The following is a 49,620-nucleotide window of genomic DNA, read 5'->3' as shown; positions in this document are numbered from 1 at the left end:
CAAAGAAGGAAAAACCACGTTTTTTCCTTCTTTGTCAGCAACCTCAACCGGGCTTGCCCGGTTTTTCATTTCTTGCTGAAAGACAACCCGCGTTACTCGCCGCTATTACCGCTACCTTTTACACGTTCAATCTGCGCACCCAGCGCCTGAAGTTTATCTTCAATACGCTCGTAGCCGCGATCGATATGGTAAATACGGTCAACAACGGTAGTCCCTTCGGCAATACAGCCCGCCAGCACCAGGCTTGCAGAAGCGCGCAGATCGGTCGCCATCACTTGCGCACCAGACAGTTTTTCCACGCCGTGGCAAATAACGGTATTACTTTCAATCTCTGCATGCGCGCCCATACGGATAAGTTCCGGAACGTGCATGAAGCGATTTTCAAAAATGGTTTCGGTGATAACACCGGTGCCTTCCGCAACCAGGTTCAGCAGGGTGAACTGAGCCTGCATATCGGTTGGGAAACCGGGGTGTGGCGCAGTACGGATTGTCACGCCTTTCGGACGCTTACCGTGCATATCCAGGCTAACCCAGTCGGCACCAACTTCAATATCTGCACCGGCTTCGCGCAGCTTCGCCAGCACCGCATCAAGGGTGTCTGGTTGCGCATTACGGCAAACAATTTTGCCACCAGAAATGGCCGCAGCCACCAGGAAAGTCCCGGTTTCAATACGGTCAGGCACGACGCGATAAACTCCTCCACCGAGGCGTTCAACCCCCTGGATAGTAATGCGGTCAGTACCTGCGCCGGTGATTTTCGCACCCAGAGTATTGAGGAAGTTCGCGGTATCCACAATCTCCGGCTCGCGGGCGGCGTTTTCGATGATGGTGGTGCCTTCGGCAAGCGTTGCAGCACTCATGATAGTTACGGTGGCGCCTACACTCACTTTATCCATCACGATATGCGCGCCTTTCAGACGCCCCTGAACAGAAGCTTTCACGTAGCCTTCTTCCAGTTTGATTTCAGCGCCCAGTTGCTCAAGGCCCGTAATGTGCAGATCCACCGGGCGTGCGCCGATGGCGCAACCGCCAGGCAAAGAAACCTGCCCCTGGCCAAAACGCGCCACCAGCGGTCCCAGCGCCCAGATAGAAGCGCGCATGGTTTTCACCAGATCGTACGGGGCACAGAAAATATTCACCTCGCTGGCGTCAATCCACACCGAACCATTACGTTCAACTTTGGTACCCAGCTGGCTTAACAGCTTCATGGTGGTATCAATATCTTTCAGTTTGGGAACGTTTTGAATCTCAACTGGCTCTTCGGCCAGCAGGGCGGCGAAGAGGATCGGCAGCGCGGCATTCTTCGCCCCGGAGATCGTCACTTCACCACTCAGTCGGGTTGGCCCCTGAACTCGAAATTTATCCATTGCAACTGCTCTCTATTAAATTCTAATCGTTACAACCCGCATGCGGCGAATTGCTCAAAGACCATTAAGTTTACGATCGCGATCCCACTCTTGCGGCGTGTAGGTCTTGATGGAAACCGCATGAATGCGGTTATCAGCAATCAGATCCATCAATGGCGCATACACCGTTTGTTGCTTCTTCACGCGACTTAACTCGGCGAATAACTCACCCACCGCTATCACCTGAAAATGGCTGCCATCGCCTGAGACGTGGACTTCCTGGAGGGGCAGTGCGTTCATCAGCACCGTCTGAATTTCATGATTTTCCATGGGATATAATTCGTCGGTTAAGGAAATAAGCCACACATCTTAGAGGAAAGTGGCGCAGGCTTAAATAAGCAAAAAGCCCCCGATCCCATTAGATCGGGGGCAATGATAGTAACGCTATGAAAACACTAGCCTGCAAAGGCAGGAAGGATCTCTTCTGGCAGGTTATAAAGTTTAGTCAGCGTCTGTAAGTTCTCGCTGGCGCCCTGGAGTTGTATCTCAACATTTTGACGCCTGGCAAACGCCACAAGATGGATCAACAAAGCCAGGCCCGATGTATCCACGCGCGTCAGGCCAGAGAGGTTAAGCACCTTAGTACCCGCCATAATTTGTTCGCGCTGCTGCCATAGCGGCCCCACGGTGTCGCTGTCCAACTCTCCCGTCAGGTGCAGAGTTACCGCTTCACGCTGCCAGTTAAGCTCGTCAGCCATTACTTTTTATTTTCCAGCGTAATTGGCAATTTAGAGATTGATTGCAGCTGCGCCGTCAGACCATCAATGCCTTTGGTGCGCAGGATGTCGCTCCACTCATTTTGCTTGGTGGTGATCATGCTGACGCCTTCGGCAATCATGTCGTACGCCTGCCAGTTGCCGGTCTGGCTATTCTTACGCCACTGGAAATCAAGGCGCACAGGCGGGCGGCCATTTGGGTCAACGATGGTCACGCGGATCGCAATAATGGTGGCATCGCCCAGCGGCTGCTCAGGCGCAATTTGGTAAGATTGCCCATGGTACATCGCCAGCGCCTGGCCATACGCCTGTTTCAGGTAGGCTTCGAATGCTTTGAAGTAGGCATCACGCTGGGCTGGAGTGGCATCTTTATAGTAACGGCCTAAAACCAGCGCGCCGGCATACTTCACCTGGACATAAGGCAGCAGCTCCTGGCCCACGATGTCGCGCAGGTAGTCTGGATTCTGGCGAATTTTAGGCTGCTCGTTTTTCAGGCGATCAAAGGTTTTTTGTGCGGCTTCGCCCATTAACCTGTAAGGGTTGCTTTGATCGGCAGCGTTCGCCAGCGGGGCAATAACCAGCATGGCAATCATGATAAGTCTTTTAAACATAACACTTTTCCTCGTAGATTAGCGTGTGGTGCCCGGCTGTGGCGCAACACTATTATCCTCTGGAGCCTGCGCTGAGGCATCTCCTGAATTCTGATTATCACCGTTGCCGCTCTTATACAGGAACTGGCCGATCAGGTCTTCGAGCACCAGCGCTGATTTGGTGTCCTGAATGGTGCCGCCCTCTTTAAGGATAGATGACCCCAGCTCAGGGTCATCAAAACCGAGATTCAGCGCGAGATATTGCTCCCCCAGCAAACCGGAGGTACGGATCGCCAGCGAGCTGGTATCCGGGATATGGTCATAACGCTTTTCGACATCGAGCGTGACGCGCGGCAAATAGGTTTTTGGATCAAGAGTAATGTCGTCAACGCGGCCAATCACCACGCCGCCAAGACGCAATGGCGACCCCGTTTTCAGGCTGCCGATGTTATCAAAAGTGGCGTAGATGCGGTACGTGGGTTCACTGCGCAGCGAAGTGACATTCGCCACTTTCAGGCACAAAAAGACGATGGCGGCCAGCGCGATAATTAAAAATGCCCCAACTCCGGTTTCAAATTTCTTACTTTGCATGAACTTAATTCCCAAACATCAGTGCAGTGAGCACAAAATCCAGCCCTAAAACAGCCAACGAAGCGTGCACAACGGTACGTGTTGTTGCCCGGCTAATCCCGGCGGAGGTAGGAATAGCGTCGTAGCCATTGAATAACGCAATCCAGGTTACTGTTATCGCAAACACCACGCTCTTAATAACACAGTAAATCAGATCGGTACGCCAGTTGACGGCATCCTGCATGGCAGACCAGAAGAAGCCAGAATCAATACCCTTCCAGTTCACGCCAACCAGTGCGCCTCCCCAGACGCCGACGGCTACAAAGATAAGCGTCAGCAGCGGCAATGAAATAACGCCGGCCCAAAAGCGCGGAGAGACAACGCGGCGTAAAGGATCAACCGCCATCATCTCCATGCTGGAGAGCTGTTCAGTTGCCTTCATTAAGCCAATTTCTGCGGTCAGAGCGGAACCTGCGCGCCCGGCGAACAATAGCGCGGCCACAACGGGGCCCAGCTCACGCAGCAGCGACAGGGCCACCAGCATACCGAGGCTTGATTCCGCACTATAGGTGGTCAGCACCAGGTAACCCTGCAGGCCAAGCACCATGCCGATAAACAGCCCGGAAACGATGATAATCAGCAGCGACAATACGCCGACGTTATACAGCTGGCGCACCAGCAACGGCGCATGTTTGCGGAATTCAGGTTTCCCCACCAGCGCATTAAAAAGCATGATCCCGGCCCGGCCAAATGACGCGCAGGTTTTTAATCCCCGCCGCCCGAACGATGCCAGTGCATTAAAGAGCATGAGTTGCTTAACTCCCTGTTTCTGATAATAAATCATTCCGATAATCCGTTGCCGGATAGCGGAACGGTACGGGTCCATCGGCAATACCGTCAAGGAACTGACGAACCCGCGGGTCACCATTTTCTCGCAATGCTGTTGGCGTTCCTTCAGCCACGATGTGCTGATCCGCCGCAATATAGGCGTAATCGGCAATGCTCAGCACTTCTGGCACGTCATGCGACACCACAATACAGGTCACGCCTAACGCACTGTTTAATTCAGAAATTAACTTCACCAGAACCCCCATCGTAATCGGGTCCTGCCCCACGAAGGGCTCATCGAACATAATCAGATCGGGTTCGAGAGCAATGGCGCGCGCAAGGGCTGCCCGCCGCGCCATACCGCCAGAGAGTTCGTTAGGCATCAGTTTAGCGGCTCCGCGTAATCCCACCGCCTCAAGCTTCATCATCACCGTGCTGCGCAGTAGCTCCTCCGGCAAGCGGCGATGCTCACGCAGCGGGTAGGCTACATTTTCAAACACATTGAGGTCAGTAAAGAGCGCGCCGGATTGAAACAGCATGCTCATACGTTTACGAACATGGTATAAACGCGAGCGCGACATCGCCGGTACGTTCTCACCGTCAAACAGGATTTCACCGCTGTCAGGCTGAATTTGCCCACCGATCAGCCGCAGCAGCGTCGTCTTACCAATTCCTGAAGGCCCCATGATGGCGGTAATTTTGCCACGCGGCACATTCAGGGAAATATTGTCAAAGATGCGCCGACTGCCGCGAGTAAAACTTACACCGCGAATTTCGACCAGATTCGTCTGCGTCTGGCTCATCATCTTTCCTTTTCTCAAGTTCACGGACGAAGCGCTGGAGGGAAACAGCGTTCCAGTGCAACATTTTTACAGGTTATTCTCAGTCCCGATTAGCGAAAACTGGCATTCGTTTTACTTTTCTGCCACATAAAGTCAGAATTAAGCATTCATATACCATGGCCTACAGAACTGTATGCTCTGCCGGTACTTTCCCAGCACAAGACGGGCGATTATACCTGAATAAAGGATTTTGCATGCTGTTAGCTACAGCTCTGTTAATCATCGGTTTGCTTTTAGTGGTTTATAGTGCCGATCGTCTGGTGTTTGCCGCCTCCATACTTTGCCGCAGCTTTGGGGTTCCGCCGCTGCTTATCGGTTTAACCGTGGTCAGTATCGGTACCTCATTGCCTGAACTTATCGTGGCAAGCTCTGCGGCTTTTCATGGGCAATTAAATTTAGCGCTGGGAACGGCGCTGGGTTCAAATATCACCAATATCTTACTGATTCTCGGTTTAGCGGCACTTTTGCATCCATTTAGCGTGAATTCCGATATTCTACGCCGCGAGTTGCCCCTAATGTTAGTGGTCAGCGGCATCATCGGGTGGCTGCTTTTTGATAACCAGCTCAGCCGCGTTGACGGGGTGATACTGATTGCTGTCGCAGTAGCATATCTGCTGTTTACCATTAAAATAGCGCGCCTTGCCGGACATGAAGGAGCGGATGCCCTGACCCGCGAACAGCTGGCGGAGCTGCCCCGTGAAGGCAGTCGCCCCGTGGCATTTTTATGGCTGGCCGTGGCCTTAATCATTATGCCGATGGCCACGCGTATGGTTATCGATAACGCAAGCGTTGCCGCCCATTACTTCGGCGTAAGCGAGTTAGTGATTGGCCTGACGATTATATCGGTCGGCACAAGCCTGCCGGAGCTGGCAACCACCATCGCCGGGGCGCGTAAAGGCGAAGATGATATTGCGATTGGCAATATCATCGGCTCGAATATCTTCAATATTGTGTTAGTGCTGGGCATTCCTGCGCTAATAGCACCGGGTGAGATTGCCCCCGATGCCTATGCCCGGGACTATTGGGTCATGCTGCTACTTAGCGCCATTTTTGCCGTACTTTGCTGGCGTAAATCACGCTCGATCGGCAAGACGGCGGGGGCTCTGTTAACATGCAGTTTCTTGGTATGGATTGTGATGCTGTGGTTTGCGGCATCGCCTGTGGTTGGGTAAAGCGGAACGGAAATTATGTCACAGATAGAATTACAACCGGGTTTTGACTTTCAGCAAGCAGGCAAAGAAGTCCTGAAGATCGAACGTGAAGGCCTGGATCAGCTCGAACAATATATCAATACCGACTTTTCGCTGGCCTGTGAAAAAATGTTCTATTGCCAGGGAAAAGTGGTGGTCATGGGCATGGGCAAGTCTGGCCACATCGGTAAAAAAATGGCGGCGACCTTTGCCAGCACCGGTACCCCTTCTTTTTTCGTCCACCCTGGTGAAGCAAGCCATGGCGATCTCGGGATGGTTAGCGCGCAGGATATTGTTATCGCGATTTCTAACTCGGGCGAGTCCAACGAAATTCTGGCGCTGATTCCGGTACTCAAACGCTTACAGGTGGCGCTTATCTGCATCACCAGCCGTCCGGAAAGTTCGATGGGCAAAGCCGCTGATATTCACCTGTGTGTCAAAGTGCCGCAGGAAGCCTGCCCACTGGGTCTGGCCCCAACCTCCAGCACAACCGCCACGCTGGTGATGGGCGACGCGCTTGCCGTCGCGCTGCTCAAAGCCCGCGGCTTTACCGCAGAAGATTTCGCACTTTCTCACCCAGGCGGTGCATTGGGACGTAAACTGTTATTACGCGTCAGCGATATTATGCACAGCGGCGACGAGATCCCGCACGTCAGCAAAGAGGCTTCGCTGCGCGATGCGCTGCTGGAAATAACGCGCAAAAATATGGGCATGACCGTCATCTGTGACTCCCTGATGAAAATCGAAGGGATCTTCACCGATGGTGATTTACGCCGGGTGTTTGATATGGGCGTTGACCTCCACGCGCTCAATATTGCAGATGTGATGACTCCCGGTGGCATTCGCGTTCGCCCAACAGTGCTGGCGGTAGATGCGCTGAATTTAATGCAGTCGCGCCATATTACCTCGGTATTGGTTGCCGATGGCGACCAGCTGCTCGGTGTGGTACATATGCATGACATGCTGCGCGCAGGCGTGGTTTAACAAAGGATTAGCCTTAATGAGTAACCATGAAGCGTCTCTTGCCACCTGTTATGGCCCGGTAAGCACGCACGTGATGGAGCGGGCCGCTAACGTACGCCTGCTTATTTTAGACGTGGATGGCGTGCTGTCTGATGGCCTGATTTACATGGGCAATAGCGGCGAAGAGCTGAAAGCATTCAACGTGCGTGACGGCTACGGTATTCGCTGTGCGCTGACCTCTGATATCGAAGTGGCCATTATCACCGGCCGTAAGGCGAAACTGCTCGAAGATCGCTGTGAGACCCTGGGGATCGGCCATCTCTACCAGGGGCAGTCCGATAAGCTTGTGGCTTTTCAGGATCTTTTAGATAAGCTCGCGATCCCGGCGCAACAAGTGGCTTATGTGGGTGATGATTTAATCGACTGGCCGGTGATGGCTAAAGTCGGTTTAAGCGTTGCGGTAGCGGACGCACATCCTTTGCTGACGCCTCGTGCCGACTACGTGACGCGCATTGCGGGCGGGCGTGGCGCAGTACGTGAAGTCTGCGATCTGCTGTTACTGGCACAGGGTAAGCTTGATGAGGCCAAAGGGCTATCTATATGAGTAAGACCAGACGTTGGGTTATTATCCTGCTTTCCTTGCTGGCGTTGGTGTTGATTGGCATAAACCTGGTCGATAAGGACGCCGTTGCGCCGCAAACGGTCAACAGCAACGAGCCCACCTATAAAAGCGAACATTCCACCACCCTCGCCTACAGTCCTGAAGGGGCGTTAAATTATCGGCTGGTCGCAGCCCATGTGGAATATTTTTCTGAAACCGCCGTTTCGTGGTTCACTACCCCGGTAATGACACAGTACGACGAAAATAAAGTGGCAACCTGGTCATTACGGGCGGATCGCGCCAAACTGACTAACGATCGGATGCTGTATTTATACGGCAATGTGGTGCTGACAGCGCTCACGCCAGATTCACAGTTACGTAAAATTACCACGGACAATGCGCAGGTTAATTTAGTCACTCAGGATGTTGCCTCTGATGACCAGGTAACCTTGTATGGAACCAGCTTTAACTCCACCGGCCTCAAAATGCGTGGCAACTTACGCAGCAAAAATGCCGAGCTGATTGAAAAGGTTAGAACATCCTATGAAATCCAGAATAAACAAACTCAGCCGTAATATCGTACTGACCAGTACACTTTTAGCCGCCAGTTTTTCGGCATTGGCACTGACCGGGGATACCGATCAGCCGATTCATATTGAATCTGACCAACAGTCGCTGGATATGCAAGGCAACATCGTCACCTTCACGGGTAATGTGGTGATGACGCAAGGCAGTATTAAAATCAATGCTGATAAAGTGGTCGTCACCCGTCCTGGCGGTGAGGAAGGCAAAGAAGTGATTGATGGCTATGGCAATCCAGCCACCTTCTATCAAATGCAGGATAGCGGAAAACCCGTGAGCGGCCGCTCCGCCACCATGCACTATGAGCTGCAAAATGATTTTGTGGTGCTGACCGGTAACGCCTATCTGGAACAGGTTGACAGCAATATCAAAGGCGACAAAATTACCTACCTGGTTAAAGAGCAGAAAATGCAGGCCTTTAGCGAAAAAGGTAAGCGTGTCACCACCGTTCTGGTCCCTTCGCAATTGCAGAAAAAAGACGGCCAGGCTCCTGCAGCAGCCCCGAAAAAGAGTAACTAATTCGTTATGGCTACTTTAATTGCAAAAAACCTCGCCAAAGCCTATAAAGGCCGCCGCGTGGTTGAAGACGTCAGCCTGGCCGTTAAATCAGGCGAAATTGTGGGTCTGCTTGGCCCTAACGGCGCAGGTAAAACCACCACCTTTTATATGGTGGTCGGCATTGTGCCGCGCGATGCCGGCAACATCATTATCGATGATGAAGACATCAGCCTGCTGCCGCTTCATGCTCGTGCCCGCCGTGGTATCGGCTATTTGCCGCAAGAAGCCTCTATTTTCCGCCGTTTAAGCGTGTTCGATAATCTGATGGCGGTGCTGCAAATCCGTGACGATCTCAGCGCCGAGCAGCGTGAAGACCGCGCGAACGAGCTGATGGAAGAGTTTCACATCGAGCATTTGCGTAACAACCTCGGGCAGTCGCTGTCCGGTGGCGAGCGTCGCCGCGTTGAAATTGCCCGCGCATTGGCGGCAAACCCAAAATTTATTCTGTTAGATGAACCTTTTGCGGGCGTTGACCCCATTTCGGTCATCGACATCAAGCGAATTATCGAACATCTGCGCGACAGCGGGCTTGGGGTGCTGATTACGGACCACAACGTACGCGAAACGTTGGCCGTATGTGAACGCGCCTACATCGTAAGCCAGGGGCATTTAATCGCCCACGGCACGCCAGCGGAGATTCTGGAAGACGAACATGTTAAGCGCGTGTATCTGGGCGAAGAGTTCAGACTCTGATAGGGTAGGAAACATAATGATTAATACTCTGAATCATTTGAGCGCCCCATTCTCTGGTGTCTCACTGTATTCAGGGTTAGATACCTGAGGAAAGTCGCTCTGAATATGAAGCAAGGTTTGCAATTACGGCTCAGCCAACAACTTGCTATGACACCTCAGTTGCAGCAGGCGATTCGTCTGCTGCAGTTGTCGACGTTAGAACTGCAGCAAGAACTTCAGCAGGCGCTGGAAAGTAACCCACTGCTTGAGCAAACCGATGTGCATGAAGAAATCGAAACTCAGGAAGTTCGTGAAGATGAAGCGTTAGATACTCGTGAGGCTCTGGAACAAAAAGAGATGCCTGACGAGCTGCCGCTGGATACCAGCTGGGATGAGATCTACACCGCCGGTACGCCATCCGGAACCGGAAGCGATTATATTGACGATGAGCTGCCGGTTTATCAGGGAGAAACCACCCAGTCACTGCAGGATTATTTGATGTGGCAGGTCGACCTCACCCCGTTTTCCGATACCGACACCGCCATTGCGACATCTATCGTCGATGCCGTTGACGAGATGGGCTATCTCACGGTTTCGCTGGAAGAAATTCTGGAAAGCATGGGCGATGATGAAATCACCCTCGACGAAGTGGAAGCGGTACTCAAACGCGTACAGCGCTTTGATCCTGTAGGCGTTGCGGCGCGCGATCTGCGTGATTGTTTGCTGGTCCAACTGTCACAGTTTGCCCGTGAAACGCCATGGCTCAATGAAGCACGTCTGATAGTCAGCGAGTATCTCGATCTGCTCGCCAATCATGATTTCCGCAGCCTGATGCGCGTGACGCGTCTGAAAGAAGAAGTGCTTAAAGAGGCGGTGTGCCTGATTCAGTCTCTTGACCCACGGCCGGGTCAATCGATTCAAACCAGCGAACCCGAATATGTCATTCCCGATATTCTGGTCAAAAAAAGTCAGGGACGCTGGACGGTAGAACTGAATGCGGACAGCCTGCCACGGCTGAAAATCAATCAGCAGTACGCAGCAATGGGCACCAATGCCCGTAATGACAGCGACTCGCAATTTATTCGCAGTAATCTGCAAGAAGCGAAGTGGCTGATTAAAAGCCTTGAAAGCCGTAACGATACGCTGCTGCGCGTTAGCCGCTGTATCGTTGAGCAGCAGCAGGGCTTCTTTGAACATGGCGCAGAGCAGATGAAACCGATGGTGCTTGCCGATATCGCCCAGGTGGTCGAAATGCATGAGTCGACCATTTCCCGTGTGACCACGCAAAAATATTTGCACAGTCCGCGTGGCATTTTTGAATTGAAATATTTCTTCTCAAGCCACGTCAACACCGAAGGCGGCGGCGAAGCCTCCTCCACGGCGATTCGGGCCCTGGTGAAGAAATTAATTGCTGCGGAAAACCCCGCGAAACCGCTGAGCGATAGCAAGTTAACGACTATGCTATCGGATCAGGGGATCATGGTGGCACGCCGTACCGTTGCAAAGTACCGAGAGTCTTTATCTATACCACCGTCAAATCAGCGTAAACAGCTGGTATGACTTCACCGATAAGGAAGACGCTATGCAGCTTAACATTACCGGACAAAACGTCGAAATCACGGACGCACTGCGCGATTTTGTGAGCACCAAGTTTGCCAAACTGGAGCATTATTTCGACAGAATTAACCAGGTCTACATTGTGTTAAAAGTGGAAAAAGTCACGCATCTTGCCGACGCGACGCTGCATGTGAACGGTGGTGAAATCCATGCCAGCGCAGAAGGCCAGGATATGTATGCGGCAATTGATGGTTTGATTGATAAACTGGCGCGCCAGTTAACCAAACATAAAGATAAACTAAAACAACACTGATAATCCGGGCAACTGTTTCAGCATTTGCGGCTCGTTACGCTAAGTAACGAGCCGTTAGCATAACAGGGTGCTTAGGTGAACTTATGATGAACAACGATTCTGCTCTACAACTCAGTCATGTCCTGAACAAGGAATGTACTCGCACTAACGTACATTGCCAGAGTAAAAAACGCGCGCTGGAAATCATCAGTGAGCTGGCGGCAAAGCAACTCGGCCTGCCGCCACAGCTGGTGTTTGAAGCCGTGCTGACGCGTGAACGCATGGGAAGTACCGGTATCGGTAACGGTATCGCCATTCCTCACGGAAAACTGGAAGAAGATACCACCCGCGCCGTCGGGGTGTTTATTAAACTGGAAACCCCGATCGCGTTTGATGCTATTGATAATCAGCCGGTAGATCTGATGTTTGCGCTACTTGTTCCGGCAGATCAAACCAAAACGCATTTGCACACTTTGTCTCTGGTTGCGAAACGTCTGGCAGATAAAACTATTTGCCGCCGTTTACGTGGCGCACAAAGCGATGAAGAGCTTTATCAGATCATTACCGAAGCAGAACAGGGTAATGAACATGAATAATCTGGCTGCGGTGATTGTGACGCCACAGCAAGAGAAGTTGGGGGAGTAATAAAATGGTGCTGATGATTGTCAGCGGCCGCTCTGGTTCAGGGAAGTCTGTAGCCTTGCGGGCACTGGAAGATATGGGATTCTACTGTGTAGATAACCTACCCGTGGTGCTGTTGCCCGATCTTGCCAAAACGCTCGCAGAGCGACAAATTTCTGCGGCTGTTAGCATCGACGTGCGTAACATGCCGGAAAACCCGGAAATTTTTGAACAGGCGATGAGTCATCTGCCTGATTCATTCTCACCACAATTATTGTTCCTTGATGCCGATCGCAATACGCTGATCCGTCGCTATAGCGACACGCGTCGTTTGCATCCGCTTTCCAATAAAAATCTGTCGCTGGAAAGCGCGATCGATGAAGAAAGCGATCTGCTGGAACCCCTGAAATCCAGAGCCGATCTGATCGTTGATACCTCTGAAATGTCGGTGCATGAGCTGGCTGAAATGCTGCGTACACGCCTGCTAGGCAAGCGTGAGCGTGAACTGACAATGGTCTTTGAGTCTTTCGGGTTTAAACACGGCATCCCCATTGATGCAGATTATGTGTTTGATGTGCGCTTCCTGCCAAACCCGCACTGGGATCCCAAACTGCGCCCAATGACCGGCCTCGACAGGCCTGTGGCGGCGTTCCTTGACCGCCACACCGAAGTGCACAACTTTATCTACCAGACGCGCAGTTATCTTGAGCAGTGGTTACCGATGCTGGAAACCAATAACCGCAGCTATTTAACCGTGGCGATTGGCTGTACGGGGGGAAAACACCGCTCGGTCTACATTGCTGAACAGCTGGCAGACTATTTCCGCTCACGCGGTAAAAACGTGCAGTCCCGCCACCGTACGCTGGAAAAACGCAAAACATGACCGTAAAACAGACCGTCGAGATCACCAACAAGCTGGGCATGCATGCCCGCCCGGCGATGAAGTTGTTCGAACTGGTGCAGAGCTTTAACGCCGAGGTGATGCTGCGTAACGAGGCTGGAACGGAGGCTGAGGCCAACAGCGTGATTGCGCTGCTGATGCTGGATTCAGCTAAAGGGGGTCACATCGAAATCGAAGTGACCGGACCTGAAGAAGAACAGGCATTGAACGCGGTGATCGCGCTGTTCAATGCGGGTTTCGATGAAGACTAAGGCTTTATGTGCCGCTAACGAGCGAAGCTAGCCTCTGCCTGTTTTCCAGACGGCGGCGACATTTCGCGCCGTCACCTTCACATTCTCATAGGCGCCATCCATAGCCTCTGGCAGCGTCTGAATACGATTTAATACTGAAAATACCGCGTCAATCCCATGCTGGTGCACCACGCTGTAGTCAGTGCTCATGCCACCCGCAATGGCGATCACGGGAATATCAAAGCGTTTTGCAACTCTTGCGACGCCTATCGGGGTTTTACCATGAATGGTCTGACTGTCGATACGCCCTTCCCCGGTGATCACCATATCAGCGCCTTGCACCGCGTCAGCCAGTTTTAACGCATCCGTTACGATATCAATTCCCGGCTGCAAACGGGCGTTAAGCAGGCCTGACAGGGCAGCCCCCATGCCGCCAGCAGCCCCCGCACCGGCAAGTTCCAGCACCCTTTTTCCCGTGGCCTGTTCAATTTTTTCGCCATAGTGACGTAATGCCGCATCAAGCTGGGCGACCATCTCCGGCGTTGCCCCTTTTTGAGGTCCAAATACCGCAGACGCCCCTTTTTCACCACATAGCGGATTGTTAACATCACAGGCCACCAGAATATCGGTATCCGCAAGGCGCGAGTCGAGGTGAGTAAGATCCGCACAGGCGAGTTCGGCTAACGCGCCACCGCCACCGGAAAGCTCATGACCATGAGCATCGAGTAATTTAGCCCCTAATGCCTGCATCATTCCTGCACCGCCGTCGTTAGTCGCGCTACCGCCGATGCCAATAATGATTTTACGTGCGCCATGTTGCAACGCGGCCAGAATCAGCTCTCCGGTGCCAAAACTGGAAGTAATCAGAGGATTACGTTGTTGCGGCGGCACCAGATGCAGGCCGGAGGCGGCAGCCATCTCTATCACCGCCGTTTCCCCGTCTCCCATCCAGCCGAAGAAAGCTTGAACAGGTAGCCCTAATGGGCCGGTAACCTCCACCGCGACAATCTCGCCGCTCGTGGCTGCAACCATGGATTCAACGGTGCCTTCACCGCCGTCCGCCATCGGGAGTTTGAGATATTCAGCCTGCGGGAATAGTTCACGAAAACCTTGTTCAATCGCTTCAGCAACCTGCATCGCGCTAAGGCTTTCTTTAAAGGAATCTGGAGCAATAACAATTTTCATTCTGACCTCATTAGCCCGCAAAATTAAACACGCCAAACATCAGCGTAGAAACAAAGGCAATCATCAAACCCACGGCGGTTTCATAAGGCAGCAGCTTTAAACGCTCGTGAACCTGCATATTGACGCTGCCGCCGGTCGCGTGGAAGAAACTACCGTGAGGCATGTGATCAAGTACCGTCGCACCAGCGTGAATCATCGCGGCACCTGCCAGGGCCGAGATACCCATGCCAACAAGCGTGGAGCTAAAGACTGCGGAAGCCACAGCGGTACCCGCGGTAGTAGAGGCCGTCGCCATCGACATGAGCGCGCCGGAAAAAGGAGCCAGCAAATAAGAAGGCATACCGGAAGCGGTCAGGCCGGTAATCAGTACATCTTTCAGACCGGAGTTAGCGATAATGCCGGCCAGCGTCCCGGTACCCAGCAGCATGATGGCTACGGGTGTCATACGCGCCAGTCCGGAAATCATATATTGATTAGTATGTCGCCACTGGCCCATCGCCACAGCCCCTATTAACCCCCCGACCGGAAGGGCGACCAGCGGGTCAATTGCAATGCCCGCTAAAGGGCGCAAGGCCAGAAGCACGATAGCAACCACAGGCGCTGCAATTGCGGCAGCAAACGCAGGTAGCGCCATATCTTTGTTGCCCACCACCAGCTCATGCGCCTCAACTTTTGAACCACGGTGCTTTAAACGTTTCGCCAGAAAATAAGCCATCACCAGCCCAAATAGCCCGGGGATAATCCCCGCCATCATCAGATCGGTTAAGGGTACGTGGAAGGTATCTGCAGCCGCGATAGTATTAGGGTTGGGGGACATCACATTGCCAGCTTTACCGCCACCGATCATCGCCAGCAGTATCGCCATTTTTGAGATATCGGCGCGATGCGCAATGGCCAGGGCAATTGGCGAAACGGTAATCACCGCGACATCAACGAAGACCCCAACCGCCGTCAGCAGCATGGTTGCCACTGCCAGCGCCAGCAGCGCACGTTTTTCACCGACTTTACGCACTATCGTCTCAGCAATCGTATTTGCCGCGCCGGACTCAATCAGCACTCCCGCTAAAATACCGGCGCCAAGAATACGCAGCACTGCGTTAGTGATGCCCTGAGCCCCCGTAATCATCAGGGAAAGGGTTTGCACCAGATCGGCGCCGCCAATCAGTCCTCCCGTTAAAGCCCCGGCAATCATGCCGTAGGCTGGTGGAACCTTGCGTAAAATTAATAAGATCGAGACAACGAGGGCCACAAAGGCACCAAGCGCAGAAACGGTTATCATTTGTCACTCCTGTTTTATCAATTATCGTCGGGTACCGGGCGACATTACGCTGAACAGGAGTGGAATTACTTGAGGTGAACCGCCAGAAAAGCGGCCGTCGGCACCCGGTGTTTTTGTAGGAATCTACAAATCACTACTGAATTTGCATACCAATATACAATTGAATGATATCGCTTAATTTATTGATTTTTAGGGAGGTTATAAGCTCTATTTTCTGCAGGCGGTAGCGCAGGGTGTTAACGTGAATATGTAGCTGTTTTGACGTTTGAGACAGATCACAGTTCTGTTCAAAATAACAACGCAGCGTGCGGCAAAGCACCTCTTTTTTATCGGCTTCATGCAAAGTTAACCACGCCCGACTTAATTCATCAGCCTGCCATGACCCCGAATAGCCATTCATCAGCACCGGCAGACAGTGATCCTGATAATACAAAACCGTTTGGTTGATCTTCTGGCTTAGCGCCATAGCTTGTAACGCCTGCGCGCTAAGGTATGAACGATGCAAACCGTCAGGGCCATCAAACCATCCTCCGGCAAAAAGCGTCACGTTGAACCCCGGACTTAGCTGGTTATACAGCTTGCGCACCCCTTTCCTTATCGTCGCCTCGCGCGCTTCTTTACGGCTGAAATTCAGCGGCAGCAGCATCACAATGTGGTCGAACCCGTGCAGAGTCACCAACGCTTCGTGGGAATGGCTGTTCAACCGCTCCAGCAGCTCTCGCTGACGGATATGTTCCTGCTCACGCAGCCGGACAATCAGCGCAATACGCGGCAGGTCAAGATCCAGCCTTAAATACGCCGCGATGGATCCAATTGACGATCCGCGACTTTGCTCAGCGATCAACAGCGAGGCGAGCTGCTCGCGATAGCGCTTTTCCCACTGGTTCTGCTCCAGCATTTCCGCCTGTTCTAAGATCATTTCCGCGGCCATCCGCACTAACTCAGCATAGGCCTGCACTTTTTCAGGATTGCCGGAAATACCAATCACGCCCACCATGCGCTGGCGAAAAATAATCGGCAGATTAATACCGGGTTTGACGCCTTGCAGCTTTCCGGCCGCAGCGCCGTCAATCACCACCATGCGGTTTTCAGTCAGGGCCAAAACAGCCCCTTCATGCCGCTGATATAAACGACTCGGATCGCCAGAGGCGATAATGACGCCTTGCTCACTCATTACGTTTACGGAGTAATCAATGATGCTCATCGTTCGCTGAACGATTTGGCGGGCAGTTTCTTCCCTAAGGATATTTGTTAGCATATTGTTGCAATGTAAATGGAGTGGAAGGGATAAAATATAATAAACCCGCGCGCAGTGCTGGGGTGAGGCTCATAAACAAGGGGAAGAAAAACGGCGAAGCGGCAGCAAGAAGCTACCGCTAAAGGAACACATCATAGCAACTCATGCTGCGCCATAAATGATTTGCCGCCCAGTTGGCGCATCTGGCGTAAAATCCACTGTTGCCGCAGGCGTACGTATCCGGATGGAGCATTCGCTTTAAAGCGAAGAGGATTCGGTAATACGGCAGCGAGCAGTGCCGCTTCCGAGGCCGAAAGGCGGCTTGCAGGCTTATGGAAATAACGCTGCGCTGCTTCCTCTACGCCAAAAATCCCGTCGCCAAACTCGGCGATATTGAGATAAACCGTCAGGATACGGCGCTTGCTCCACATCCCTTCCATGCCCAGGGTTAATCCGGCTTCCAGCCCTTTACGCACCCAGCTACGCCCATTCCATAAAAACAGGTTTTTAGCGGTTTGTTGTGACAGCGTCGATGCGCCACGCACGCGATTTTCATGACGTTCATTATGCGCTAACGCTTTCTCAATAGAGGCCATATCAAACCCCCAGTGCTCCGGGAATTTCTGATCTTCTGCCGCAATCACCGCAAGCCCCATCCACGGTGAAATCTCATCCATGCTCACCCAGTCGGAGTGCGCGACATAGCCAAAATCACCGCTCAACCAGGCGCTAAGCTGCCGCTCGACCATCACTGCGGAAAACGGCACCGGTAAGAAGCTAAACAGAATGAGTCCCGCAAGCCAGATCCCGACAAGCGCCAGCACGCCACGAAGCAGCCAGCGTTTGAGGGTACTCAAGAGCGCATGACGCCCTTGCTTCATGCCGTCATATCCACAACGCGGGCCACCAGTTTTTCGATACCCCTTGCGGCTTCATCAATGCGTGTTGCCAGCATATAAGCGGGCGTGGTCACCACTTTATGCTCTTCATCAACGACGATGTCATCCACCGGGCAGGGAACATGTTCAGCACCCATCTCTTCAACCATTTCGGCGGTATCGATATCGGTCCCAATGGTTAAACGCACTGACACATCCAAAATTTTTGGCAGCATTACCGGGGCAATGCAGATAAAACCAAGCGGCTTACCGAGGGCATGACAGTCGCGGGCAAGGCGACGTAAATCGCTATCAACCAGGCACTCACTCCCTGCGCTGGCAAAATTACAGAGGTTTTTTGCCGCGCCAAAACCACCGGGCACGATCAGCGCATCCAGCTCATGCGCCTCGGCCTGAGCCAATGGCGTAATATTTCCACGGGTTATGCGTGCCGCTTCCACCAATACATTACGATGCTCAATAGCTTCACGGCTTGTCAGATGATTCATCACATCGGTCTGGGGTTTATCCGGCGCAAAACAAACGGCTTCGGCACCAGAGCGTGCAATAGCCAACAGTGTAATAACAGCTTCCTGAATCTCGCTGCCGTCATACACACCGCAGCCGCTGAGCACCACACCAATCTTCTTCATTCCGTTATTCCTTTTCGTCCCGGGATAGTGACCATCAGTTAGGCTGATTTGATCGCTATGCTTCACACATTTTACTGATTCACGTAACAAATCATTTAAGTTTTGCTATCTTATAGTGCCTGAACAGCACACGAGATTATCGGCTGCGTCGACCGGATAAAAGCTTATAACTTACGGCGCAACCTGGCTTTTCCCTGGTGTTGGCGCAGAATTCGCGCACCCCGGTTTATCCGGGGTCATTTTTTGGCCGCGTTCGCCACCCAGGCTTTCAGCACATCCACATCGTGCTGCCATTCCTGCTTCAACTCTTCAATCCACTCCGCCACATTTTCTGACCATGCCGGTAAGTCCGGGGACTGAATTTGCTGAGCAACCTGTTGCAGGTGGCGCAACCCGATAGATCCCGCCGCCCCTTTAATTTTATGCCCCTCTTCCACCACCCCTTTCTGGTCGCGGGCAGTCATATTGGAATCCAGCACGCTCAGGTAACCCGGCATCATTTTTTCAAACATCGCCAGGCCATCATTAATCAGTTTTGGCCCGACCAGCTCCATGTACTGCTCAAGCATCGGAATATCAAGCAAGGCTTGCTGCTTTTCATTATTAACCTGAGGCATAGGTGACTCCTTTTCAGACTTTGACTGTTGGTTGTCCCAGAATTTTTGGATCATCGCCATCAACGCCGGAACGGCAAGGGGTTTGCTTAGCACGTCATCCATACCGGCATCAAGGTACTCTTTCTTATCTTTCAAAACGTTAGCGGTTAATGCCACCAGCGGTGGTAAATCCTCACGGGCGTAACGCGTGGTCAACTGGCGGGAAATATCCAGCCCGGTCATATCGGGCAGTTGGATATCGAGCAGCACCAGGTCGTATTCTCCCGGGGTGAATTTCTCTAACGCTTCTTTACCGGTCATGGCGACATCGACGCTGTTGCCGAGCTTCTCAAGCACCGAGCGCGCAACAATGACATTGAGTTCAATATCTTCCACCAGCAGAACGTGTAACGCTGGCAGCGGCATATCGTCGTCATCCAGGGTATCTTCAACTTCATCCGCCACACGCGGGGCCTGAACCGTCAGGGTAAACAGCGAACCTTCACCAGGTTTGCTGCTCACGGTAATATCGCCGCCCATGCTCTTAGCCAGACGTCGCGATACGGCAAGGCCAATCCCCGTCCCGGTTGCCGGTTTCCCGCCGTGGCTATCTTTCACCTGGTAATACATGGCGAAGATCTTGTCCTGCTCATCCTGCGGAATGCCGATCCCGGAATCCTGCACCTCAAAGCGCAGCCTATTTTCCTCTTCATAACGCACGCGCACCTCCACCAGCCCGCCTTTTGGCGTGAACTTCACCGCGTTGCCGATCAGGTTCCAGAGGATCTGGCGCAGACGCGTGCCGTCCGTCACCACTTTATGCGGCAGCGGCAGGGTCGGATTCATCTCCAGCGTCAGCCCTTTTTGCTGGGCCTGCAGGCCGGAAAGGTTCTCTAAGTCCGCGAGGAAGCTGGTGAAATCAATCGGCTGGTTATCAAGCTGAACTTTGCGCCGCTCAAGCTTATCCATATCGATAATATCGTTGAAAATATTGCCGAGCGTAATCGCCGAAACGTGGATAGTTTTCAGGTAATTGGTTTGTTCGGCGTTCAGTTCGGTATCCAACAGGATGCGGCTCAGGCCGACAATCCCGTTCAGCGGCGTACGCAGTTCGTGGCTAATAGTCGAAATAAAGGTGGTTTTGTCGCGGCTGGCACGCTCAAGGGCATCCTGATAGCGCTTGCGTTCGGTAATATCGCGACCAAACCCCATCAAACCGTGGCGCTTACCGACTCGGTCGTAATAGGGCACTTTCCGAATTTCAAAGCAGGCTTTGCGGCCATCGGGGTAGTCCAGCCACTGTTCATAAGTGAGGGAAACATTGTGGCGGAACACTTTCTCATCGGTTTCCATCACCTTCTGCGCCGCTTCCGGCGAGTAAACATCCTCCGGCTTCAGGCTGATTAACTGCTTTTCGCTTTTCCCGGTCAGCAGCTCCATCGCACGGTTACAGCCAGAAAACTCTTTATCTTCATTACGGTAAAAAACCAGATCCGGGGAAGCATCAAGGAATGAGCGTAAAAATGAAGATTGCTGCTCAAGCTGGATCTGCGTCTCTTCACGCTCCTGCATCTCAACTTTGAGCTGCTCAAGCATGGTCTGGCGCTCATCTTCCGCTTTTACGCGATCGGCTATTTCCTGATTCAGCTGGGCGATATTGTCTTTGAGCTGCACGTTAAGCTTCAGGTCCCTTTCGCGCATCTCTTCAAGTTTTTGTACAAGCTTTGAAAGCCGCTGGCGCGACTCTTCGAGCTGTTCCACGACCACAGAGAGGAAATAGACGGCCCATGGGGTAATCAGCAGACCAAAAAAGATAGAACGCACGACATCAATGCTTTCGACCTGGCCGCGTAACAGCATGGTCACGGCCATCTGCACCATGATTGCCAGCACCACAAGCGCGGAGGCCAGCAGCAAAGAGAAGCGCACTAATCCGAGCTTCACCATCAAATCAACGTAATATTGCGCCAGTAACCGGATTTGCTTCATGGAACGTTTCCCTCGTCTTCAGTCAGCTAAATATACCGCACGCCAGGAGATTACAACAGAATTGCCGGGCTCCATGGCGTACCAAGCGCTGAACCCTGCGTTCCATGCTCAATCAGATAGTTATTGATAGCCCCCATCCCGGCCCAGCGATTCTCACACCAAAGCGGCGCCAGCAGCGTCGGCTGCCGCGCGTTAGCGGAAATACGGTGATACACCACATCAAGCGGCGTATGGCGGATCATTTCTCCGGCAATCGTGGCGTACTGGGCTAATTCGATCTCCTGCAGGCGTCCTGCCTGCCAGCTTTTAGCCATGGTGCTGCCGCTGACGATGTGCAGCGGATGCAGTTTGATGCCATCCACGCCTGTCGCCACCACGCCTTCCAGCGTTTGCATACAGTGTGCCTGCGTCTCCCCCGGCAGGCCGACAATCAGATGACTACAAACTTTCAGCCCCCGCGCCCGCGCCCGGCGGGTCGTCTCCTGGTAACAGGCAAAATCGTGGCCGCGGTTAATGCGATGCAGGGTTTTGTCATGTGCCGTCTGTAAGCCCAGCTCCAGCCAGACTTCATAACCTTTATCGTGATATTCACTCAGCAGATCTAACACGCTATCCGGCACGCAATCCGGGCGTGTGCCCACACACAACCCGACGATGTTGGTCTGGCTTACCGCCTGTTGATACATCGAACGCAGCACCTGTACTTCGGCCCATGTGCTGGTATAAGCCTGAAAATAAGCGAGGTAGTGCTGCGCGCGGTCAACCAATCGTGACTGGCGCTCCAGCTGTTCAGCAATCGAGTGATGCTGTTGGGATTCATCGGCAAAAGAGGCGACATTGCAAAAAGTACAGCCGCCACGCCCAATGGTGCCGTCGCGGTTTGGGCAGCTAAAACCGCCGTGCAGCGAGAGTTTATGGACTTTATGACCGTATCGACGCTGAAGATCGCCACCAAACATATTGACTAATTTTTGTAACTGCATAATCTGATGGGCCGCCCTGTAAAAGGGACGTAGCCTGCCATTATCTGCCCCCTTTAGCGATGACCTGGATCAATCGCTATGGCGCAGCCTTACCCATTGCATACAAATGCAAAATTAGTGCAATTTTACGCATCACTCAGACGATGACTTTTCCTTATAGTAGAGCGCTATTTTTAAAGAATATCGGGCCAGACGAAAAACAGTGGCATACAGCATGCCAGACCTTATTAATAGCATAAAACCCTGCCAATAACGGAATTGCCAGCATGGTCTGGAATTTTACGCCCTGTCATACAGTGAGAGAGATCACATAACCCAGCGGAGCCCTCTGCCGTTTAAATAGAATAAAAATGATAATAAATAACTTATTTTCAATAAGTTAAATGTCAATCAACCCATAATCATAGCAATAAGAATGCCATTTGACCTGTGTGCGCTTTCCCGATAACTTGGAAATCCGCTGGAAGCTTTCTGGGTGGGCGCTGCGCCCATCATATTTATGCAGTAATTTAGATTCCCTCTAAAGCAAGTCCTCAACGCTTGTGCAACCGAAGAGTTGGTCATAAAGAGGGCGACATGCGAGGTGAGCGTATGCCACGCAAAACCCCGTCGCCATGCCCTTTTTACGCCCGTACGCAATCGGTATCGGGGGAGTCACGTAGAGCCTGGGGAGGTTCACTGATATGTTGTACGATAAATCCCTTGAGAAGGATAACTGTGGTTTCGGCCTGATCGCCCACATAGAAGGCGAACCTAGCCACAAGGTAGTGCGTACCGCTATTCACGCACTGGCCCGAATGCAGCACCGTGGAGCAATCCTCGCCGATGGTAAAACCGGCGATGGTTGCGGCCTGCTGTTGCAAAAACCTGACCGCTTCTTCCGCATCGTTGCCGAAGAACGTGGCTGGCGGCTGGCAAAAAATTATGCCGTCGGTATGATTTTCTTAAATAAAGACGACGCCCAGGCGAGCGCAAGCCGCCGCATCGTTGAAGAAGAGTTGCAAAACGAAACCCTGTCGATTGTCGGCTGGCGCGAAGTGCCAACCAATGAAGACGTACTCGGTGAAATCGCCCTCTCCTCAAAGCCTCGCATCGAACAAATTTTTGTTAATGCTCCGGCGGGCTGGCGTCCACGTGATATGGAACGCCGCCTGTTTATCGCCCGTCGCCGCATTGAGAAAAGAATTCAGGATAAAGAGTTCTACGTTTGTAGCCTCTCCAACCTGGTCAACATCTATAAAGGCCTGTGTATGCCGGCGGATTTGCCGCGCTTTTACCTGGACCTGGCGGACTTACGCCTGGAATCAGCCATTTGCCTGTTCCACCAGCGTTTCTCCACCAACACCGTGCCTCGTTGGCCGCTGGCTCAACCGTTCCGCTATCTGGCACACAACGGTGAAATCAATACCATTACCGGTAACCGCCAGTGGGCGCGTGCGCGTACCTATAAATTCCAGACTCCGTTGATCCCGGACCTGCATGATGCCGCGCCGTTCGTTAACGAAACCGGCTCTGACTCAAGCTCCATGGACAACATGCTTGAGCTGCTGCTGGCAGGCGGGATGGATATCGTTCGTGCCATGCGTCTGTTAGTGCCGCCGGCCTGGCAGAACAACCCGAACATGGACCCGGAGCTGCGCGCCTTTTTCGACTTTAACTCCATGCATATGGAGCCGTGGGATGGCCCGGCCGGTATCGTGATGTCCGACGGGCGCTATGCGGCCTGTAACCTGGACCGTAACGGCCTGCGCCCGGCACGCTACGTGATTACTAAAGATAAGCTGATCACCTGCGCGTCTGAAGTTGGGATCTGGGATTACCAGCCTGATGAAGTCGTCGAGAAAGGCCGCGTAGGCCCGGGCGAGCTGATGGTTATCGACACGCGTATTGGCCGTATTCTGCATTCCGCTGAAACCGATGCCGATTTGAAAAGCCGCCACCCGTATAAAGAGTGGATGGAAAATAACGTCCGTCGCCTGGTGCCGTTTGAAGATTTGCCGGATGAAGAAGTGGGCTCCCGCGAAATGGATGACGATACGCTTGCCAGCTTCCAGAAACAGTTTAACTACAGCAGCGAAGAGCTGGATTCAGTGATTCGCGTACTGGGTGAAAATGGCCAGGAAGCGGTCGGCTCAATGGGTGACGATACCCCATTTGCCGTACTCTCCAGCCAGCCACGTATCATTTACGACTACTTCCGCCAGCAGTTTGCGCAGGTCACCAACCCGCCAATCGATCCGCTGCGTGAAGCACACGTGATGTCGCTTGCCACCAGTATCGGCCGTGAAATGAACGTCTTCTGTGAAGCAGAAGGCCAGGCGCACCGTCTGAGCTTCAAATCGCCAATTCTGCTGTGGTCTGATTTCCAACAGCTGACCTCGCTTGAAGAACAGTACTACCGTGCCGACACGCTGGACATCACTTACGATGCCTCCGCTCATTCGCTGCATGAAACCGTTAACGCACTGTGCGACGAAGCTGAACGCATGGTGCGTAGCGGCACGGTTCTGCTGGTGCTGTCTGACCGTAATATCGCGAAAGATCGCCTGCCGGTTCCGGCCCCAATGGCCGTGGGCGCGATTCAGACTCGCCTGGTCGAGAAAAATCTGCGTTGCGATGCGAACATCATCGTTGAAACGGCAAGTGCGCGTGACCCGCACCACTTCGCTGTTCTGCTCGGCTTTGGTGCAACGGCAATCTACCCGTACCTCGCCTACGAAACGCTGGCGAAGCTGGTCGATAACGGCGCGATTGAAAAATCTTACCGCATAGTGATGCAGAACTACCGTAACGGCATCAACAAGGGGCTGTACAAGATCATGTCCAAAATGGGCATCTCGACTATCGCTTCTTATCGTTGCTCAAAGCTGTTTGAAGCGGTCGGCCTGCATAAAGAAGTTTCTGAGCTGTGCTTCCAGGGCGTTGTCAGCCGTATCGGCGGTGCAGGTTTCAACGACTTCCAGCAGGATTTGCTGAACCTGTCTAAGCGCGCCTGGCTTGCCCGTAAGCCGCTGGATCAGGGCGGTCAGCTGAAATACGTTCACGGCGGAGAATATCACGCCTATAACCCGGATGTGGTTCAGACGCTGCAAAAAGCCGTCAACAGCGGCGAGTACAAAGATTATCAGCAGTACGCGAAACTGGTAAACGAGCGTCCGGTGGCCACGCTGCGCGATATGCTCGCACTGAATCCGCAGGGTGAAACGGTCAAAATTGAAGACGTTGAGCCCGCCACTGAGCTGTACAAACGCTTCGATACTGCCGCGATGTCTATCGGCGCATTAAGCCCGGAAGCGCACGAATCCCTGGCAGAAGCAATGAACAGCATCGGCGGGAACTCCAACTCCGGCGAAGGCGGCGAAGATCCTGCACGTTACGGCACCAATAAAGTGTCCCGTATCAAACAGGTGGCTTCTGGCCGTTTCGGCGTCACGCCTGCTTACCTGGTGAACGCTGATGTCATCCAGATTAAAGTCGCGCAGGGTGCAAAACCCGGCGAAGGCGGCCAGCTGCCGGGTGATAAGGTCACGCCGTATATCGCAAAACTGCGTTATTCCGTGCCTGGCGTGACGCTGATTTCACCTCCGCCGCATCACGATATTTACTCGATTGAAGATTTGGCGCAGCTGATTTTCGACCTCAAGCAGGTCAACCCGCAAGCGATGATTTCCGTCAAGCTGGTTTCCGAACCGGGCGTTGGCACCATCGCGACCGGCGTGGCTAAAGCCTATGCCGACCTGATTACTATCGCCGGCTATGACGGCGGTACAGGCGCAAGTCCGCTCTCCTCGGTGAAATACGCGGGCTGTCCGTGGGAACTGGGTCTGGTAGAAACTCAGCAGGCACTGGTGGCTAACGGCCTGCGTCATAAAATCCGTCTGCAAGTTGATGGCGGCCTGAAAACCGGCTTAGACATCATCAAAGCGGCAATTCTTGGCGCGGAAAGCTTCGGCTTCGGTACCGGCCCGATGGTCGCGCTGGGCTGTAAATACCTGCGTATTTGTCACCTGAACAACTGCGCAACCGGTGTGGCAACTCAGGACGAAAAACTGCGTAAGAACCACTATCACGGCCTGCCGTTCAAAGTGACTAACTACTTTGAATTTATTGCTCGTGAAACCCGAGAGCTGATGGCGCAGTTAGGCGTGAAGCGCCTGGTTGACCTGATTGGCCGTACCGACCTGCTCAAAGAGCTGGACGGTTTCACCGCCAAACAGCAAAACCTGGATCTCTCTAACCTGCTGAAAACTGCCGAACCGATGCCGGGCAAAGCGGTGTACTGCACCGAAAATAACCCGCCATTTGATAAAGGCGACCTGAATGCGCAGCTGCTTGCTCAGGCGAAGCAGTATGTGGACGACAAGCAGAGCAAAACGTTCTGGTTTGATATCCGCAACACTGACCGTTCAGTGGGTGCCACGCTGTCCGGTTATATTGCGCAGCATCACGGCGACCAGGGTCTGGCAGCCGATCCGATTAAAGCACACTTCAGCGGCACTGCCGGGCAGAGCTTTGGCGTCTGGAACGCCGGTGGCGTTGAGCTGCACCTGACCGGTGATGCTAACGACTATGTGGGTAAAGGCATGGCCGGCGGCCTGCTCTCTTTGCGCCCTCCGGTCGGCTCGGCCTTCCGTAGCCATGAAGCAACCATTATCGGTAACACCTGCTTGTACGGTGCAACAGGCGGCAAACTGTATGCTGCAGGCCGTGCGGGTGAGCGTTTCGCGGTGCGTAACTCCGGTGCAATCACGGTGGTAGAAGGCATTGGCGATAACGGCTGTGAATACATGACCGGCGGTATCGTCTGCGTCATCGGCAAAACGGGGGTGAACTTCGGGGCAGGTATGACCGGTGGTTTCGCCTACGTGCTCGATGAAGACGGCGATTTCCGTAAACGCGTTAACCCTGAGCTGGTAGAGCTGCTCAACGTTGATGAGCTGGCCATTCACGAAGAGCATCTGCGCGGCATGATTACCGAGCACGTGCAGCTGACGGGTTCCCAGCGCGGCGAAGAGATCCTGGCTAACTGGCCAGCCTTTGCCTCGAAATTCACGTTGGTTAAACCGAAGTCCAGTGATGTTAAAGCATTGTTGGGTCACCGTAGTCGAAGCGCTGCCGAGCTGCGAGTGCAGGCGCAGTAAGCGTGGGGAAATGAGATGAGTCAAAACGTATATCAATTTATCGACTTACAGCGCGTTGATCCGCCAAAAAAACCGCTCAAGATCCGTAAAATTGAATTTATAGAAATCTATGAGCCGTTCTCAGAAGGCCAGGCCAAAGCACAGGCAGACCGCTGCCTGTCCTGCGGCAACCCGTACTGTGAATGGAAATGCCCGGTGCATAACTACATTCCCAACTGGCTGAAGCTGGCCAACGAAGGGCGCATCATTGAAGCGGCTGAACTGTCTCACCAGACCAACAGCCTGCCGGAAGTGTGTGGCCGCGTTTGTCCGCAGGACCGCCTGTGCGAAGGCTCCTGTACTCTGAACGACGAATTTGGGGCGGTCACCATCGGTAATATCGAGCGCTATATCAACGATAAAGCGATTGAGATGGGCTGGAAACCGGACCTGACCGGCGTGAAGCAAACCGGCAAACGCGTTGCGATTATCGGCGCGGGTCCTGCTGGATTAGCTTGTGCCGATGTGCTGGCGCGTAACGGCGTGAAAGCGGTGGTTTATGACCGCCACCCGGAAATCGGCGGCCTGCTGACCTTCGGTATTCCGGCCTTCAAGCTGGAAAAAGAGGTGATGACTAAGCGCCGTGAAATCTTCAGCGGCATGGGTATTGAGTTTAAGCTCAATACTGAAGTAGGCCGTGACGTACAGATTGACGAGCTGCTAAAAGAGTTCGATTCCGTGTTCCTGGGTGTCGGCACCTATCAGTCGATGCGTGGCGGTTTAGAGAATGAAGATGCCGCGGGCGTGTTCGATGCCCTGCCGTTCCTTATCGCCAATACTAAGCAGCTCATGGGCTTTGGTGATTCACCAGAAGAGCCATATGTGAATATGGCAGGCAAACGCGTGGTGGTGCTTGGCGGTGGCGATACCGCGATGGACTGCGTGCGTACATCTGTTCGCCAGGGCGCAACGCACGTTATCTGTGCCTATCGTCGCGACGAAGAGAACATGCCGGGTTCTAAGCGCGAAGTGAAAAACGCGCGTGAAGAAGGTGTGGAATTTCAGTTCAACGTGCAGCCGCTGGGTGTGGAAGTGAATGCCAGCGGTCGCGTATCAGGCGTGAAAGTTGCCCGTACTGAGCTGGGTGCGCCGGATGCGAACGGTCGTCGCCGTCCAGAAATCGTTGCGGGTTCCGAGCATGTGGTGCCTGCTGATGCGGTAATTATGGCGTTTGGCTTCCGTCCGCATGCCATGCAATGGCTGGAAAAACACAGCGTTGAGCTGGACAGTCAGGGACGTATTCTGGCACCGGAAGGCAGCGATAACCCCTTCCAGACCAGCAACCCGAAAATCTTTGCCGGAGGCGACGCCGTTCGTGGTTCTGATCTGGTGGTGACCGCTATCGCCGAAGGGCGTAAAGCCGCTGACGGGATCCTGAACTTCCTCGAAGTGTAGTAAACAGGCCATTAAAAAGCCCGGTGAGGATTAACATCACCGGGCTTAGGTCTCTTCAGTTTGCGCTCTTACGGGCAACGCTTACGCGTTATTTCACCACCCGCAGCGCCGGGCGCCCACCGCGCGGCGGAGGATCGTTGTCCGGATCGCTATCATCTTCATCGCGATCGGAACGTGAACCATCAATCACCTGCATCACCGTTTCTGGCTCCGCTGGCATCGGGTCAATATCGTTATGACTTTCACCATCTTCGTCATAGCTGGCTTCCGGCTCGAACATGGTGCCGGCACCATTTTCACGCGCGTAAATAGCCAGAACCGCAGCCATAGGCACGAATACCTGGCGCGGCACGCCACCGAAACGCGCGTTAAAACGCACATCGCCGTTGGCCAACTCCAGGTTTCCTACCGCACGCGGTGCGATGTTGAGCACGATTTGCCCGTCACGTGCATATTCCATTGGCACATGCACGCCTGGCAATGTCACATCCACAACCAGGTGCGGCGTGAGCTGGTTGTCCAGTAGCCACTCGTAGAAAGCACGCAGCAGATAAGGACGACGCGGTGACAATTGCGACATTTCCATCTATTAGCCTCGGGTCTGAAGACGCATTTCGCGCTCAGGCTCGGTCAAAGAAGCGAGGAATGAATCACGCTCAAATACGCGAGTCATATAACCTTTCATCTCTTTAGAACCCGCGCCTGTCAGCTCAATCCCCATCTGCGGCAAACGCCACAGCAGCGGAGCCAGGTAGCAATCTACCAGGCTGAACTCATCACTCAGGAAGAAAGGTTTCTGAGTAAATACAGGGGCGATAGCCAGCAATTCTTCACGTAATTGCTTGCGCGCAGCATCCGCTTCCTGAGCAGAACCGTTCATCACGATATGCATCAGGGAGTACCAGTCTTTCTGGATACGATGCATGTACAGGCGACTTTCACCACGAGCAACCGGGTAAACCGGCATTAGCGGTGGATGCGGGAAACGCTCATCAAGATATTCCATGATGATGCGGGATTCCCACAGGGTAAGTTCGCGGTCAACCAGGGTCGGTACGCTGTGATTTGGGTTGAGGTCAATCAGATCCTGAGGCAGGTTATCCGTTTCCACATGCTCAATTTCAACGCTAACACCTTTTTCAGCCAGCACGATACGCACCTGGTGGCTATAGATGTCAGTAGGACCGGAAAACAGCGTCATCACCGAACGTTTGTTGGCAGCGACAGCCATGAAAACCTCCAAGTTTATCAGAAAATTACTGCTAATAGCCGCAAGCGGCAACTAACCTGACCGTTTGATACCCAACGAGGCCGGAGTGCCACCAGTTGCCAGAAAACAAGGCGAAAAAAAACTGATGCCGACAGGCGGGCAGAAAATTGGTTGATAGTTTACCAGATTTTACGGGTTTTGTGGGGAGTGGATTTGGATTTTGCCTGAAATACGATTGCTATCATAAAGTTAGCAACACTAAATATAATTTTTGCGCATAAAAAAACCCGGTACGGAACCGGGTTTTTTCGCAAATTGTATTCTGCAAAAGCAGAGGACAATTAACGTTTGGAGAACTGAGGACGACGACGTGCTTTACGCAGACCGACTTTCTTACGTTCAACTTCACGAGCATCACGAGTAACGAAGCCAGCTTTACGCAGTTCGCCACGCAGGGACTCGTCGTACTCCATCAGAGCGCGGGTGATACCGTGACGGATCGCACCAGCCTGACCAGAAGTACCACCACCTTTAACAGTGATATACAGATCGAATTTCTCAACCATATCAACCAGTTCCAGCGGCTGACGAACTACCATGCGGGCAGTTTCACGACCGAAGTACTGTTCCAGAGAACGTTGGTTGATGATGATCTTGCCGCTGCCCGGTTTGATAAACACGCGAGCTGCGGAACTTTTGCGGCGACCAGTGCCGTAGTATTGATTTTCAGCCATTGCCATAATCCCGATTAAATGTCCAGAACTTGCGGTTGCTGTGCCGCGTGGTTGTGCTCGGTGCCCGCGTAAACTTTCAGTTTACGGAACATAGCACGGCCCAGCGGGCCCTTTGGCAGCATGCCTTTAACCGCGATTTCAATCACACGCTCAGGACGGCGGGCAATCATCTCTTCAAAGGTCGCTTGTTTGATACCACCGATGTGGCCGGTGTGATGGTAATACACTTTGTCAGTACGCTTGTTGCCGGTTACAGCAACTTTTTCTGCGTTCAGAACGATGATGTAATCACCAGTATCAACGTGCGGAGTATATTCCGCTTTGTGCTTACCGCGCAGACGGCTAGCCAGTTCAGTAGCCAGGCGACCTAAGGTCTTACCGTCAGCGTCAACAACGAACCAGTCGCGCTGTACGGTTTCTGGTTTAGCTGTAAAAGTTTTCATTAAAAGCTTACCCAATATATAGTTACACGTAGGTGTTCACCCAAACGTTTAAAATCAGTTCAAGGTTCACACGACAAAGTCCGGCAAACCTACCCCTTCGAATAGCCAATGCCAGCACGACCAAGTTTTGGGAAAAAAACTTTGGTTGTAACGTGGGGTCGCAAGATTATAGGGAAGTCGCCCCTAAAGGTCGAACCTTTTTGTCGTTTTTGTCTCACTTTATGGTCACTCTGCATTCAAACTACGGTTCACGGCATATGCGACAAGCGTAAATACTCTTCACTTTGCATTTCCTGCAGACGCGACAGACAGCGCTGGAATTCAAAGCGCAATCTTTCCCCCTGGTAAATCCCGAACAGCGGTACCCGCGCTGAAACCACCAATTTGACGTGACGTTCGTAAAACTCGTCCACCAACGCAATGAACCGCCGCGCTTCATTTTCGTTATGCGTGTTCATCACGGGCACATTAAATAGCATCACTGTATGGAAGAGACGTGAGAGCGCGATGTAGTCATGCTGACTGCGGGCGTCAACGCACAAGGTATTGAAATCTACCGCCAGTGTCTGATTCGCCAACCCTAGCGTAGCTAATGGGCGGTGGTTGATTTCGAGCACCGGTTCCCCTTCCCTCGCCGTACCTGCTAACGCGGCATAGAGTTTTTCCATCTGCTGCGCGGTTTCGTCGTTCAACGGGGAAAGCCAGAGGTGAGCCTGAGTCAGCGTTCGCAGCCGATAATCAATACCGGCATCGACATTCATCACTTCACAGTGACGCTTTATTGCCTCAATGGCAGGAACAAACCGTGGCCTCTGCAAGCCGTTTCGATACAGCTCATCAGGCGGAATATTGGATGTCGCCACCAGCGTGATTCCACGCGCAAACAAGGCTTGCATCAGCGTGCCAAGCAGCATGGCATCTGTAATGTCAGAGACAAAGAATTCATCGAAGCATAGAACGTCTGTTTCTGCTTTAAAGCGGTCAGCAATCACTTCCAGGGGATCGGTTTGCCCCTGCAGCGCCGCCAACTCTTCATGAACGCGCAGCATAAAACGGTGAAAATGCAGCCGTAGCTTGCGCTCGCCAGGCAGACTCTGAAAAAACATGTCCATCAGCCAGGTTTTCCCACGCCCGACTCCACCCCACATATATAGCCCGCGAACAGGCTGCTGGCTGGCTAGCTGTTCGCGCTTGCCAAAGAGTTTGCCAAAGATGCCACGGCCTGCCGCCTCCGCAGGTGTCCGGCTGGTTAACGCCTGCCAGATAGCGTCTAGCCTGAGTACCGCTTCACGCTGGACATCATCGGGTTGATAGCTGCCCTCACTCAGGGCCTGGTGGTAGCGCGATGCAGGGGAGAGATTTTGCATGGTATTATGGTATTCCCTTAAAAATCGGATTGCCGTTTACTTAATGCTCAAACAATGACGGTGGACGAAAAAAAGGCCGTTCTACCCTAAGCGATGCTGCGTCAGGATTCCACTTCTCTTAGGTTAACGGTTATAGTGGCTACATTACCCTACGGAAACACCAGACAACGGGAGAAGTTCATGACCTGGGAATATGCGCTAATTGGGCTAGTTGTTGGCATCATTGTTGGTGCAGTCGCCATGCGTTTCGGCAACCGCAAGCTGCGTCAGCAGCAGGCGATGCAGTATGCGATTGAGAAAAACAAAGCGGAACTTGAAGAGTATCGTGAAGAGTTAGTCAGCCATTTTGCGCGTAGTGCCGAATTGCTCGATAACATGGCTCATGATTACCGCCAGCTTTATCAACACATGGCAAAAAGCTCCAGCAGCCTGTTGCCTGAAATGTCAGCCGAAGCGAACCCATTCCGTAATCGCCTGGCTGAATCAGAAGCCAGCAACGATCAGGCACCGGTGCAAATGCCGCGTGACTACTCCGATGGCGCATCCGGTTTGCTGCGCACCGAGCGCGCAAAACGCGATTAATCACCATTCTGGATTTTTTTGCGGGGGTACCGTTTTGGTCCCCCGTTATCGCTCACGCACGGCTATCATTGACTAATATCTCTTCACTCTATACCAACATTGTTACCCGGCTGATATTTCAATAATATCGGAGTGTTATCGGGTTTTCCTTTTTCAGGTTCAGGTCACGAGAGCAAGCCATCAATGAAGAAACAAACACTGTTGTTGAGTGCATTAGCGATAAGTGTCGGACTGACGTTCGGTGTGGCGTCGCAGGTGAATGCAGCATTGCCAGCGCAGGTTCCAGGCCAGACGGCAATCCCAAGCCTCGCGCCAATGCTGGAAAAAGTCTTGCCTGCGGTGGTTAGTGTCCAGGTTGAAGGAACCGCGGCCGCCCCAGGCCAGAAAATCCCTGAAGAGTTTAAAAAATTCTTTGGCGACAACATGCCGCCATCGGAAGCGCAGCCGTTCGAAGGCCTGGGCTCAGGCGTGATCATTAATGCCGCGAAGGGCTATGTGCTGACCAATAACCACGTCATCAATCACGCCGAAAAAATTAGCGTGCTGCTCAATGACGGGCGTGAATTTGATGCCAAATTGATCGGCGGCGACGACCAAAGCGATATCGCCCTGATTCAACTCCAGAATGCGACAGGTTTGACACAAATCGCCGTTGCCGACTCCGATAAGCTGCGCGTCGGTGATTTTGCCGTTGCCGTCGGCAATCCATTCGGGCTTGGGCAAACAGCAACCTCAGGCATTGTTTCGGCGTTAGGCCGCAGCGGCCTGAACCTGGAAGGGCTGGAAAACTTTATCCAGACCGACGCCTCCATTAACCGTGGTAACTCCGGTGGCGCATTGCTGAACCTTAATGGCGAACTGATTGGTATTAATACCGCGATCCTCGCCCCCGGCGGTGGCAGCGTCGGTATTGGTTTTGCTATCCCGAGTAATATGGCACAGACCCTCGCCGGGCAGCTGATGCAGTTTGGCGAGATCAAACGGGGTTTGCTTGGTATTAAAGGCACCGAGATGAGTGCTGATATTGCGAAAGCATTCAACCTGACCACGCAGCGTGGCGCCTTCGTCAGCGAAGTATTACCGCAATCGGGCTCGGCAAAAGCGGGCGTAAAAGCAGGTGATGTGATTACCAGCCTGAACGGTAAAACCATCAGCAGCTTTGCGGAACTGCGCGCAAAAATTGCTACTACTGAACCAGGAACCGTAGTGAAGCTTGGCTTGCTGCGCGAGGGAAAACCGCTGGAAGTGAGCGTGACGCTGGATAAGAGCAGCGCATCATCTGCGAACGCCGAGCTCATTATGCCCGCCTTACAAGGGGCGACGTTAAGCGATGGTCAGCTAAAAGACGGCACTAAGGGCGTTAAGCTCGATAGCGTTGAGAAAGGCACGCCAGCCGCGCAAGCCGGTCTGCACAAAGACGATTTCATCATTGGCGTAAACCGCGAACGGGTTTCAAGCATCGCAGAAATGCGTAAAGTGCTGGAAGCCAAACCAGACGTTATTGCTCTGCATGTGGCTCGTGGTGAAGAAAGTCTCTATCTCTTAGTGCGCTAATCTGCTCGGTAATCGGACATCTGTGTACGATGTCCGATTAACTCATGCTATTCTGCTTCCGGCTTATTATTAACTAATACAAATCCATGTTTGTGAAGATATTACGCTCGGCGGTGATTGGCCTGATTGTGGCTGGCATATTGTTGGTATCCCTGCCATCGCTGCGCCAGAAAATCATCCCCTTAGCGCCCTCGAAGTTTGACAGTGCCGATGAAACTCCGCTGAGCTACAACACCGCGGTGCGACGCGCTGCACCCGCAGTAGTGAACGTTTATAACCGTAGCGTCGGCAACAACGCACAAAACCAGTTAGAAATTAAAACTCTCGGCTCTGGCGTCATCATGGATGAACGCGGCTACATCATTACCAACAAGCACGTCATTAACAATGCCGAGCAGATTATCGTTGCCCTGCAGGATGGCCGGGTGTTTGAAGCACTGCTGGTTGGCTCCGATAGCCTGACTGATTTAGCGGTGCTGAAAATTAACGCCACTAATCTCCCTGTTATCCCGATCAACAATAAGCGCGTGCCGCATATTGGTGATGTGGTGATGGCGATAGGTAACCCGTATAACCTCGGGCAAACCATTACTCAGGGAATTATTAGTGCCACGGGCCGTATCGGCCTTAGCCCTTCCGGCCGCCAGTCGTTCCTGCAAACGGACGCATCCATTAACCACGGCAACTCCGGTGGCGCGCTGGTTAACTCGCTCGGCGAGCTTATGGGCATCAATACATTATCGTTTGATAAAAGTAACGACGGCGAAACGCCAGAAGGTATCGGTTTTGCGATCCCGACGCAGCTTTCGACCAAAATCATGGACAAGCTTATTCGCGATGGGCGCGTTATTCGTGGCTACATTGGAATTGGCGGCCGTGAGATAACGCCGCTCCACGGCCCGGCGACCGGTATCGATCCGATCCAGGGGATTATCGTTAATGAAGTGTCTCCTGACGGCCCGGCGGCAAAAGCAGGTCTTCTGGTTAACGACGTGATTATTTCGGTCAACCACAAACCGGCGATTTCAGCCTTAGGAACCATGGACCAGGTGGCGGAAATTCGCCCAGGCTCGGTCATTCCTGTTGAAGTGATGCGCGATGATAAGAAGTTGACGCTACAGGTAACCATTCAGGAATATCCTGCAACTAACTGAGGGCTGTGCAACACAGCTGAATAAGCATCCCCGGTATCGCTGGCGGATGCTTATTCTCCCCTCCAGCTCAGCTTAAAATCAGCTCGCGCAACGCCACTGCTGTTGATAAATAGTCCATTTTCCAACCGCAGCTTTTCAGCTACCGTGAGCAGATCTCAACCAGCCTCTGGTAGCCTCATGTCCCCTTACGCTATACTACCCGTTGAAATTGCTGGTCTATCGACTCCGGACCCGCAGTCAAAACGTATTAACCCTTAGATTTTCAACTACCCTTCCGAGGCTCTGGCTCTAAGCCGGATAAACTATGTTAAACAGTATTTTATTAATACTTCTTCTTATCTCCGTCAGTGCGTTTTTCTCAATCTCTGAGATTTCGCTGGCTGCATCCCGCAAAATCAAGCTTAAGCTGCTGGCTGATGAGGGGAACGTTAACGCGCAACGCGTACTGAAAATGCAGGAAAGCCCGGGGATGTTCTTTACCGTGGTGCAGATTGGCCTGAACGCGGTGGCCATTCTCGGCGGTATCGTCGGTGATGCGGCGTTTTCCCCGGCGTTTAAGGCATTTCTGCAACGTTTCTTCGCGCCAGAAATGGCGGACCAGCTGAGCTTTATTATTTCGTTTACCCTGGTTACCAGCCTGTTCATTCTGTTTGCAGACCTGACCCCGAAACGCATCGGTATGATTTCGCCTGAATCAGTTGCTTTGCGAATCATCAACCCGATGCGCTTCTGTCTGTATATCTTCCGCCCGCTGGTGTGGTTCTTTAACGGCCTGGCGAACGTCATTTTCCGCATTTTCAAGCTGCCGATGGTACGTAAAGACGACATCACTTCCGATGATGTGTATGCCGTGTTTGAAGCCGGGGCGCTGGCCGGAGTCTTACGAAAGCAGGAGCATGAGCTGATTGAAAACGTGTTTGAGCTGGAATCGCGTACCGTGCCGTCGTCAATGACTTCGCGCGAGAACATCATCTGGTTCGATTTGCACGAAGACGAGCAAAGCCTGAAAAACAAAATCGCCGAGCATCCGCACTCTAAGTTTCTGGTGTGTAATGGCGATATCGACCACATCGTGGGCTATGTAGATTCCAAAGAGTTGCTAAACCGCGTGCTGGGCAACCAGAGCATGGCGCTTAACAGCGGCGTACACCTGCGTAACACCTTGATTGTTCCCGATACCCTGACGCTCTCTGAAGCGCTGGAAAGCTTTAAAACCGCGGGGGAAGACTTTGCGGTGATCATGAACGAATATGCTTTGGTGGTGGGTATCATCACGCTGAATGATGTGATGACCACGCTGATGGGCGACCTGGTCGGCCAGGGCATGGAAGAGCAAATTGTGGCACGTGATGAAAACTCCTGGCTGGTGGAGGGCGGCACGCCGATTGACGACGTAATGCGCGTGCTGGATATCGATGAGTTCCCGCAGTCCGGAAACTACGAAACCATCGGCGGCTTTATGATGTTTATGCTGCGAAAAATCCCAAAACGTACCGATTCAGTGAAGTTCTCCGGGTATAAGTTCGAAGTGGTGGATATCGATAACTATCGAATTGACCAGCTGCTGGTGACGCGTATCGACAATAAGCCGACTCCGCTGACGCCTAAGCTGCCAGATGCCGAAGAGCACAATGCGACGTAATGCTCCAATTCCAGAAACACTAACGGCACCCTCGGGTGCCGTTTTTGGTACTGCTTATGGCTTCATGCCATGTCCGCCTGCATACGCAAAACCTGGCGGTTGACTTCAGACATCACGGATAGATGCTGCTTATCTTTCACTTTTGGAATAAGGATCTTGCCCTTATCGAACTCAAAAGCGCCAACGTCCTTGATGTACAAGCGTCCACGGAACAGGATTTTCACGTACTTCGCCACCTGTAGCGGGTTGTACCGTTGGAAAATTTTCATTCTTCTTCTCTCCTGCGGTGTTAACGCCCCTGCGGTTCCACATTTGGCCCGACAAAACGAGGCGAAAAATTTGGTGCCTGGAAACTATAGTCCATATACAAACCGACACCTAGTTTGCACGATTTTATTTACCGTATGATTACAATTTCTCAGAATATTCTTTGCAATTGTAAATAAAAATTAGTTTAAGCCTTCAAAAAACAGGGATATGTGCGCTCACCCGCAAACTGGCATTGTGGTTGCGGGACAGAAAGCCATGCAGCACATATGCTTAAAACGTCATCACAAGTGGTCCGATCACCTGCGTTTTTAAATCAATAAAAAGATGAGGAGTTAATATGTCCCTTCGTTCTACCCTCGCGCTGACCTTGTTGCTGTTGCCCCTTGTGGCATCGGCCCATAACTTTGAGAAAAATCAGCGGGTCTCCCCTGTTGGGATTACGGACAGAGGCGAGCTGATGCTCGACAAGGGTAAGTTTAGCTATAAAAACTGGAATAGTGCGCAGCTGACGGGAAAAGTGCGGGTACTGCAGCATATTGCCGGACGCACCAGTGCGAAGGAGAAAAACGCCGGGCTGATTGAGGCGATTAAGGCCGCAAAACTGCCCCATGACCGTTACCAGACCACCACCCTCGTCAATACTGATGATGCGATTGTCGGCACCGGCATGTTTGTGCGCAGCAGCCTTGAAAGCAATAAAACCCAGTATCCATGGTCGCAGTTTATTGTCGACAGCAACGGTGTTGCGCAGCAGGCCTGGCAGCTGGAGAGCGGCAGTTCCGCAATTGTGGTACTGGATAAGCAAGGACGCGTGCAGTTTGCCAAAGATGGTGCGTTGACGCGGGAAGAAGTGCAGCAGGTCATGAGCCTGCTGCGCGAACTGCTTAGTAAATAGAAACCCGGAAGCCCGGATTTAAGAATGATTCACGCGGGGTGTAGTCCAGTGGCTTACCCTGCCAGTCATGAACGTGCGCGCCGGCAGCGGCAGCAACCGCGTGCCCTGCTGCGGTATCCCAGATATTGGTTGGCCCAAAACGCGGGTAAAGCTGCGCCTGCCCTTCTGCCACCAGGCAAAATTTAAGCGACGAACCGATAGACGTGGTCTGGTGTTCACCCAGCTGGTGCAGATACTCTTTGAGCTCGTCATCGCTATGAGAACGGCTGATCACCACCAGCGGTGGGCGAGCATCGCGCACCTGGATCTGATTACGCACGCCATTTTCTTCTTTCCAGGCTTTGCCTTCTGCCGCACTGTACATTACCTTCAGCACCGGCGCGTACACCACGCCCAACACCGCTTTACCCTTTTCAATAAACGCGATATTGACGGTGAATTCGCCGTTTCGTTTCAGAAACTCTTTGGTGCCATCGAGCGGGTCCACCAGCCAGTAACGATCCCAGCTTTGGCGCGTTTCCCAGCTCTGGGGATCTTCTTCTGAAAGTACCGGTATTTCCGGCGTCAGGGCTTGTAGCCCTTGCAGAATAATGGTGTGCGCGGCGATATCTGCCGCAGTCACCGGTGAGTCATCGAGTTTTTGCATCGCTTCCAGCGGTTTTTCGCCCTGGTAAACCTCCATAATGGCGGCTCCCGCCTCCCGGGCCAGCTGGCAAATTTTATCTAACATTCTGCACCTCATGTTGTGTCGCGCAAATAACCTGTTGTTTTACTTATATCCCATCACGCCGGGTTGCGCTATCTGTGAACCGATTCCGGTTTACCCGCCCCTTTTTCTGGCACACTTCACAAATCTGTAAGCAACAACGTTTATATACATAGACTTGTGTGGACTACCTCGAAAAAGGACCTTAATCATGATCAAGTTTAGCGCAACGATCCTTGCCACGCTGATTGCAGCCAGCGTTAATGCGGCAACCGTTGATCTGCGTATCCTGGAAACCAGCGATCTGCACAGCAACATGATGGATTTCGATTACTACAAAGACACGCCAACCGAGAAGTTCGGCCTGGTGCGTACGGCAAGTTTAATCAATGCCGCACGTGGTGAAACCGTCAACAGCGTGCTGGTTGATAACGGCGATCTGATTCAGGGCAGCCCGCTTGGTGATTACATGGCGGCAAAAGGTCTGAAAAAAGGCGATATTCACCCGGTTTATAAAGCGTTGAATACGCTGGATTATGCGGTGGGAAACCTTGGTAACCACGAGTTTAACTACGGTCTTGATTATCTGCATATGGCGCTGTCGGGGGCAAAATTCCCGTATGTGAACGCCAATATTATCGATGCCCAAACCAACAGGCCGCTGTTCACGCCATATGTGATTCAAGACACTGCGGTAAAAGATAAAGACGGCAAAGAGCAGGTGCTGCGCATCGGTTACATCGGTTTTGTACCGCCACAAATTATGACGTGGGATAAAACCAATCTGGAAGGCAAAGTGACGGTAAAAGATATCACCGAAACCGCCCGCCATTACGTACCAGAGATGCGTAAACAGGGCGCGGATTTAGTGGTGGTTATCGCCCACTCCGGCCTTTCCAGCGACCCGTATCATGCGCTGGCGGAAAACTCGGTTTACTACCTCAGCGAAGTTCCGGGCGTTGATACCATTCTGTTCGGCCACGCTCACGCGGTGTTTCCCGGCAAGGACTTCGCCAATATCAAAGGGGTCGACCTGGAAAAAGGCACGCTGAACGGCATTCCTGCGGTGATGCCGGGCATGTGGGGCGACCATCTTGGCGTGGTTGATTTAGTGCTCAATAACGACAGCGGCGCGTGGAAAGTGGTTAGCAGCAAGGCGCAAGCGCGCCCGATTTACGACAGCGTGGCGAAGAAACCGCTGGTGTCGGAAGATGCCAGGCTGGTCGAGGTGCTCAAGCATGACCATGACGCGACGCGCGAGTTCGTCAGCAAACCTATCGGCAAATCTTCCGATAATATGTACAGCTATCTGGCGCTGGTGCAGGACGATCCGACCGTACAGGTGGTGAATAATGCGCAAACCGCCTACGTTGAAAAATACATTCAGGGCGACCCGGATCTGGCTAATCTGCCGGTACTGTCTGCTGCTGCACCGTTTAAGGTCGGCGGGCGTAAAAACGATCCGGCCAGTTTTGTCGAAGTGGAAAAGGGCCAGCTCACCTTCCGTAACGCCGCCGACCTGTATCTCTATCCAAATACGCTGGTGGTGGTGAAAGCCTCCGGGAAGGAGGTCAAAGAGTGGCTGGAATGTTCTGCCGGGCAGTTTAATCAGATTGATGTGAACAGCAGCAAACCACAGGCGCTAATCAACTGGGACGGTTTCCGCACCTACAACTTTGACGTTATCGACGGGGTGGATTACCAGATTGACGTGTCGCAACCGGCGCGCTATGACGGCGAATGCCAGATGGTGAATCCGAAAACCGAGCGTATTAAAGGGCTAACGTTCAAAAGCAAGCCAATTGACCCGAACGCGACGTTCCTGGTAGCCACCAATAATTACCGCGCTTACGGCGGCAAGTTTGCCGGAACGGGCGATAGCCATATCGCTTTCGCCTCGCCGGATGAAAACCGCTCGGTGCTGGCGAACTGGATCACCGCAAGCAAAGAAATTCACCCGGCAGCGGATAACAACTGGCGCCTGGCGCCGATTCACAGCAATCAGCCATTAGATATCCGCTTTGAAACCTCACCGGGCGACAAAGCAGCAGCCTTTATCAAAGAAAAAGGTCAGTATCCGATGAAGAATGTGGGAACGGATGAGATCGGCTTTGCTTTATATCAGCTGGATTTAAGTCAGTAGTCACTCAGGCGAGATAATTGTTAACTTCCCGTTAAACCAGGACGCCCCTATACTTGTGGGTGTCCTGACGGAGGTTAATGTGCAAGGCGTTCCTGAGCAGTTCAACGATGAAAAAGACCACGCCCAATTCCGGCATTTGCCGCAGCTGCCCGGGGTTGAGCTTTATCACGCCCATATTTCTCGTTACGCCTTTGAGCCGCACACGCACGAAGCTTTTGGTATTGGAACGGTGACCCAGGGCGCGGAGCGCTTTCGCTATCGCGGCGTCCAGCATCTGGCCGCGCGGGACTCGCTAGTCCTGATGAATCCTGACGAACTACACACCGGCGAAGCCGCAACGGAAGGCGGCTGGCAGTACCGCATGATTTACCTCGAACCCGATCTTCTTACCAGCGTAACCGGTTCGCGCAGCTGGTCGTTTAGCGACGTCGTGCAATACGATCCGCAGCGGGCCGCGCATATTTCGCAATTGATCAACACGCTGTGGCGCGAGAGTGATTCGCTGGCGCAGCAAGGTTTGTTGCTGAATCTTATCGACACCTTCCGGCCATACGCTCAGCATCAAGCTAGCGGGGCGCAAGACCCGGCGCATCGCTTCGAGCAGATTCGGGACTACCTGCACGATAGCTATATGCACGCGGTAACGCTTGATGAACTGGCCGCCGTGGCGTCACTTAGCCCGTATCATTTTCAACGTATGTTTAAAGCGCACTACCACGTGACACCCCACCAGATGCTGATGGCCATCCGTCTGTGGCACGCCAAGCGGCTCCTGACGAAAGGCATGCCTGCCGTAGATGTGGCGGCAGCCTGCGGATTAACCGATCAGGCACATTTGACGCGCGCCTTTTCACAACGCTATGGCATTACGCCCGTGCGTTACCAGAAGCAGGTCTCCCGGTAACGAGACAGCAAGCTGGTACAATATTTTTCGCCTCCCCGCATCTACACTCGCCCCAAAGCAATAAATGGATCATGAAGATGTTAACTGGTGTGATGTACGCCCTGCTCGCAGGGCTAATGTGGGGGCTGATTTTTGTCGGCCCGCTGATTGTCCCTGATTACCCTGCTGCGATGCAGTCAACCGGGCGCTACCTGGCGCTGGGCTTTATCGCTATTCCTTTAGCCTGGTTCGGGCGCCAGCGTTTACGGCAGCTAAAGCGGGAGGACTGGTTTACCGCGCTTAAACTCTCGACCGTGGGCAATCTCATTTATTACGTCTGCCTCGCCAGCGCCATTCAGCGCATCGGTGCGCCAATTTCTACCATGATTATCGGCACGCTTCCGGTAGTCATTCCGGTATTCGCCAACCTGCTTTACAGCAAACGTGATGGCAAACTGCCGTGGCACCGGCTGGCTCCTGCGCTGGTGATTATCGCGTTGGGTCTGGCGATGGTGAATACCGCCGAACTGCGCACCGGACAGCTTGATTTCAGCTGGTGGCGCTACCTCAGCGGCATTGGCCTGGCATTTATCTCGGTAGCCTGCTGGGCGTGGTATGCGCTGCGTAACGCTTGCTGGCTGCGCGAAAATCCGGATAAAAACCCGTTGATGTGGGCGACAGCGCAAGGGCTTGCGATCCTGCCCTTTTCGCTGCTCGGGTATATTGCCGTTTGCCTGTGGATGTCGCAGACCAATAGTGATTTTACCCTGCCCTTCGGCCCGCGCCCGGCAGTGTTCTTGACGCTGATGCTCGCCATTGCGTTGTTCTGCTCCTGGCTTGGCGCGTTGTGCTGGAATATCGCCAGCCAGCGTTTGCCAACGGTGATTGTCGGTCCGCTGATTGTCTTTGAAACGCTGGCGGGGCTGGCTTACACCTTTATGCTGCGCCACAGCTGGCCGCCGCTTTTGACGTTACTCGGGATTATTTGCCTGGCCGCAGGCGTGGTGATGGCGGTGCTGACCAGGCCGCAGAAAACAACGCTCGCTACAACGGTGGTCACCACGGATAAATAGTGCGTTACCTCGAAATAGTCATAGCGCTGGCTTAAAGATGCATTTAATATACATCTTATATTATCGACAACGAGGTAACTGCTCATGGCCTTCCGCGATCAACCTTTAGGTGAACTGGCTTTAACTATCCCACGCGCTTCTGCGCTGTTCCGCAAACTGGATCTCGATTTCTGCTGCGGTGGTAAACAGACGCTTGAGCGTGCCGCAACGCGCAAAGAGCTGGATCTGGATGCGATTGAAGCCGAACTTGCAAAACTTGCTGAAGAACCGGTTGAGAAAGAGTGGCGCACGGCACCGCTGGCTGAAATCATCGACCATATTATCGTGCGTTATCACGACCGCCACCGCGAACAATTACCGGAGCTGATTCTTCAGGCGACCAAAGTTGAGCGCGTGCATGCCGATAAGCCCAACGTGCCGAAGGGGCTGGCGAAGTATCTCACCATGCTGCATCAGGAACTGGGCAGCCACATGATGAAAGAAGAGCAGATCCTGTTCCCGATGATCAAACAGGGCATGGGGACTCAGGCCAACGGCCCGATTAGCGTGATGGAAAGCGAGCATGATGACGCAGGCGAGCTGCTGGAAGTGATCAAGCACACCACTAACAATGTCACGCCGCCGCCGGAAGCCTGCACCACGTGGAAAGCAATGTATAACGGGATTAATGAGCTGATTGATGATTTGATGAATCATATCAGCCTTGAGAATAACGTGCTGTTTCCACGGGCTTTAGCGGGGGAATAGTTGAAATTAGCGCCTTCCCCACCATGGAGAAGGCGCTAAAAATTACTTACGCATTGTCGCGATGCGTTTCTTGCCGATAAACATCCAGCACACACCCAACAGCACAAACCACAATGGCGTCACGATCAGCGCCTGGCGGGTATCGGTTTCCAGCGTCAGCAGCACAATCACAAACACGAAGAATGCCATACACATCCAGCACATAAACTTGCCGAGCGGCATTTTATAGATGGATTTCTGATGCAGTTCCGGGCGCTGTTTGCGGTACACCAGGTACGAACACAGAATAATCGTCCAGACGAACATAAACAGAATCGCCGACACGGTGGTGATCATGGTGAAAGCGGCAATCACGTTTGGGTTAACGTACAGCATCACCACGCCGCCCAGCAGGCAGATACAAGAGAAAGTTAAACCCTTCGCCGGAACCGCGCGTTTAGAGAGTTTGGCGAACGCTTTCGGCGCCATGCCGTCTTGCGCCAGGCCGAATAACATACGGCTGGTTGAGAACACGCCGCTGTTTGCCGAAGAGGCCGCAGAAGTCAGCACCACAAAGTTGATAATACTTGCCGCGGCAGGCAGCCCCACCAGCACGAACAGCTCAACAAACGGGCTTTTATCCGCCACCACGGAACGCCACGGCGTAACCGACATAATCACAATCAGCGCAAATACGTAAAACATAATGATACGGATCGGAATCGAGTTGATGGCGCGTGGCAGCGACTTTTCCGGATCTTTGGTTTCAGCGGCGGTCGTCCCCACCAGCTCAATACCCACAAAGGCAAACACCGCTATCTGGAAGCCCGCGAAGAAACCACTGATGCCTTTCGGGAACCAGCCGCCGTCATTCCATAGGTTATTAATAGACGCTTCAACACCTGACGGAGAATGGAAATGGGTCAAAATCATCACCAGGCCAATGACAATCAGCGCGACAATGGCGACGATTTTAATCATCGCAAACCAGAACTCCATCTCACCGAACATTTTCACGGTAGCGAGATTAAGGCTCAGCAGCAGGACGACAACCGCGAGCGATGCCACCCAGTCGGATAGCCCCGGGAACCAGAACTGCGCGTAGGCCGTTATCGCCACCACGTCGGCCATGCCGGTAACAACCCAACAGAACCAGTAAGTCCAGCCGGTAAAATACCCCGCCCACGGGCCGAGTAAGTCGGCTGCGAAATCGCTAAAGGATTTGTATTCGAGATTTGAAAGCAGCAGTTCCCCCATCGCGCGCATCACGAAGAACAGCATAAAGCCGATTATCATATAGACGAAAATAATGGAGGGGCCTGCGAGGCTAATCGTTTTACCGGAGCCCATAAACAGGCCGGTGCCGATGGCCCCGCCAATGGCGATAAGCTGGATGTGGCGGTTGGTTAAATTACGCCGTAGCGACTGTTCAGACGGAGCCTCAGCCGCATCTGCAACCTTGATCTGATCTACCATGTTGTCTTTTTCCTGTACCTGTCGGTGATATTCAGGCTCTACCGGCCTTTATTAAAAGGGTGAGGAGGTGATGTTGTTGTTCCGGGGAACACCATGATAGTAGGGAAGAATCGGCGGGTTGAATACTAAGAATGAATTTTTTGTTAACTTAATGTTTGTTTCGAGTACAAAATCACGGGTAAATAGTGACACCCTTCACATAAACACCGCTAAAGAAAGCGTAAACCGGATAAAGTGGCGTTGATTTTGTTAACAGCCAAATAAAAACCCCGCCGCAGCGGGGCCGTTGTCACGCTTACAGAATTTCCAGCAGCTCAACTTCAAAAACCAGCGTGCTGTACGGAGGAATGGACGCACCCGCGCCGCGTTCGCCGTAAGCCAGGTTTTGAGGAATAGTCAGTTCCCACTTCGAACCAACCGGCATCAGAGTCAGTGCTTCAATCCAGCCCGCGATAACGCCGCTTACCGGGAATTCAGCAGGCTCGCCACGCTGTACGGAGCTGTCGAACACGGTGCCGTCGATCAGTTTGCCGGTGTAGTGCACGCGAACATGATCTTTACGCGCAGGAATAGGGCCTGTGCCCTGAGTCAGAACGCGGAATTGCAGACCAGATTCGGTGCTGTTCACGCCGTCTTTCTTCAGGTTTTCTTCGAGGAATTTCACGCCTTCAACCGCCATTTCTTTCTGGCGCTCCTGGCGAACGGCGTCGGCACGCTCGTGGACTTCACGCAGCGCGCGATGGACCACGTCAACCGGAACGGCCGGGGCATTCCCTTCCAGCGCATCACGCAGGCCCGCTACCAGCGCTTCTGGCAGCAAACCCTGCAGACCAGATTCACTCAGCTGTTGACCTACCTGTAAACCAATACCGTAACTTGCTTGCGCTTCGACGCTGTCAAAAGAAGGGGTCGTCATGGGGTTTCCTTTAATGTATTTAAAAGCAAGCCCGCAGCATAACAGCGTCAACCTGACGGGTAAAATGTAAAAACGGCAAAGGTGACAAATGCAGATGAAACAGGAACAATGGTTTAAATGAACGTGAAATTGCGGCTGAGGGTCACGGAAAGTGGGATTGTTCAACGCATCAAACAGTTAGCGTTCTATAATGGAGTGGATAAATGTACAGAGCACTTTGCCTGGAAATAAGGAGTGATACCGATGCGATTCGCTATTAAACCCTGGCTTGCGCGGATTTGGTATGCACCCGATAATTTCCGCCTGATGGACCCACTTCCAGCGCTGCATCGACGGGGGATTATTCTCTCAGCGCTGGTGATAGCGCTTGGTTTCCTGTGGCCTGCCGCCGACGAGCCAACTCGTCCAGTGACGCGCGATGCGCAGCTTTCCATTGAATCCCCATCCCCGATGCATGCCGAACTGGTCAGCCCGCAGGCGAATACCGAGCCCGCCACTCCTGTCGAGCCGTCCCGCATTGAAGAGCAGCCACAGGCCGAAGCACCGGCGCCTGTACCACACGCCAATAATGATATTGACCAGCAATGGCGTTCGTATCGTGTCGAATCGGGCCAAACGATGGCACAGCTATTCCGCGACCATAATTTGCCGCCCGCAGATGTCTATTCAATGGCACAGGTGGAGGGCAGCGATAAGCCGCTGAGTACGTTGCAAACCGGGCAGATGGTGCAGATTCGCCAGAATGCGAATGGTGTAGTCACGGGGCTGACGATTGATATTGGTGACGAGCGGCAGGTGCTGTTTACCCGCCAGCTGGACGGTAGCTTTATTCGGGCACGTTAATTGATTTTAGCGATTCAGAAATGCAAAACGCCGGCACTAGGCCGGCGTTTTAACGTAAGCTTCAGCGTAAATTACGCTTCAGCAACCACGTTTACAGTCAGTTTAGCGAAGACTTCGCTGTGAACCTGGAAGTCCACTTCGTGCTCACCAGCGGTACGCAGAACGCCGTTCGGTAAACGAACTTCGCTCTTAGCCACTTCAACGCCAGCTGCAGTTACAGCGTCAGCGATGTCGCGGGTACCGATGGAACCGAACAGTTTACCTTCGTCGCCAGCTTTAGACGCGATAGTAACAGTTTCGAGTGCGTTGATCTTCGCAGCGCGAGCTTCAGCAGCAGCCAGAACGTCAGCTAATTTAGCTTCCAGTTCTGCACGGCGTGCTTCGAAGAATTCAACGTTTTTCTTGGTAGCAGGAACAGCTTTGCCCTGTGGTACCAGGAAGTTACGAGCATAACCCGCTTTAACGTTAACCTGATCACCCAGGCTACCCAGGTTTGCTACTTTATCAAGCAGAATAACTTGCATTACCTTATCCTCTCAAAGTCGTATTAATGGACCGTGACCGATTACTGATGACGATCAGTGTACGGCAGCAGGGACAGGTAGCGAGCGCGTTTGATAGCGCGAGCCAGCTGACGCTGATATTTTGCACGGGTACCGGTGATACGGCTTGGGACAATCTTACCGCTTTCGGTGATGTAGTTTTTCAGCGTTGCGATATCTTTATAATCGATCTCTTGAACGCCTTCCGCGGTGAAACGGCAGAACTTGCGACGACGGAAATAACGTGCCATTTGGCTAGTCTCCAGAATCTATCAATTCAATCTGCTCGGCATGCAATACCACTTTATTCAGACCATTTTTTGCCTGATGGCAACTAATGAAACCTTGAACTGTGAGTATCGTGCCGACCGTTATACTTTGAGTAATGGCTGAGTGTGCGTGCCCGCTAATAATCACTGGCATACGGCACCACGCCTGCCGATCTAAACCGGCTTCCTGCTGCACAGAACGGTGCTCAAGCACAAACTGGCAGTGAGGAATTCCTGACGGGCTGACCTTGCGAAGCGGCGTCTTGCACACTGTGCCAGACAACACCAGGCGGTTGGCCGTCATGAAAAATTACTCTTCAGAATCCCCAGCATCTGCATCATCAGCAGTTTCGCTAGCGAAGTCATCGCGGCGATCGCGACGTTCGTCTTTCGCTTTAACCATCGGAGATGCTTCGGTTACAGCGTGCTTAGTACGCATAACCATGCTACGGATAACGGCGTCGTTGAAGCGGAAGTTAGTTTCCAGCTCATCGATCACTTCCTGCGGAGCTTCAACGTTCAGCAGAACGTAGTGTGCTTTGTGCAGTTTGTTGATCGGGTAAGCCAGCTGACGGCGGCCCCAGTCTTCCAGACGGTGGATCGTACCTGCTGCTGCAGTGATTGCACCAGTGTAACGTTCGATCATACCCGGAACCTGTTCGCTCTGGTCAGGATGGACCATAAAAACGATTTCGTAATGACGCATCGAATTGCTCCTTACGGATTATTCAGCCTCCTGTCAGGGTCAGCCGCGGCCCATGGAAGCAAGGAACGTGTTTATAAAGGCGGCTGAAAAATTGACGCGTAATCATACAAGCGCAGCCCAACAAACTCAAGGCTATCTGGAAATTAATTCTTTTGCCGCAAGGCGAACGTTCAGCGCCAGGCTAACTCGGTGAAATTTATAGCGTTGGCCTGAATCGCTTAATTTTTTTGCGCAACACCAGCAGAAATGGTCGCGTTTTGTTCACGACTAAGCGATTACACTTATTGTCACAGGCCGCCACTATTTTATTAACGGGAGCGACGACCGCAGCGAACACATTAAGTTGTAGTGGAGCGGATGATGAAAACTATCATATTAGCCTTTGTCGCTATGCTGTTGTCTGGCACGCATGCGGCAGCCGCGATCAAAATCGACCAGCATCAGGCCAGAAATATGGATGAGGTGATGAGTTTGGGCGTGATTTACATCAATCATAATTTTGCCACTGAACAAGAAGCCGAGGAGGCGATCAATGACGATGCGGAGCGGCACGCCGCCAGATACTACCGCTCAATACTGATGAGAGAACCCGGTAGCAACGGCAATATGCATGTCAGCGCCGAGCTCTACCGGTAAGCGAATGCAGCGAGGCATTGACATCGCGCGTTAACACCAGGAACACCATAACGACATAGAAAACCCCACCCTGTGAGCAATACGCCAGCACAGACTGATGACAAACCCATGACTTTGGTAAAACGAACATAGGCCATCAATAGAAAACAAGGAAAATCAATTTATTGATTTTCGGCCGATCGCCACAAAGAAGGAAAAACCACGTTTTTTCCTTCTTTGTCAGCAATCTCAGGGGGGTAAATGCCCCCTCAAGCCTGAATGCTTAGCCCGGCAATACGATATTGCTTTCTGCCAGCGATCCCATCTCATTGTGCATAGCGCACGCCGCATCCACTAAATGCATCGCCAGCGCCGCG

General features: G+C 52.8%; 51 protein-coding genes. 24 read left to right on the top strand and 27 right to left on the bottom strand.

The window, feature by feature from the left end:
* Positions 1-92 precede the first annotated feature (92 nt).
* The 7 genes from murA to mlaF form a co-directional block, all read right to left on the bottom strand.
* Positions 93-1,367, bottom strand: a complete 1,275-nt coding sequence (murA, locus tag EHN07_RS19460; RefSeq protein WP_124025656.1) for a UDP-N-acetylglucosamine 1-carboxyvinyltransferase — start codon at positions 1,365-1,367, stop codon at positions 93-95.
* A 54-nt stretch (positions 1,368-1,421) separates the two neighbouring features.
* Positions 1,422-1,676 carry a BolA family iron metabolism protein IbaG gene (gene ibaG / locus EHN07_RS19455; protein ID WP_124025655.1) on the bottom strand — a complete coding sequence of 85 codons (255 nt, stop codon included), beginning with the start codon at positions 1,674-1,676 and terminating at the stop codon, positions 1,422-1,424.
* A 125-nt stretch (positions 1,677-1,801) separates the two neighbouring features.
* Positions 1,802-2,104 (bottom strand): lipid asymmetry maintenance protein MlaB, encoded by a 303-nt coding sequence (gene mlaB, locus EHN07_RS19450; protein WP_124025654.1) that lies wholly within the window; start codon positions 2,102-2,104, stop codon positions 1,802-1,804.
* A complete protein-coding gene (mlaC, locus tag EHN07_RS19445; protein ID WP_124025653.1) occupies positions 2,104-2,733 on the bottom strand; it encodes a phospholipid-binding protein MlaC in 630 nt (209 codons plus the stop codon). Before mlaC ends, mlaB begins: the two co-directional genes overlap by 1 nt.
* Before the next feature lie 18 nt (positions 2,734-2,751).
* A complete protein-coding gene (gene mlaD / locus EHN07_RS19440) occupies positions 2,752-3,303 on the bottom strand; it encodes an outer membrane lipid asymmetry maintenance protein MlaD (protein WP_124025652.1) in 552 nt (183 codons plus the stop codon).
* Positions 3,304-3,307: 4 nt separating this feature from the next.
* A complete protein-coding gene (mlaE, locus tag EHN07_RS19435) occupies positions 3,308-4,090 on the bottom strand; it encodes a lipid asymmetry maintenance ABC transporter permease subunit MlaE (protein ID WP_124025651.1) in 783 nt (260 codons plus the stop codon).
* Between the two features lie 7 nt (positions 4,091-4,097).
* On the bottom strand, positions 4,098-4,913 hold the full coding sequence (gene mlaF / locus EHN07_RS19430; protein ID WP_124025660.1) for a phospholipid ABC transporter ATP-binding protein MlaF: 816 nt from the start codon (positions 4,911-4,913) through the stop codon (positions 4,098-4,100).
* A 233-nt stretch (positions 4,914-5,146) separates the two neighbouring features.
* Here mlaF and EHN07_RS19425 point away from each other — a divergent pair, with 233 nt between their 5' ends.
* From EHN07_RS19425 to npr, 11 genes are all read left to right on the top strand, one after another.
* Positions 5,147-6,124 carry a calcium/sodium antiporter gene (locus EHN07_RS19425; protein ID WP_124025650.1) on the top strand — a complete coding sequence of 326 codons (978 nt, stop codon included), beginning with the start codon at positions 5,147-5,149 and terminating at the stop codon, positions 6,122-6,124.
* Positions 6,125-6,139: 15 nt separating this feature from the next.
* On the top strand, positions 6,140-7,126 hold the full coding sequence (kdsD, locus tag EHN07_RS19420) for an arabinose-5-phosphate isomerase KdsD (RefSeq protein WP_124025649.1): 987 nt from the start codon (positions 6,140-6,142) through the stop codon (positions 7,124-7,126).
* 16 nt (positions 7,127-7,142) lie between these two features.
* Positions 7,143-7,709 carry a 3-deoxy-manno-octulosonate-8-phosphatase KdsC gene (kdsC, locus tag EHN07_RS19415; protein WP_124025648.1) on the top strand — a complete coding sequence of 189 codons (567 nt, stop codon included), beginning with the start codon at positions 7,143-7,145 and terminating at the stop codon, positions 7,707-7,709.
* The gene (gene lptC / locus EHN07_RS19410; RefSeq protein ID WP_124025647.1) at positions 7,706-8,281 is read left to right on the top strand and encodes an LPS export ABC transporter periplasmic protein LptC; all 576 of its coding nucleotides are present in this window, start codon (positions 7,706-7,708) and stop codon (positions 8,279-8,281) included. Before kdsC ends, lptC begins: the two co-directional genes overlap by 4 nt.
* Entirely contained in the window at positions 8,250-8,807 is a 558-nt protein-coding gene (lptA, locus tag EHN07_RS19405) for a lipopolysaccharide ABC transporter substrate-binding protein LptA (RefSeq protein ID WP_124025646.1), read from the top strand. Before lptC ends, lptA begins: the two co-directional genes overlap by 32 nt.
* Before the next feature lie 6 nt (positions 8,808-8,813).
* Entirely contained in the window at positions 8,814-9,539 is a 726-nt protein-coding gene (lptB, locus tag EHN07_RS19400; RefSeq protein WP_124025645.1) for an LPS export ABC transporter ATP-binding protein, read from the top strand.
* A 105-nt stretch (positions 9,540-9,644) separates the two neighbouring features.
* The gene (gene rpoN, locus EHN07_RS19395) at positions 9,645-11,078 is read left to right on the top strand and encodes an RNA polymerase factor sigma-54 (RefSeq protein WP_124025644.1); all 1,434 of its coding nucleotides are present in this window, start codon (positions 9,645-9,647) and stop codon (positions 11,076-11,078) included.
* 22 nt (positions 11,079-11,100) lie between these two features.
* The gene (gene hpf / locus EHN07_RS19390; protein WP_124025643.1) at positions 11,101-11,388 is read left to right on the top strand and encodes a ribosome hibernation promoting factor; all 288 of its coding nucleotides are present in this window, start codon (positions 11,101-11,103) and stop codon (positions 11,386-11,388) included.
* An 83-nt stretch (positions 11,389-11,471) separates the two neighbouring features.
* Complete coding sequence (gene ptsN, locus EHN07_RS19385; RefSeq protein WP_124025642.1) at positions 11,472-11,963, top strand: PTS IIA-like nitrogen regulatory protein PtsN; 492 nt, start codon at positions 11,472-11,474, stop codon at positions 11,961-11,963.
* 53 nt (positions 11,964-12,016) lie between these two features.
* The gene (gene rapZ / locus EHN07_RS19380; protein WP_124025641.1) at positions 12,017-12,871 is read left to right on the top strand and encodes an RNase adapter RapZ; all 855 of its coding nucleotides are present in this window, start codon (positions 12,017-12,019) and stop codon (positions 12,869-12,871) included.
* Positions 12,868-13,140, top strand: a complete 273-nt coding sequence (gene npr / locus EHN07_RS19375) for a PTS phosphocarrier protein NPr (RefSeq protein ID WP_124025640.1) — start codon at positions 12,868-12,870, stop codon at positions 13,138-13,140. Before rapZ ends, npr begins: the two co-directional genes overlap by 4 nt.
* 27 nt (positions 13,141-13,167) lie before the next feature.
* Here the strand turns inward: npr and EHN07_RS19370 are convergent, their stop codons facing one another.
* The 7 genes from EHN07_RS19370 to mnmL all read right to left on the bottom strand — a co-directional run bounded on the left by EHN07_RS19370 (position 13,168) and on the right by mnmL (position 21,919).
* On the bottom strand, positions 13,168-14,304 hold the full coding sequence (locus EHN07_RS19370) for a glycerate kinase (protein ID WP_124025639.1): 1,137 nt from the start codon (positions 14,302-14,304) through the stop codon (positions 13,168-13,170).
* Positions 14,305-14,314: 10 nt separating this feature from the next.
* Positions 14,315-15,583, bottom strand: a complete 1,269-nt coding sequence (locus EHN07_RS19365) for a GntP family permease (RefSeq protein WP_124025638.1) — start codon at positions 15,581-15,583, stop codon at positions 14,315-14,317.
* 133 nt (positions 15,584-15,716) lie between these two features.
* Positions 15,717-16,841, bottom strand: coding sequence for a sugar diacid recognition domain-containing protein (locus EHN07_RS19360; protein ID WP_124025637.1), 1,125 nt, complete (start codon positions 16,839-16,841; stop codon positions 15,717-15,719).
* Between the two features lie 131 nt (positions 16,842-16,972).
* Positions 16,973-17,701, bottom strand: a complete 729-nt coding sequence (gene mtgA / locus EHN07_RS19355) for a monofunctional biosynthetic peptidoglycan transglycosylase (protein WP_124025636.1) — start codon at positions 17,699-17,701, stop codon at positions 16,973-16,975.
* Positions 17,698-18,351 carry an isoprenoid biosynthesis glyoxalase ElbB gene (gene elbB / locus EHN07_RS19350; RefSeq protein ID WP_124025635.1) on the bottom strand — a complete coding sequence of 218 codons (654 nt, stop codon included), beginning with the start codon at positions 18,349-18,351 and terminating at the stop codon, positions 17,698-17,700. Before elbB ends, mtgA begins: the two co-directional genes overlap by 4 nt.
* Before the next feature lie 236 nt (positions 18,352-18,587).
* Complete coding sequence (gene arcB / locus EHN07_RS19345; protein ID WP_124025634.1) at positions 18,588-20,936, bottom strand: aerobic respiration two-component sensor histidine kinase ArcB; 2,349 nt, start codon at positions 20,934-20,936, stop codon at positions 18,588-18,590.
* A 50-nt stretch (positions 20,937-20,986) separates the two neighbouring features.
* Positions 20,987-21,919 (bottom strand): tRNA modification radical SAM protein MnmL/YtqA, encoded by a 933-nt coding sequence (mnmL, locus tag EHN07_RS19340; RefSeq protein WP_124025633.1) that lies wholly within the window; start codon positions 21,917-21,919, stop codon positions 20,987-20,989.
* 683 nt (positions 21,920-22,602) lie between these two features.
* Here mnmL and gltB point away from each other — a divergent pair.
* Together gltB and EHN07_RS19330 are read left to right on the top strand one after the other, a co-directional pair.
* Entirely contained in the window at positions 22,603-27,060 is a 4,458-nt protein-coding gene (gltB, locus tag EHN07_RS19335; RefSeq protein WP_124025632.1) for a glutamate synthase large subunit, read from the top strand.
* Positions 27,061-27,075: 15 nt separating this feature from the next.
* Complete coding sequence (locus EHN07_RS19330) at positions 27,076-28,494, top strand: glutamate synthase small subunit (protein ID WP_124025631.1); 1,419 nt, start codon at positions 27,076-27,078, stop codon at positions 28,492-28,494.
* An 88-nt stretch (positions 28,495-28,582) separates the two neighbouring features.
* Here EHN07_RS19330 and sspB read toward each other — a convergent pair whose 3' ends face one another.
* The 5 genes from sspB to zapE all read right to left on the bottom strand — a co-directional run bounded on the left by sspB (position 28,583) and on the right by zapE (position 32,248).
* Positions 28,583-29,080: a ClpXP protease specificity-enhancing factor gene (gene sspB / locus EHN07_RS19325; RefSeq protein ID WP_124025630.1), complete on the bottom strand. Its 498-nt coding sequence runs from the start codon at positions 29,078-29,080 to the stop codon at positions 28,583-28,585.
* Positions 29,081-29,083: 3 nt separating this feature from the next.
* Positions 29,084-29,725, bottom strand: a complete 642-nt coding sequence (sspA, locus tag EHN07_RS19320; protein ID WP_034498882.1) for a stringent starvation protein SspA — start codon at positions 29,723-29,725, stop codon at positions 29,084-29,086.
* 320 nt (positions 29,726-30,045) lie between these two features.
* Positions 30,046-30,438, bottom strand: coding sequence for a 30S ribosomal protein S9 (rpsI, locus tag EHN07_RS19315; RefSeq protein ID WP_034459799.1), 393 nt, complete (start codon positions 30,436-30,438; stop codon positions 30,046-30,048).
* Between the two features lie 14 nt (positions 30,439-30,452).
* On the bottom strand, positions 30,453-30,881 hold the full coding sequence (gene rplM / locus EHN07_RS19310; protein WP_124025629.1) for a 50S ribosomal protein L13: 429 nt from the start codon (positions 30,879-30,881) through the stop codon (positions 30,453-30,455).
* Positions 30,882-31,129: 248 nt separating this feature from the next.
* Positions 31,130-32,248 carry a cell division protein ZapE gene (zapE, locus tag EHN07_RS19305; RefSeq protein ID WP_124025628.1) on the bottom strand — a complete coding sequence of 373 codons (1,119 nt, stop codon included), beginning with the start codon at positions 32,246-32,248 and terminating at the stop codon, positions 31,130-31,132.
* A 180-nt stretch (positions 32,249-32,428) separates the two neighbouring features.
* Between zapE and zapG the strand changes: the two genes are divergently transcribed.
* The 4 genes from zapG (at position 32,429) to paeA (ending at position 37,180) form a co-directional block, all read left to right on the top strand.
* The gene (zapG, locus tag EHN07_RS19300) at positions 32,429-32,830 is read left to right on the top strand and encodes a Z-ring associated protein ZapG (protein ID WP_124025627.1); all 402 of its coding nucleotides are present in this window, start codon (positions 32,429-32,431) and stop codon (positions 32,828-32,830) included.
* A gap of 183 nt (positions 32,831-33,013) precedes the next feature.
* Positions 33,014-34,384, top strand: coding sequence for a serine endoprotease DegQ (degQ, locus tag EHN07_RS19295; RefSeq protein ID WP_124025626.1), 1,371 nt, complete (start codon positions 33,014-33,016; stop codon positions 34,382-34,384).
* A gap of 86 nt (positions 34,385-34,470) precedes the next feature.
* Positions 34,471-35,538 (top strand): outer membrane-stress sensor serine endopeptidase DegS, encoded by a 1,068-nt coding sequence (gene degS, locus EHN07_RS19290; protein ID WP_124025625.1) that lies wholly within the window; start codon positions 34,471-34,473, stop codon positions 35,536-35,538.
* A gap of 304 nt (positions 35,539-35,842) precedes the next feature.
* Positions 35,843-37,180: a polyamine export protein PaeA gene (gene paeA / locus EHN07_RS19285; RefSeq protein WP_124025624.1), complete on the top strand. Its 1,338-nt coding sequence runs from the start codon at positions 35,843-35,845 to the stop codon at positions 37,178-37,180.
* A gap of 62 nt (positions 37,181-37,242) precedes the next feature.
* Here the strand turns inward: paeA and EHN07_RS19280 are convergent, their stop codons facing one another.
* Entirely contained in the window at positions 37,243-37,449 is a 207-nt protein-coding gene (locus tag EHN07_RS19280) for a DUF1107 domain-containing protein (protein WP_064515746.1), read from the bottom strand.
* A gap of 338 nt (positions 37,450-37,787) precedes the next feature.
* Here EHN07_RS19280 and EHN07_RS19275 point away from each other — a divergent pair, with 338 nt between their 5' ends.
* Complete coding sequence (locus EHN07_RS19275) at positions 37,788-38,345, top strand: YtfJ family protein (protein WP_124025623.1); 558 nt, start codon at positions 37,788-37,790, stop codon at positions 38,343-38,345.
* Here the strand turns inward: EHN07_RS19275 and cysQ are convergent.
* Positions 38,335-39,075 carry a 3'(2'),5'-bisphosphate nucleotidase CysQ gene (cysQ, locus tag EHN07_RS19270; protein ID WP_124025622.1) on the bottom strand — a complete coding sequence of 247 codons (741 nt, stop codon included), beginning with the start codon at positions 39,073-39,075 and terminating at the stop codon, positions 38,335-38,337. The genes EHN07_RS19275 and cysQ overlap by 11 nt on opposite strands.
* A 187-nt stretch (positions 39,076-39,262) precedes the next feature.
* Between cysQ and EHN07_RS19265 the strand changes: the two genes are divergently transcribed.
* From EHN07_RS19265 to ytfE, 4 genes are all read left to right on the top strand, one after another.
* Positions 39,263-41,194 (top strand): bifunctional 2',3'-cyclic-nucleotide 2'-phosphodiesterase/3'-nucleotidase, encoded by a 1,932-nt coding sequence (locus tag EHN07_RS19265; protein ID WP_124025621.1) that lies wholly within the window; start codon positions 39,263-39,265, stop codon positions 41,192-41,194.
* Positions 41,195-41,273: 79 nt separating this feature from the next.
* Positions 41,274-42,098 (top strand): AraC family transcriptional regulator, encoded by an 825-nt coding sequence (locus tag EHN07_RS19260; protein WP_124025620.1) that lies wholly within the window; start codon positions 41,274-41,276, stop codon positions 42,096-42,098.
* Positions 42,099-42,175: 77 nt separating this feature from the next.
* Entirely contained in the window at positions 42,176-43,150 is a 975-nt protein-coding gene (locus tag EHN07_RS19255; RefSeq protein ID WP_124025659.1) for a DMT family transporter, read from the top strand.
* A gap of 84 nt (positions 43,151-43,234) precedes the next feature.
* On the top strand, positions 43,235-43,897 hold the full coding sequence (gene ytfE, locus EHN07_RS19250) for an iron-sulfur cluster repair protein YtfE (protein ID WP_124025619.1): 663 nt from the start codon (positions 43,235-43,237) through the stop codon (positions 43,895-43,897).
* Positions 43,898-43,939: 42 nt separating this feature from the next.
* Here ytfE and cycA read toward each other — a convergent pair whose 3' ends face one another.
* Positions 43,940-45,352, bottom strand: coding sequence for a D-serine/D-alanine/glycine transporter (gene cycA / locus EHN07_RS19245; protein WP_124025618.1), 1,413 nt, complete (start codon positions 45,350-45,352; stop codon positions 43,940-43,942).
* Between the two features lie 295 nt (positions 45,353-45,647).
* Positions 45,648-46,268, bottom strand: a complete 621-nt coding sequence (gene bamJ / locus EHN07_RS19240; RefSeq protein WP_124025617.1) for a BamJ family beta-barrel-assembly machinery protein — start codon at positions 46,266-46,268, stop codon at positions 45,648-45,650.
* A 237-nt stretch (positions 46,269-46,505) separates the two neighbouring features.
* Between bamJ and EHN07_RS19235 the strand changes: the two genes are divergently transcribed.
* Positions 46,506-47,111, top strand: a complete 606-nt coding sequence (locus EHN07_RS19235; RefSeq protein WP_124025658.1) for an OapA family protein — start codon at positions 46,506-46,508, stop codon at positions 47,109-47,111.
* Between the two features lie 71 nt (positions 47,112-47,182).
* Here the strand turns inward: EHN07_RS19235 and rplI are convergent, their stop codons facing one another.
* From rplI to rpsF, 4 genes are read right to left on the bottom strand one after another with little or no spacing between them, the layout of a single operon-like run.
* Positions 47,183-47,635 carry a 50S ribosomal protein L9 gene (gene rplI / locus EHN07_RS19230; RefSeq protein WP_120066420.1) on the bottom strand — a complete coding sequence of 151 codons (453 nt, stop codon included), beginning with the start codon at positions 47,633-47,635 and terminating at the stop codon, positions 47,183-47,185.
* A gap of 41 nt (positions 47,636-47,676) precedes the next feature.
* Positions 47,677-47,904: a 30S ribosomal protein S18 gene (rpsR, locus tag EHN07_RS19225; protein ID WP_000135199.1), complete on the bottom strand. Its 228-nt coding sequence runs from the start codon at positions 47,902-47,904 to the stop codon at positions 47,677-47,679.
* Between the two features lie 4 nt (positions 47,905-47,908).
* On the bottom strand, positions 47,909-48,226 hold the full coding sequence (gene priB / locus EHN07_RS19220) for a primosomal replication protein N (RefSeq protein WP_124025616.1): 318 nt from the start codon (positions 48,224-48,226) through the stop codon (positions 47,909-47,911).
* Positions 48,227-48,232: 6 nt separating this feature from the next.
* Complete coding sequence (gene rpsF / locus EHN07_RS19215) at positions 48,233-48,628, bottom strand: 30S ribosomal protein S6 (protein WP_124025615.1); 396 nt, start codon at positions 48,626-48,628, stop codon at positions 48,233-48,235.
* Between the two features lie 360 nt (positions 48,629-48,988).
* On the opposite strand from rpsF, the gene EHN07_RS19210 reads away from it, so the two are divergent.
* Complete coding sequence (locus tag EHN07_RS19210; RefSeq protein ID WP_124025657.1) at positions 48,989-49,264, top strand: YdgH/BhsA/McbA family protein; 276 nt, start codon at positions 48,989-48,991, stop codon at positions 49,262-49,264.
* The last annotated feature ends 356 nt before the right edge of the window (positions 49,265-49,620 follow it).

This window comes from Buttiauxella warmboldiae, assembly GCF_003818135.1.
Lineage (GTDB): Bacteria > Pseudomonadota > Gammaproteobacteria > Enterobacterales > Enterobacteriaceae > Buttiauxella > Buttiauxella warmboldiae.
Note: the sequence above shows the minus strand (reverse complement) of the source record. Positions and strands in the feature narration are given on the sequence as shown.

Excerpts from the sequence above, each read along its gene's own strand:
- ptsN (WP_124025642.1), top strand. The coding sequence starts at position 11,472 with ATGATGAACAACGATTCTGCTCTACAACTCAGTCATGTCCTGAACAAG.
- EHN07_RS19265 (WP_124025621.1), top strand. The coding sequence starts at position 39,263 with ATGATCAAGTTTAGCGCAACGATCCTTGCCACGCTGATTGCAGCCAGC.
- EHN07_RS19280 (WP_064515746.1), bottom strand. The coding sequence starts at position 37,449 with ATGAAAATTTTCCAACGGTACAACCCGCTACAGGTGGCGAAGTACGTG.
- paeA (WP_124025624.1), top strand. The coding sequence starts at position 35,843 with ATGTTAAACAGTATTTTATTAATACTTCTTCTTATCTCCGTCAGTGCG.
- mlaF (WP_124025660.1), bottom strand. The coding sequence starts at position 4,913 with ATGAGCCAGACGCAGACGAATCTGGTCGAAATTCGCGGTGTAAGTTTT.
- degQ (WP_124025626.1), top strand. The coding sequence starts at position 33,014 with ATGAAGAAACAAACACTGTTGTTGAGTGCATTAGCGATAAGTGTCGGA.
- EHN07_RS19360 (WP_124025637.1), bottom strand. The coding sequence starts at position 16,841 with ATGCTAACAAATATCCTTAGGGAAGAAACTGCCCGCCAAATCGTTCAG.
- mlaE (WP_124025651.1), bottom strand. The coding sequence starts at position 4,090 with ATGCTCTTTAATGCACTGGCATCGTTCGGGCGGCGGGGATTAAAAACC.
- mlaD (WP_124025652.1), bottom strand. The coding sequence starts at position 3,303 with ATGCAAAGTAAGAAATTTGAAACCGGAGTTGGGGCATTTTTAATTATC.
- rplI (WP_120066420.1), bottom strand. The coding sequence starts at position 47,635 with ATGCAAGTTATTCTGCTTGATAAAGTAGCAAACCTGGGTAGCCTGGGT.
- lptC (WP_124025647.1), top strand. The coding sequence starts at position 7,706 with ATGAGTAAGACCAGACGTTGGGTTATTATCCTGCTTTCCTTGCTGGCG.
- EHN07_RS19365 (WP_124025638.1), bottom strand. The coding sequence starts at position 15,583 with ATGATAACCGTTTCTGCGCTTGGTGCCTTTGTGGCCCTCGTTGTCTCG.
- priB (WP_124025616.1), bottom strand. The coding sequence starts at position 48,226 with ATGACGGCCAACCGCCTGGTGTTGTCTGGCACAGTGTGCAAGACGCCG.
- npr (WP_124025640.1), top strand. The coding sequence starts at position 12,868 with ATGACCGTAAAACAGACCGTCGAGATCACCAACAAGCTGGGCATGCAT.
- cycA (WP_124025618.1), bottom strand. The coding sequence starts at position 45,352 with ATGGTAGATCAGATCAAGGTTGCAGATGCGGCTGAGGCTCCGTCTGAA.
- rpsF (WP_124025615.1), bottom strand. The coding sequence starts at position 48,628 with ATGCGTCATTACGAAATCGTTTTTATGGTCCATCCTGACCAGAGCGAA.
- rpsI (WP_034459799.1), bottom strand. The coding sequence starts at position 30,438 with ATGGCTGAAAATCAATACTACGGCACTGGTCGCCGCAAAAGTTCCGCA.
- ytfE (WP_124025619.1), top strand. The coding sequence starts at position 43,235 with ATGGCCTTCCGCGATCAACCTTTAGGTGAACTGGCTTTAACTATCCCA.
- rapZ (WP_124025641.1), top strand. The coding sequence starts at position 12,017 with ATGGTGCTGATGATTGTCAGCGGCCGCTCTGGTTCAGGGAAGTCTGTA.
- rpsR (WP_000135199.1), bottom strand. The coding sequence starts at position 47,904 with ATGGCACGTTATTTCCGTCGTCGCAAGTTCTGCCGTTTCACCGCGGAA.
- kdsD (WP_124025649.1), top strand. The coding sequence starts at position 6,140 with ATGTCACAGATAGAATTACAACCGGGTTTTGACTTTCAGCAAGCAGGC.
- mlaC (WP_124025653.1), bottom strand. The coding sequence starts at position 2,733 with ATGTTTAAAAGACTTATCATGATTGCCATGCTGGTTATTGCCCCGCTG.
- ibaG (WP_124025655.1), bottom strand. The coding sequence starts at position 1,676 with ATGGAAAATCATGAAATTCAGACGGTGCTGATGAACGCACTGCCCCTC.
- EHN07_RS19370 (WP_124025639.1), bottom strand. The coding sequence starts at position 14,304 with ATGAAAATTGTTATTGCTCCAGATTCCTTTAAAGAAAGCCTTAGCGCG.
- mtgA (WP_124025636.1), bottom strand. The coding sequence starts at position 17,701 with ATGAAGCAAGGGCGTCATGCGCTCTTGAGTACCCTCAAACGCTGGCTG.
- sspA (WP_034498882.1), bottom strand. The coding sequence starts at position 29,725 with ATGGCTGTCGCTGCCAACAAACGTTCGGTGATGACGCTGTTTTCCGGT.
- murA (WP_124025656.1), bottom strand. The coding sequence starts at position 1,367 with ATGGATAAATTTCGAGTTCAGGGGCCAACCCGACTGAGTGGTGAAGTG.
- lptB (WP_124025645.1), top strand. The coding sequence starts at position 8,814 with ATGGCTACTTTAATTGCAAAAAACCTCGCCAAAGCCTATAAAGGCCGC.
- sspB (WP_124025630.1), bottom strand. The coding sequence starts at position 29,080 with ATGGAAATGTCGCAATTGTCACCGCGTCGTCCTTATCTGCTGCGTGCT.
- hpf (WP_124025643.1), top strand. The coding sequence starts at position 11,101 with ATGCAGCTTAACATTACCGGACAAAACGTCGAAATCACGGACGCACTG.
- degS (WP_124025625.1), top strand. The coding sequence starts at position 34,471 with ATGTTTGTGAAGATATTACGCTCGGCGGTGATTGGCCTGATTGTGGCT.
- gltB (WP_124025632.1), top strand. The coding sequence starts at position 22,603 with ATGTTGTACGATAAATCCCTTGAGAAGGATAACTGTGGTTTCGGCCTG.
- lptA (WP_124025646.1), top strand. The coding sequence starts at position 8,250 with ATGAAATCCAGAATAAACAAACTCAGCCGTAATATCGTACTGACCAGT.
- elbB (WP_124025635.1), bottom strand. The coding sequence starts at position 18,351 with ATGAAGAAGATTGGTGTGGTGCTCAGCGGCTGCGGTGTGTATGACGGC.
- cysQ (WP_124025622.1), bottom strand. The coding sequence starts at position 39,075 with ATGTTAGATAAAATTTGCCAGCTGGCCCGGGAGGCGGGAGCCGCCATT.
- rplM (WP_124025629.1), bottom strand. The coding sequence starts at position 30,881 with ATGAAAACTTTTACAGCTAAACCAGAAACCGTACAGCGCGACTGGTTC.
- EHN07_RS19275 (WP_124025623.1), top strand. The coding sequence starts at position 37,788 with ATGTCCCTTCGTTCTACCCTCGCGCTGACCTTGTTGCTGTTGCCCCTT.
- zapE (WP_124025628.1), bottom strand. The coding sequence starts at position 32,248 with ATGCAAAATCTCTCCCCTGCATCGCGCTACCACCAGGCCCTGAGTGAG.
- rpoN (WP_124025644.1), top strand. The coding sequence starts at position 9,645 with ATGAAGCAAGGTTTGCAATTACGGCTCAGCCAACAACTTGCTATGACA.
- EHN07_RS19255 (WP_124025659.1), top strand. The coding sequence starts at position 42,176 with ATGTTAACTGGTGTGATGTACGCCCTGCTCGCAGGGCTAATGTGGGGG.
- kdsC (WP_124025648.1), top strand. The coding sequence starts at position 7,143 with ATGAGTAACCATGAAGCGTCTCTTGCCACCTGTTATGGCCCGGTAAGC.
- EHN07_RS19330 (WP_124025631.1), top strand. The coding sequence starts at position 27,076 with ATGAGTCAAAACGTATATCAATTTATCGACTTACAGCGCGTTGATCCG.
- arcB (WP_124025634.1), bottom strand. The coding sequence starts at position 20,936 with ATGAAGCAAATCCGGTTACTGGCGCAATATTACGTTGATTTGATGGTG.
- mnmL (WP_124025633.1), bottom strand. The coding sequence starts at position 21,919 with ATGCAGTTACAAAAATTAGTCAATATGTTTGGTGGCGATCTTCAGCGT.
- zapG (WP_124025627.1), top strand. The coding sequence starts at position 32,429 with ATGACCTGGGAATATGCGCTAATTGGGCTAGTTGTTGGCATCATTGTT.
- EHN07_RS19210 (WP_124025657.1), top strand. The coding sequence starts at position 48,989 with ATGAAAACTATCATATTAGCCTTTGTCGCTATGCTGTTGTCTGGCACG.
- EHN07_RS19425 (WP_124025650.1), top strand. The coding sequence starts at position 5,147 with ATGCTGTTAGCTACAGCTCTGTTAATCATCGGTTTGCTTTTAGTGGTT.
- bamJ (WP_124025617.1), bottom strand. The coding sequence starts at position 46,268 with ATGACGACCCCTTCTTTTGACAGCGTCGAAGCGCAAGCAAGTTACGGT.
- mlaB (WP_124025654.1), bottom strand. The coding sequence starts at position 2,104 with ATGGCTGACGAGCTTAACTGGCAGCGTGAAGCGGTAACTCTGCACCTG.